The organism is Pseudactinotalea sp. Z1732, from assembly GCF_049724975.1.
In the GTDB taxonomy this organism is placed as follows: Bacteria; Actinomycetota; Actinomycetes; order Actinomycetales; family Beutenbergiaceae; genus CALKWS01.
In genome coordinates this window covers 112427-169282 of sequence record NZ_JBMPQC010000006.1, presented here as the reverse complement: position 1 = coordinate 169282, position 56856 = coordinate 112427, and the positions used below count along the sequence as shown (strand labels likewise).

Annotated in this window: 54 protein-coding genes (2 of these 54 only partly in view); 40 read left to right on the top strand and 14 right to left on the bottom strand. The window is 70.3% G+C overall.

Going from position 1 to position 56856, the window contains the following annotated elements:
* From ACPL7H_RS12795 to ACPL7H_RS12770, 6 genes are all read left to right on the top strand, one after another.
* Window positions 1-706 carry the end of a YifB family Mg chelatase-like AAA ATPase gene (locus tag ACPL7H_RS12795; RefSeq protein ID WP_424797271.1) on the top strand. It extends 908 nt beyond the left edge of the window, so only the last 706 of its 1614 coding nucleotides appear in the window; its start codon lies off the left edge, out of view; it ends in the stop codon at window positions 704-706.
* Entirely contained in the window at window positions 699-1850 is a 1152-nt protein-coding gene (gene dprA / locus ACPL7H_RS12790) for a DNA-processing protein DprA (RefSeq protein WP_424797270.1), read from the top strand. The genes ACPL7H_RS12795 and dprA overlap by 8 nt, the downstream gene beginning before the upstream one ends.
* A gap of 204 nt (window positions 1851-2054) precedes the next feature.
* On the top strand, window positions 2055-2462 hold the full coding sequence (locus ACPL7H_RS12785; protein WP_424788387.1) for a hypothetical protein: 408 nt from the start codon (window positions 2055-2057) through the stop codon (window positions 2460-2462).
* 63 nt (window positions 2463-2525) lie between these two features.
* Window positions 2526-3197, top strand: a complete 672-nt coding sequence (locus ACPL7H_RS12780) for a signal peptidase I (RefSeq protein WP_424788386.1) — start codon at window positions 2526-2528, stop codon at window positions 3195-3197.
* A gap of 38 nt (window positions 3198-3235) precedes the next feature.
* A complete protein-coding gene (locus tag ACPL7H_RS12775; RefSeq protein WP_424797269.1) occupies window positions 3236-4786 on the top strand; it encodes a hypothetical protein in 1551 nt (516 codons plus the stop codon).
* Between the two features lies 1 nt (window position 4787).
* Window positions 4788-5714: a response regulator transcription factor gene (locus ACPL7H_RS12770; protein WP_424797268.1), complete on the top strand. Its 927-nt coding sequence runs from the start codon at window positions 4788-4790 to the stop codon at window positions 5712-5714.
* On the opposite strand, the gene ACPL7H_RS12765 is transcribed toward ACPL7H_RS12770, so the two are convergent.
* A complete protein-coding gene (locus ACPL7H_RS12765) occupies window positions 5693-6889 on the bottom strand; it encodes a diguanylate cyclase domain-containing protein (protein ID WP_424797267.1) in 1197 nt (398 codons plus the stop codon). The two genes, ACPL7H_RS12770 and ACPL7H_RS12765, sit on opposite strands and share 22 nt — an antisense overlap.
* Complete coding sequence (locus tag ACPL7H_RS12760; protein ID WP_424797266.1) at window positions 6889-8583, bottom strand: sensor histidine kinase; 1695 nt, start codon at window positions 8581-8583, stop codon at window positions 6889-6891. The genes ACPL7H_RS12765 and ACPL7H_RS12760 overlap by 1 nt, the downstream gene beginning before the upstream one ends.
* Before the next feature lie 90 nt (window positions 8584-8673).
* Here ACPL7H_RS12760 and ACPL7H_RS12755 point away from each other — a divergent pair, with 90 nt between their 5' ends.
* The gene (locus tag ACPL7H_RS12755; protein WP_424797265.1) at window positions 8674-9621 is read left to right on the top strand and encodes a tyrosine recombinase XerC; all 948 of its coding nucleotides are present in this window, start codon (window positions 8674-8676) and stop codon (window positions 9619-9621) included.
* 3 nt (window positions 9622-9624) lie between these two features.
* On the opposite strand, the gene ACPL7H_RS12750 is transcribed toward ACPL7H_RS12755, so the two are convergent.
* Window positions 9625-10224: a M23 family metallopeptidase gene (locus ACPL7H_RS12750; protein ID WP_424797264.1), complete on the bottom strand. Its 600-nt coding sequence runs from the start codon at window positions 10222-10224 to the stop codon at window positions 9625-9627.
* Between the two features lie 446 nt (window positions 10225-10670).
* On the opposite strand from ACPL7H_RS12750, the gene rpsB reads away from it, so the two are divergent.
* The 12 genes from rpsB (at window position 10671) to ACPL7H_RS12690 (ending at window position 22072) form a co-directional block, all read left to right on the top strand.
* The gene (gene rpsB / locus ACPL7H_RS12745; RefSeq protein WP_424797263.1) at window positions 10671-11702 is read left to right on the top strand and encodes a 30S ribosomal protein S2; all 1032 of its coding nucleotides are present in this window, start codon (window positions 10671-10673) and stop codon (window positions 11700-11702) included.
* A 34-nt stretch (window positions 11703-11736) separates the two neighbouring features.
* The gene (gene tsf / locus ACPL7H_RS12740) at window positions 11737-12576 is read left to right on the top strand and encodes a translation elongation factor Ts (protein WP_424797262.1); all 840 of its coding nucleotides are present in this window, start codon (window positions 11737-11739) and stop codon (window positions 12574-12576) included.
* A 140-nt stretch (window positions 12577-12716) separates the two neighbouring features.
* Window positions 12717-13442 carry a UMP kinase gene (gene pyrH / locus ACPL7H_RS12735; RefSeq protein WP_424788377.1) on the top strand — a complete coding sequence of 242 codons (726 nt, stop codon included), beginning with the start codon at window positions 12717-12719 and terminating at the stop codon, window positions 13440-13442.
* A gap of 34 nt (window positions 13443-13476) precedes the next feature.
* On the top strand, window positions 13477-14034 hold the full coding sequence (gene frr / locus ACPL7H_RS12730; RefSeq protein WP_424797261.1) for a ribosome recycling factor: 558 nt from the start codon (window positions 13477-13479) through the stop codon (window positions 14032-14034).
* A gap of 10 nt (window positions 14035-14044) precedes the next feature.
* Window positions 14045-15148 carry a phosphatidate cytidylyltransferase gene (locus ACPL7H_RS12725; protein ID WP_424797260.1) on the top strand — a complete coding sequence of 368 codons (1104 nt, stop codon included), beginning with the start codon at window positions 14045-14047 and terminating at the stop codon, window positions 15146-15148.
* Between the two features lie 134 nt (window positions 15149-15282).
* Window positions 15283-15828: a DivIVA domain-containing protein gene (locus ACPL7H_RS12720; protein WP_424788374.1), complete on the top strand. Its 546-nt coding sequence runs from the start codon at window positions 15283-15285 to the stop codon at window positions 15826-15828.
* A complete protein-coding gene (gene dxr, locus ACPL7H_RS12715; protein ID WP_424797259.1) occupies window positions 15825-16997 on the top strand; it encodes a 1-deoxy-D-xylulose-5-phosphate reductoisomerase in 1173 nt (390 codons plus the stop codon). The genes ACPL7H_RS12720 and dxr overlap by 4 nt, the downstream gene beginning before the upstream one ends.
* Window positions 16998-17015: 18 nt before the next feature.
* Complete coding sequence (locus ACPL7H_RS12710; RefSeq protein ID WP_424797258.1) at window positions 17016-17819, top strand: SDR family oxidoreductase; 804 nt, start codon at window positions 17016-17018, stop codon at window positions 17817-17819.
* Window positions 17820-18187: 368 nt separating this feature from the next.
* Complete coding sequence (locus tag ACPL7H_RS12705) at window positions 18188-18574, top strand: hypothetical protein (protein WP_424797257.1); 387 nt, start codon at window positions 18188-18190, stop codon at window positions 18572-18574.
* Between the two features lie 66 nt (window positions 18575-18640).
* The gene (locus ACPL7H_RS12700; RefSeq protein ID WP_424797256.1) at window positions 18641-19966 is read left to right on the top strand and encodes a M50 family metallopeptidase; all 1326 of its coding nucleotides are present in this window, start codon (window positions 18641-18643) and stop codon (window positions 19964-19966) included.
* A gap of 28 nt (window positions 19967-19994) precedes the next feature.
* Window positions 19995-21158: a flavodoxin-dependent (E)-4-hydroxy-3-methylbut-2-enyl-diphosphate synthase gene (gene ispG, locus ACPL7H_RS12695; RefSeq protein ID WP_424797255.1), complete on the top strand. Its 1164-nt coding sequence runs from the start codon at window positions 19995-19997 to the stop codon at window positions 21156-21158.
* A gap of 5 nt (window positions 21159-21163) precedes the next feature.
* The gene (locus tag ACPL7H_RS12690) at window positions 21164-22072 is read left to right on the top strand and encodes a GNAT family N-acetyltransferase (RefSeq protein ID WP_424797254.1); all 909 of its coding nucleotides are present in this window, start codon (window positions 21164-21166) and stop codon (window positions 22070-22072) included.
* A 29-nt stretch (window positions 22073-22101) separates the two neighbouring features.
* Here ACPL7H_RS12690 and ACPL7H_RS12685 read toward each other — a convergent pair whose 3' ends face one another.
* On the bottom strand, window positions 22102-22971 hold the full coding sequence (locus tag ACPL7H_RS12685; RefSeq protein WP_424797253.1) for a DNA-formamidopyrimidine glycosylase family protein: 870 nt from the start codon (window positions 22969-22971) through the stop codon (window positions 22102-22104).
* A 105-nt stretch (window positions 22972-23076) separates the two neighbouring features.
* Here ACPL7H_RS12685 and ACPL7H_RS12680 point away from each other — a divergent pair, with 105 nt between their 5' ends.
* Window positions 23077-24885: a proline--tRNA ligase gene (locus tag ACPL7H_RS12680; protein ID WP_424797252.1), complete on the top strand. Its 1809-nt coding sequence runs from the start codon at window positions 23077-23079 to the stop codon at window positions 24883-24885.
* 19 nt (window positions 24886-24904) lie between these two features.
* Here ACPL7H_RS12680 and ACPL7H_RS12675 read toward each other — a convergent pair whose 3' ends face one another.
* Window positions 24905-25876, bottom strand: coding sequence for a hypothetical protein (locus ACPL7H_RS12675; RefSeq protein WP_424797251.1), 972 nt, complete (start codon window positions 25874-25876; stop codon window positions 24905-24907).
* 78 nt (window positions 25877-25954) lie between these two features.
* Here ACPL7H_RS12675 and rimP point away from each other — a divergent pair, with 78 nt between their 5' ends.
* The 13 genes from rimP to dapB all read left to right on the top strand — a co-directional run bounded on the left by rimP (window position 25955) and on the right by dapB (window position 39440).
* Window positions 25955-26455: a ribosome maturation factor RimP gene (gene rimP / locus ACPL7H_RS12670; protein WP_424797250.1), complete on the top strand. Its 501-nt coding sequence runs from the start codon at window positions 25955-25957 to the stop codon at window positions 26453-26455.
* 43 nt (window positions 26456-26498) lie between these two features.
* On the top strand, window positions 26499-27545 hold the full coding sequence (nusA, locus tag ACPL7H_RS12665) for a transcription termination factor NusA (RefSeq protein WP_424797249.1): 1047 nt from the start codon (window positions 26499-26501) through the stop codon (window positions 27543-27545).
* Between the two features lie 38 nt (window positions 27546-27583).
* On the top strand, window positions 27584-27889 hold the full coding sequence (locus ACPL7H_RS12660) for a YlxR family protein (protein ID WP_424788020.1): 306 nt from the start codon (window positions 27584-27586) through the stop codon (window positions 27887-27889).
* Between the two features lie 57 nt (window positions 27890-27946).
* A complete protein-coding gene (gene infB, locus ACPL7H_RS12655) occupies window positions 27947-30706 on the top strand; it encodes a translation initiation factor IF-2 (RefSeq protein ID WP_424797248.1) in 2760 nt (919 codons plus the stop codon).
* An 83-nt stretch (window positions 30707-30789) separates the two neighbouring features.
* Entirely contained in the window at window positions 30790-31269 is a 480-nt protein-coding gene (gene rbfA / locus ACPL7H_RS12650; RefSeq protein WP_424797247.1) for a 30S ribosome-binding factor RbfA, read from the top strand.
* Window positions 31269-32192: a tRNA pseudouridine(55) synthase TruB gene (gene truB, locus ACPL7H_RS12645; RefSeq protein WP_424797246.1), complete on the top strand. Its 924-nt coding sequence runs from the start codon at window positions 31269-31271 to the stop codon at window positions 32190-32192. Before rbfA ends, truB begins: the two co-directional genes overlap by 1 nt.
* Before the next feature lie 11 nt (window positions 32193-32203).
* Window positions 32204-32704, top strand: coding sequence for a SixA phosphatase family protein (locus tag ACPL7H_RS12640; RefSeq protein WP_424797245.1), 501 nt, complete (start codon window positions 32204-32206; stop codon window positions 32702-32704).
* A gap of 148 nt (window positions 32705-32852) precedes the next feature.
* A complete protein-coding gene (locus tag ACPL7H_RS12635) occupies window positions 32853-33848 on the top strand; it encodes a bifunctional riboflavin kinase/FAD synthetase (RefSeq protein ID WP_424797244.1) in 996 nt (331 codons plus the stop codon).
* Window positions 33849-34011: 163 nt separating this feature from the next.
* Window positions 34012-34281: a 30S ribosomal protein S15 gene (gene rpsO, locus ACPL7H_RS12630; RefSeq protein ID WP_424797243.1), complete on the top strand. Its 270-nt coding sequence runs from the start codon at window positions 34012-34014 to the stop codon at window positions 34279-34281.
* Window positions 34282-34478: 197 nt separating this feature from the next.
* Window positions 34479-36716 carry a polyribonucleotide nucleotidyltransferase gene (locus tag ACPL7H_RS12625; protein ID WP_424797242.1) on the top strand — a complete coding sequence of 746 codons (2238 nt, stop codon included), beginning with the start codon at window positions 34479-34481 and terminating at the stop codon, window positions 36714-36716.
* 7 nt (window positions 36717-36723) lie between these two features.
* Window positions 36724-38100, top strand: coding sequence for a M16 family metallopeptidase (locus tag ACPL7H_RS12620; protein ID WP_424797241.1), 1377 nt, complete (start codon window positions 36724-36726; stop codon window positions 38098-38100).
* Window positions 38097-38624: a GNAT family N-acetyltransferase gene (locus ACPL7H_RS12615; RefSeq protein ID WP_424797240.1), complete on the top strand. Its 528-nt coding sequence runs from the start codon at window positions 38097-38099 to the stop codon at window positions 38622-38624. The genes ACPL7H_RS12620 and ACPL7H_RS12615 overlap by 4 nt, the downstream gene beginning before the upstream one ends.
* Before the next feature lie 63 nt (window positions 38625-38687).
* Window positions 38688-39440, top strand: a complete 753-nt coding sequence (gene dapB, locus ACPL7H_RS12610) for a 4-hydroxy-tetrahydrodipicolinate reductase (protein WP_424797239.1) — start codon at window positions 38688-38690, stop codon at window positions 39438-39440.
* A gap of 24 nt (window positions 39441-39464) precedes the next feature.
* On the opposite strand, the gene ACPL7H_RS12605 is transcribed toward dapB, so the two are convergent.
* Genes ACPL7H_RS12605 through ACPL7H_RS12575 form a run of 7 tightly spaced genes read right to left on the bottom strand, consistent with a single transcriptional unit; the run spans window position 39465 to window position 47899 of the window.
* A complete protein-coding gene (locus tag ACPL7H_RS12605; protein WP_424797238.1) occupies window positions 39465-40316 on the bottom strand; it encodes an HpcH/HpaI aldolase/citrate lyase family protein in 852 nt (283 codons plus the stop codon).
* Entirely contained in the window at window positions 40313-40828 is a 516-nt protein-coding gene (locus ACPL7H_RS12600) for a MaoC family dehydratase (RefSeq protein WP_424797237.1), read from the bottom strand. The genes ACPL7H_RS12605 and ACPL7H_RS12600 overlap by 4 nt, the downstream gene beginning before the upstream one ends.
* Entirely contained in the window at window positions 40821-42800 is a 1980-nt protein-coding gene (locus ACPL7H_RS12595; RefSeq protein WP_424797236.1) for an acetyl/propionyl/methylcrotonyl-CoA carboxylase subunit alpha, read from the bottom strand. Before ACPL7H_RS12595 ends, ACPL7H_RS12600 begins: the two co-directional genes overlap by 8 nt.
* Before the next feature lie 8 nt (window positions 42801-42808).
* Window positions 42809-44407, bottom strand: coding sequence for a carboxyl transferase domain-containing protein (locus tag ACPL7H_RS12590; protein WP_424797342.1), 1599 nt, complete (start codon window positions 44405-44407; stop codon window positions 42809-42811).
* Between the two features lie 2 nt (window positions 44408-44409).
* The gene (locus ACPL7H_RS12585; RefSeq protein ID WP_424797235.1) at window positions 44410-45780 is read right to left on the bottom strand and encodes a dihydrolipoamide acetyltransferase family protein; all 1371 of its coding nucleotides are present in this window, start codon (window positions 45778-45780) and stop codon (window positions 44410-44412) included.
* Window positions 45777-46781, bottom strand: coding sequence for an alpha-ketoacid dehydrogenase subunit beta (locus ACPL7H_RS12580; protein WP_424787988.1), 1005 nt, complete (start codon window positions 46779-46781; stop codon window positions 45777-45779). The genes ACPL7H_RS12585 and ACPL7H_RS12580 overlap by 4 nt, the downstream gene beginning before the upstream one ends.
* A complete protein-coding gene (locus tag ACPL7H_RS12575) occupies window positions 46778-47899 on the bottom strand; it encodes a thiamine pyrophosphate-dependent dehydrogenase E1 component subunit alpha (protein WP_424797234.1) in 1122 nt (373 codons plus the stop codon). The genes ACPL7H_RS12580 and ACPL7H_RS12575 overlap by 4 nt, the downstream gene beginning before the upstream one ends.
* A gap of 163 nt (window positions 47900-48062) precedes the next feature.
* Here ACPL7H_RS12575 and ACPL7H_RS12570 point away from each other — a divergent pair, with 163 nt between their 5' ends.
* Window positions 48063-48533, top strand: coding sequence for an Lrp/AsnC family transcriptional regulator (locus ACPL7H_RS12570; RefSeq protein WP_424797233.1), 471 nt, complete (start codon window positions 48063-48065; stop codon window positions 48531-48533).
* 33 nt (window positions 48534-48566) lie between these two features.
* On the opposite strand, the gene ACPL7H_RS12565 is transcribed toward ACPL7H_RS12570, so the two are convergent.
* Window positions 48567-49109, bottom strand: coding sequence for an N-acetyltransferase family protein (locus tag ACPL7H_RS12565; protein ID WP_424797232.1), 543 nt, complete (start codon window positions 49107-49109; stop codon window positions 48567-48569).
* A 97-nt stretch (window positions 49110-49206) separates the two neighbouring features.
* Here ACPL7H_RS12565 and dapA point away from each other — a divergent pair, with 97 nt between their 5' ends.
* Window positions 49207-50130, top strand: coding sequence for a 4-hydroxy-tetrahydrodipicolinate synthase (gene dapA / locus ACPL7H_RS12560; RefSeq protein WP_424797231.1), 924 nt, complete (start codon window positions 49207-49209; stop codon window positions 50128-50130).
* Window positions 50127-51812 carry a ribonuclease J gene (locus ACPL7H_RS12555; RefSeq protein WP_424787982.1) on the top strand — a complete coding sequence of 562 codons (1686 nt, stop codon included), beginning with the start codon at window positions 50127-50129 and terminating at the stop codon, window positions 51810-51812. The genes dapA and ACPL7H_RS12555 overlap by 4 nt, the downstream gene beginning before the upstream one ends.
* Before the next feature lie 10 nt (window positions 51813-51822).
* Here the strand turns inward: ACPL7H_RS12555 and ACPL7H_RS12550 are convergent, their stop codons facing one another.
* Window positions 51823-52398, bottom strand: a complete 576-nt coding sequence (locus tag ACPL7H_RS12550; RefSeq protein ID WP_424797230.1) for a TetR-like C-terminal domain-containing protein — start codon at window positions 52396-52398, stop codon at window positions 51823-51825.
* Between the two features lie 90 nt (window positions 52399-52488).
* Between ACPL7H_RS12550 and ACPL7H_RS12545 the strand changes: the two genes are divergently transcribed.
* The 4 genes from ACPL7H_RS12545 to ACPL7H_RS12530 all read left to right on the top strand — a co-directional run.
* A complete protein-coding gene (locus ACPL7H_RS12545) occupies window positions 52489-52899 on the top strand; it encodes a hypothetical protein (RefSeq protein ID WP_424797229.1) in 411 nt (136 codons plus the stop codon).
* A 284-nt stretch (window positions 52900-53183) separates the two neighbouring features.
* Window positions 53184-55745, top strand: coding sequence for a DNA translocase FtsK 4TM domain-containing protein (locus ACPL7H_RS12540; protein WP_424797228.1), 2562 nt, complete (start codon window positions 53184-53186; stop codon window positions 55743-55745).
* 28 nt (window positions 55746-55773) lie between these two features.
* A complete protein-coding gene (pgsA, locus tag ACPL7H_RS12535) occupies window positions 55774-56376 on the top strand; it encodes a CDP-diacylglycerol--glycerol-3-phosphate 3-phosphatidyltransferase (protein WP_424791337.1) in 603 nt (200 codons plus the stop codon).
* Between the two features lie 7 nt (window positions 56377-56383).
* Window positions 56384-56856, top strand: the 5' portion of a protein-coding gene (locus ACPL7H_RS12530; protein WP_424797227.1) for a CinA family protein. Its footprint extends 43 nt past the window's final position; only the first 473 of its 516 coding nucleotides appear in the window; its start codon is at window positions 56384-56386; the stop codon falls past the right edge of the window.

Sequence of the window (56856 nt, the reverse complement as noted above, 5' to 3'; positions counted from 1 at the left end):
CACCGCCAGCGCGCCGGCGATCGTCGGCGGGGGCAGCGGGACACCCCGGCCGGGGTCGATCTCCCGAGCCCACTGCGGCGTGCTGTTCCTGGATGAGGCCCCGGAGTTTCCTACGCGGGTGCTGGAGACGCTGCGCCAACCCCTGGAGGCCGGTTACGTGAGCCTGGACCGTTCCGGCGCACACACCTCCTACCCGGCCCGGTTCCAACTGGTCCTGGCGGCCAACCCGTGCCCGTGCGGGCATGCGGGCAGCCCGCACAGCAGGTGCACCTGCACCCCGCAGATGCTGCGCCGCTACCGGTCCAGGCTCTCCGGTCCGGTGCTGGACCGGGTCGACATCCAGATCGGGGTGGAACCGCTGTCCCAGGCCGAACTCGCCACCGCCGCCGCCGGGGAGAACACCGAGACGGTCCGTGCGCGGGTACTCCGGGCTCGTGAGCGCACCAGGTCCCGGCTGGAAGGAACCGGCTGGACCACCTACCGGCAGGCCCCGGGCCGGTGGGTTCGTGAGCGCACCGCCGCAGCCGGGCGCCGGTTGACCCGGGATCTGGACCGCGCCCGGGACCGCCGCCAGATCACCATGCGCGGCTATGACCGGGTGCTGCGCCTGGCCTGGACGCTGGCCGACCTGGCCGGGCGGGACCAGGTGTGTACCGAGGACATCGCCACCGCCTTCACCCTGCGGACCCGGGAGCGTCATGGCTGAACAGCGCCCACCCTTCGACATCACCGACGAGCGACTGGCGCTGGCCGCCTGGAGCCGCATCGCCGAGTCCGACGACGCCGCAGCCCGCCCGCTGCTGGCCGGCGCCGGCGCCGGAGCGGCACTGGACTGGCTCTACCGCGGGGCCCGGGGCGCTCCGCCCGGCTTGCGGCCCTCACGGGTCTGGGTCACCGCCGCACAGCGGTGGTCGCCCCGGTTGCACAACCTCGATCCGCGCCGGGAGTTGGAGGTGATCGCCCGCCGGGGCGGACGGCTGCTGGTGCCGGGTGAGGAGTCCTGGCCCGTAGCCGTCGATGACCTGCCCGACCCGCCGTGGTGCCTGTGGATGGTCGGCAGTGCTTGTCCGGCCCGGCTGGCCCGGAGTTCGGTGGCGATCGTGGGTGCGCGGGCGTGCACCGACTACGGGCAGCGAGTCGCCCAGGACCTGGCCTACGAGGTGGGCGGGCACGGCGTGACGATCACCTCCGGGGGAGCCTTCGGCATCGACGCCGCGGCCCACCAGGCGGCACTGGCCGCCGATGCGCCCGTACTGGCAGTGATGGCGGGCGGACTCGACAGGTTCTACCCGAGCGCGAACACCGATCTGTTGCGCCGGGTGGCCGCTTCGGGGGTCGTCCTCGCCGAGGTTCCACCGGGCACCGCCCCGATGCGCTCACGGTTCCTGCGGCGGAACCGACTGATCGCCGCCCTGGGGAAGGGCACCGTGGTGGTGGAGGCGGGGTGGCGCTCGGGTGCGCTGAGCACCGCGCGGGCCGCCAATGACCTGATGCGGCCGGTGGGCGCGGTCCCGGGCCCGGTGACCTCAGCCACCTCGGCCGGCTGCCACCGGTTGATCCGCGAGGCCGAGGCGGTGCTGATCACCGGGGCGCAGGAGGTGCTGGAACTGATCAGACCGGTGGGCACCGTGGACGAGCACGAGCCGGCGGTGCAGCCGGGCCTCCTTGATGATCTGAGCCCGGACCAGGCCAAGGTGCTCGATGCACTCCCGGCTCGAGCCGGCGCCGGATTCGATCCTCTGGTGCGTGCCAGCGGGCTCGCCCCGGCCCAGGTCAGTGCCGCGCTGGGGATGCTCGAACTGGGCGGACGGGTCCACCGGTCCGGGGCGACCTGGAGGCGTAACCGCTGAGCACCTGTTCCCGCTGCTGCAGCCGTGAGTGTGGCCGGTCTCACCGCACCTGAGGAGAACCTGAGGTGTCCTTGAGCCCGGACTGGGGGCGTGCTGAGGGGCCGCTCGTAGTGTCAGGGATGTCGCCACCGGAAGCCTCATCGGCCCGGTGGTGACACCCAGACATCAGTCGGCCGTTACGGCCCGCACACCGAAGGAACTGTCGTGAACAAGCCCCGCAAGAAGAATGCACTCGCCCTGCTCGCCGGTGTTGCCGTGGCTGCGGCCGTGGCCGCCTCCGCTGCCACCTTGGGAGGTGTGAACGCCCAGGAACTGGGTGCCGATTCCAGCGAAGTGGTCGCTCCGATCACCGAGGGCGTCAGTGTCACCTGGGAGACCTCATACGACGCCGGCCAGGGCCACTACGTCGTCGACGGTTTCACGCTGACCCCGACCGGTGCCGAGACCATCCCCGCTGACGCCGAGGTGCAGGTCACGGTGTCCGGCGCCAACGGCGAGGAGTTGGCCGAGTACACCGGCACCGGCGGTGGCTACATGGAGGTGGACGACAGCGACACCATCGTGGCCGCCCACGACGTGTACGGCGCTGCCGTGGTCATCACCAACAACTAGTAGCCCCTGCTACGACCGGATCTCCGGTCCGCCCGCCCAGCACCAGCACATCCAGGAGCACCCATGACGACGAGTCCCCGCCTCGAGCCGGACACCGCCGTCATGGGTGCTCTGCACGTGGCGGACCAGGCGGCAACGCTCGCGGCTCGGCAGCCTGCGCTCGCCGCCGTGGGGCCCGGGCCCGGAGGGACAGAGGAGCCACCAACTCGCGATCCCCGCTCGCGAGCACGCCACCGCGCCTCGGGGGCGGCCCGCCTGCGCACGGTTGTGAGCTGGGTGCTGTTGGCCCTGGCGGTCGTGGCCCTGTGGCCCGCCCAGTTCGGCGGCCTCACCGGGCTGACGATCGTGCACGGCGCGTCGATGGAGCCCACCTACGCCACCGGAGACGTCGTGGTGACCCTTCGGACCGGTTCCTACCAGGTGGGTGATGTCATCTCCTACACCGTGCCCGCCGGGCAGGCCGGTGCCGGTGGCCACGTGATCCACCGCGTCGGCTCGGTCGAGCCGGACGGCACCTACACCACGATCGGTGACAACAGCGAGAACCCGGACGAGTGGGTGATCGCCGACGCGGACGTGCGCGGCAAGGCTGTTGCGGTGCTGCCCCGGGCCGGGATCGTGTTCAGCCCCCAGGTGCTGCCGTACGTGGTCGCCCTTGCCGTGGGTGGGATCGTCACCCTGTTGCTGTGGCGCACTGACGACGACGAGACGGACTCCGGCGGTGAGTCCCCATGACGCCGGCCAGGGTCCCTCGGACTCCGGCCAGGCGGCGAGTGGCGGGATTGCTGGCGTTGCTGGCGGTGTTGATCCTCAGTGGCAGCGTGATCGGCTCGGCGGCGGGCCTTGGTGGAGCCCACCCCCAGCAGATGGGGGCCGGCGCCGTGCAGACCAGGGAACTGGCCGGGCTGGAGATCCAGTACGCCCCGCACTGGGGCGAGGGCGACTGGCGCCTCGGTCCGGTCACCCTCACCGGGGGAGCGGACCGGGGCTTTCCCGCCGGCGACGAGATCAGCATGAGCGTGCACGCCCCGGGGCGTACCTGTGAGGCCAGCACGGTGACCGAGGGCGCGGTGCAGTCGGTGACGCTGACCGAGGACATGAGCGCTCCCGGCTGCGCCATCACCCGGATGGCGCCTCGCGACGTGACCACCGTGGCGATCTCAGTGACCGGAACCGACGGCATCACCCGGACCAGCACCATCGGGAACCTGAGCGGGTCCCTTGCTGCCTTCTCCGGTGCTCTGCTGGACACCGGGCGGGTCATGCACGGCCGGGCCGACACCGAGATCGTCGGTCAGCAGAACCAGATCACCCAGGTCCACCTGAGGCTACCCGGAACCCCGGTGAGCGAGGTCGCCGGCGCATCGATCGCCGTCGTCCTGCCCGGCACCGGGCAGACCCGCGGCACCGTGTCCACTGCCGCCGATGCCCCCGTGCGCGTGCAGAGCGACCCCGGCGGGGGCTCGCTCATCACCCTCGTCACCGACCAGGCCTGGGCCATCGAGGGGGAGGTGGAGGTGCAAGCGCTGCTCGCCACCACCCAGCACCTCAGCGGACCGGACGCTCCTGGTGCGCTCAGCACCACCTCATGGACGGTCACGGCCGAACCGGTGGCGCCGCCGCCGGCGAAGGTGGACCACGCCCTCGAACCGGTCAGCCTGACCCCGGGGCTCGAGTACCACCACACCTGGACCGGTGGCTACAGCAATGTGCTGAACTACTGCCACGACTTCACCGTGACGAACGTCTCCGAGGTCACGGTGCCCGATTGGACCGTGCAGTTCGACTCCTCCCTGGCGCCGCTGTGGGGTGCGAACCCCCAGGTACCGGGAACCATCACCTACAACAACATCGAAACCCGGGCCTACGACGAGCACACCGGCCTGTGGACCCTCGGAGCGATCCATGACTGGCACCGGGTCCTGCAACCCGGGGCTACGCAGCGCTTCGGTTACTGTGCGGAGCGGGTCCCGACCCCGGAGCCGGACCCCTCGCTGTTCGAGGTCTCCCCGGTCCGCGTGGGCGGTGGTGACTGGCACGTCACGTTCACCATCGAGGTCACCTCGACCAGTGAGTTCTATGTGCCCTGGAGCGTGGAGGTCGACTTCGCCGATCTCGTCTGCCCCGCCAGCCTGGCGGACAAACCGTTGACTCTCTACGAGAACGTATCGGCCACCCCGGTGGAGGGCAGCACCACCCGGTATCTCATCGAGGGCGTCCCGGGGGATACCCAACTGGTCTCTCGATATGCGTCCCGGGTGTTCACCTTCGCCCACTACGGCCCGGCCCCCGGCTGGCAACTTCCCTGCCCGGAAGGTGAATGACGTGTCTTCTCCGCCACCCCGCCACGGCCCCGGGGAAGCGTTCAGCCGGAACTTCTGCGATATCGTCACAGGAGTCATCGACTGCCCGCCACGTCAGGGCAGTCAGGTTCCGGGGAGCGATGTGGTGCAGGACAGGCGTATTGCCGTCGTCATCGAAGACGATGCCGATATCCGTGAACTGGTGGCGACCGTGCTGGAGCAGGCCGGCTTCGATACCTACTCGGCCGGCACCGGCACCGAGGGTGTGGACCTGGTGCGCCGTCACGAGCCGTTGGTGACCACCCTGGACGTGAGCATGCCCGGGATCGACGGGTTCGAGGCCGCCAAGCGGATCCGCGCGGTGAGTGACACCTACATCGTGATGCTCACCGCCCGCACCGAGGAGATCGACACCGTAGCCGGCCTGCAGTCCGGGGCCGACGACTACCTCACCAAGCCGTTCCGCCCGCGGGAACTACGCGCCCGGATCGAGGCGATGTTGCGCCGGCCCCGCGAGATCCACTCGGGCGCAGCACCTACCGGGACCACCCCGGAACACTCCGGTGGCCTCGGAGCCAGTCCGCCGACGCCTGCCGTGGGGGGCGGGGCGAACGCCGGATCGGCGTGGCTGGACCACCACGGCCTGGCACTGCATCCGCAGATGCGCCTCGTGAACCTGCACGGGGCGGAACTGGACCTGACCCGGAGCGAGTTCGACATCCTGCACGCCCTGCTGGAGGGGGGCCGGCGGGTGATCAGCAAGGCGGATCTGGCGCTGATGCTGCGGGGTGAGACCTACCTGGGCAGCACCGCCTACATCACCGAGCAGGATGAGCGCGCCATCGAGGTGCACGTGGCCAACCTGCGCCGCAAACTTGGGGAGCGACCGGCCCAGCCCCGATGGATCGAAACCGTGCGCGGGGTCGGTTACCGGCTCACCGCTGCCTGAGCATCGACCTCATCCGCCCCGACCAGGACGATAGCGGTCTCGGCGCCTGCTGCGGAGCGGACCGCGCCGGTCTGGGCCCGGTCCAGGAGGTCCCGGGCGCTCAGGCCCGGGACGCTGACGCACACCCCCACCCCGACGATGACGGTCGCAGCCGTCGCAGCAGCATTGAACTCATCGAGCACCCGCTGGGAGATCTGCCCCGCGAGGCGCTTGGCCTGGTTTGCGCCCAGCACCGGGGCGCTGATCACCACGGTGGCCGGGTCGACTTGACCGAGCAGGGCAGACAACGGCACTGCGGTCTGGATGCCCTCACGCCAGCGCGTGGCGACCTCCTCGACGGCGCGGTTGCCGAACGCGGAACGAATCTGCTCCAGACCACTGGTCTGGAGGACGATCACGGCGAGCCGCTCCCGGCGCTGCTCGGCCCGGTGCAACTGACCCTGCAGCACACCTTCGAAGGAGCCCGGGCCCAGGAACCCGTCCCGCACCTGGGTCAGGGTGATGTCGGCACCTCGTGCGGGTCGGGCTCGATCCTGGGCGCGTAGCACCGAGAGAGAGACCACCACCGAGATGGTCAGCGCGATCGTGATCACGGAGGTCGGGGCGGTATCGAACCATTGCAGGAAGAGTTCCGACTCCGGCCCACGGGTGAGGAAGACCCAGGTGCGGGCGATGTAGTACAGACACTGAACGCCCAGCGCGGCGGTGATGCCCCAGGCTGTGGCCGTGGTGCCGAGCGCGCCCCGGCGGGCCTCGATCGACCCCAGTCCGGAGAGCACGAGCAGTGTCAGGAACATCACCTCGGCGCCCGCCCAGGAGCCTCCGGCGGGGCCCTGGACCAGCGTGCTGAGCAGCGTCGTCACCGCGAGTAGCCCCACCAGGGCGACGCCCGGGGCCATTGGGCGGCCGTTGTAGACCCGACCGCCCACCCACATGCACCCGGTGGTGACGACGAAGGCGGCGTTACCCACCGCGGCGGCCACCCACGCGCCGGCGAGGAACTCCCAGGCGAAGTAGGTCATCACGGCCAGGATCCCCGCCATGAACGACAGCGCCCACACTCGTGCCGCCCGGTTCCTGGCGTGCAACGCCGTGTCGGTCAGGAACGCGATGCCGGAGACCACCACCACCAAGGCCGTCACCAGGCTCATCGTGGCTGGATCCAACCAACTCATCATCGCTCCTCGTGCGTTGGGCTCGGGTGTGCGGAGCCGGTCGCCGCCGCAGATGGTGCTCCGGTAGCCGGCCCTGGTACTGCGGCGGGGAGCCGCACAACGAACGTGGCGCCCTCGTCGGGGGTGCTCTGCACGGTGATGTCGCCGCCATGGGCACGCGCGATATCCCTGCTGATCGGCAACCCCAGACCGCTACCGTGGGTGGAGGTGTTGCGCACCCGGTCGGAGCGGAAGAACCGGTCGAACAGCAGCGGGAGTTCCTGTTCGGAGACTCCGGGACCGTCATCGCGCACCACGATCCACGCATGCGTACCATCGCTGGTGACACCCACGGCGATCCGGCCACCGTCGCGGCCGTACTTGATGGCGTTGGAGATCAGGTTGTCCGCGACCTGCCGGATCCGGCCGACGTCGATGCGCGCCCAGGTCGGTTCCACCCCGGTGGCATCGATCCGCATCTGTCGGCTCCGGGCTTGGTCCGAAGCCGCTTCGATGGCGGCGCCGACCACCTCGGACAGGCTCTCCGGGACCGGGTTCACCGTCAACGCGATGCCTTCCCGGGAGTGGGCGGAGGTGGTGAGGATGTCGCCGATCAGGGTGAGCAGCCGTCCAGCATTGCGTTCGGCGATCTGCAGGCCACGGCGGGTGCCGGCCGGCAGGCCGTCCGTCTCGGCCGCCAGTTCCAGGAACCCCAGGATGGAAGTCAGCGGGGTGCGCAACTCGTGGGAGACCGAGGCCACGAGGTCGGCACGGGCGCGCACCGCCAATTCCTCAGCGGTGGCGTCACGGCTGACCATCACGATGCCCACGTCCTGTCCCCGCCAGTCCTGCAGTCGGCGCGTGGTCGTCTCCAGTGCTCGGCGGTCCCGGCCCGGCGCTCCGTACCAGTGCAGTTCCCGCTCCACCGTTTCCCCGCGACCGGCTCGCGCGCTCGGCTGGTCGTGCGGATCCATGGGTGTGTACCCGTCAGCCCGGTAGAGCTTCTCCCCAGCGTGCTCGCGCAGTGCCTGCAGCCCGTGATGGGCTTCGTTGGCGACCACCACCCTGCCGTCGGCACCGTAGACGACCACCTCGAAGTCCACCGCATCCAAGACGTCGGTCACCAGGTCTTCCTGTCGTCGCGCACGTTCCACCGCGTGTTGCAGTGACTGTGCCTGGCCCTGGAGCAGATCTTGCTGTGCGCGAACCCGTCGGCTCACCAACTGGGTGATGACGGCCAGCGTCGCGATGACCACCGGTCCCAGCGCAGCCGAGGTGGGCGTCGCACCGGTGTCCCGGAGGGCCACCAGGCCCCAGTAGGCCACGGCGATCGACACGAGCATTCCGAGGGTGGCCGCCAGTCCGAAGGACCACGCGGTCCAGATCGCCGGGAAGATCCACAGCAAGCCCAGGTCCGCCGCCGGGCTCGATTCGCGCAGCATCCCGATCGCGGCCGCGTTGAGAACCGGTAGCAGTATCCGCAACAACTTCGGGTACCGCGGCCAGTTGACCAGCAGCGCAGCCGCGCAGGTAACGAAGGTCACCGCCAGGGAGATCACCAACAACGTGGGGTAGCGCACCATCCCCGAGAGCACCACCAAGGTGGCGGCCAGGAGCATCAGCGCCGCCAGCAGCATCTGCACCAGGATGAGCGTGCGGGTCGACTCACGCGGACCACCTGGGGCGCGCTGACCCCCGTTGCTCCCGGTTCTCATCCCCCGACGTTAGCGTGGATCGGCTCGCGTCCTTTGCGGCTGGCGGTGTCGGGTGCACGGTGGTGCCCGGGCCCGTGGCACAGTGTGTGGATGGGCACCCAGGAGCGGACGAGGGAGGCAGAACGGCCCGGGGATGTACCGATGCTGTCGGCGTTCGCCGCCCACCTGCGGGCTCAGCGTGGGCTGTCGGAGCACACCGTGCGGGGCTACCGCGGGGACGTCGTCTCACTGCTGGCCACACTGGCCCCGACCGGTTCCGACCCCGAGGCGACCGACCTGGCCGGTCTGGACCTGCTCGCGCTGCGCAGTTGGCTGGCTGCGCTGTCGGCGCGCGGTCACGCCCGGGCCAGCATCGCCAGGCGGGCGGCGGCATCGCGCACCTTCACCGCCTGGGCCGTGCGTAACGGCTGGCTCGCCGTCGACCCCGGGCCGCGGTTGCTGGCACCCCGGGCCGATCAGGTGGTCCCGCACATCCTCACCGAGGAGGAGGCCGTCACCCTCCTGCGCACCGCCGGGGAACTGGCACAGGACGGTGAGCCGGTGGCGGTGCGCGACTGGGCGGCGCTGGAATTGCTGTACGCCTCCGGTCTACGGATCAGCGAGCTGGTGGGTCTGGACATCACGCACGTGGACTTCGGTGACCGCCTGGTGCGGGTGCTGGGCAAGGGCGCCAAGGAACGCATGGTGCCCTTCGGGGTGCCGGCATCGCGGGCGCTGACCCGATGGCTGCACGTGCGCGCAGAACTGGCGACGTCGGTGGCGGGTGACGCGCTGTTCGTGGGTGTGCGTGGCGGACGGGTCGATGCGCGACAGATCCGTACCGTGGTGCACCGGCTCACCGCGCTGGCCGGGGTGCGTGACCTGGCCCCGCACGGGTTGCGCCACTCGGCGGCGACCCATCTGCTCGACCACGGATCGGATCTGCGCTCGGTCCAGGAGGTGCTGGGGCACTCCTCGTTGCAGACCACCCAGCGCTACACCCATATCTCGGCCGAGAGATTGCGTAGCGCGTTCCATCAGGCCCACCCGCGGGCCTGAGGGTCACCCCGGCAGCGGGTACAGCCTGATGGTGACCGGTGCGGAGCCCACCAGGAGAAGCGGATCCAGGTAGGTGTCCGGGCCCGTGCGTGCGCCCCAGTGCAGGCAGGACTCAACGCAATGCGCTCCGGCCTCGCCCACTCCCACATGACCGATCACCTGCCCGGCGTGCACCTGCTGGCCGGCTCGCACCAGTGGATCCAGCGGCTCATAGGTGGTGCGGATGCCGTCTGGGTGGTCGATGGAGACCACGGTGCGGTCCGCCACCGGCCCGGCGAAAGCCACCACTCCGGCTGCGGCGGCGTGCACCGGTGCGCCGACCCCGGCACTCAGGTCCAGTCCGCGATGCCCCGGCGACCACACCTGAGCGGGTGGCTCGAAGTGGCGCAGGACCCGTGGTGGTGGCGGTACCGGCCAGCGGTACTCCAGCACTGGGTGCGCCTCGGAGGCCGGGCCGGCCCGCGTCGTCTGCGATTCGCCGCCGGCGGCCGGCCCGGGGACTGCTTCCGGTGCTGCCGGGGTGAGGCCGGACCAGGGCGTGGTGAGCGCCAGTGCCACCAGGGCCACGGCCCCGGCGCCCGCGGCGATCGTACGTACACCCATCCGGACCTCCTACCGCACCCAGCATCGCCGCAGGCCCTGCCACCCACCCCCGACCCCGCTTCGACTGTGGAGCACCGGTCCGCGGCGGCCGGCCTGTGGATGATGCTTGGCGCAGCGTGAGCAGCGTGAGCAGAGTGAGCAGCGTCTCAGTGCCCGCTGTCTCCGGGCGGGCCCCTGGGCCTGGTGTGGTGGCGCCGATCGGGTAACATGGGCCCCGCAGTCGGTGGGTCTGCAGGCTTGTCCTGCGACGAACCGGCTGACATCGCGCGCTCACGCTCCCGCTGTGCGGGGGTCTCGTGGCGAGGTCCGGGACGAAGGTCGCGGTGCCGCGAGGCCGTGAGCACCAGGAGTAGCCACCAGTACCGGTGGCCACGAACAACCGAACTGTGCGTCCTCGCGGCGCACCCGATCCGCGGCCTGTGCGCCGCGGGAGGAGGAACACAGCCATGGCTGTTGTCACCATGCGCCAGCTCCTTGAGAGCGGCGTCCACTTCGGGCACCAGACCCGCCGGTGGAACCCGAAGATGAAGCGTTTCATCTTCACCGAACGCAACGGGATCTACATCATCGACCTGCAGAAGTCCCTGCAGGACATCGACCGCGCCTACTCCTTCGTCAAGGAGACCGTGGCCCACGGTGGCACGATCCTGTTCGTCGGCACCAAGAAGCAGGCCCAGGAAGCGGTCGAGGAGCAGGCCACCCGGGTTGGCATGCCCTACGTGAACCAGCGTTGGCTGGGCGGCATGCTGACCAACTTCGGCACCGTCTCCAAGCGCCTGCAGCGGCTGAAGGAGTTGGAGGAGGTCGACTTCGACGACGTCGCCTCCTCGGCCTACACCAAGAAGGAACTGCTGATGCAGCGCCGGGAGAAGGACAAGCTCACCCGGACCCTGGGCGGCATCCGCGAGATGGCCAAGGTTCCCTCGGCGGTGTGGGTGGTGGACACCAAGAAGGAGCACCTGGCCGTCGCCGAGGCCCGCAAGCTCAACATCCCCGTGGTGGCCATCCTGGACACCAACTGCGACCCGGACGAGGTCGACTACCCGATCCCGGGCAACGACGACGCGATCCGCGCCGTCTCCCTGCTGACCCGGGTGGTGGCCGACGCCGTCGCGGAGGGCCTGATCGCCCGGCACGGTGGTGACAAGGCCGAGGGTGCCGCAGCCGAGGCCGAGCCGCTGGCGGAGTGGGAACGCGAGTTGCTCGCCACCCACGAGGCCGAGCAGTCCGGAGCCACCTCGGTGGCCGGCGCCGAGCAGCCCGACCCCGAGGTCGAGGCCGCCCAGCAGGTTGCCGGTGCCACCAACGAGGCCGAGGATGTGGCCGCCGTGGCCGAAGAGGCCGGGGTCACCCCGGCCCCGGCCCCGGAGCCCGCGCAGGCCGAGACCGCCGAGGCCCCCGCGGCCGGAGCGACCGAGACCGGCCCCGCCCAGGAGCAGGCGTCCACCGAGGACGCCACCCCTGCGGACGAGGCCTGAGACTCCACTACCACCGATCTGGGAAGGATCACAGATGGCGAATTACACCGCCGCTGACATCAAGGCGCTGCGTGAGCGCACCGGCGCCGGCATGCTCGACGTCAAGAAGGCCCTGGACGAGGCCGGGGGTGACAGCGACAAGGCGCTGGAACTCATCCGTATCAAGGGTCTGAAGGGCGTCAGCAAGCGCGAGGACCGGGCCGCATCGGACGGCCTGGTGGCCAGTTCCATCGTTGCGGGGGAGGGCGGCCAGCGCGGCGTGCTGGTCGAGGTCAACTCCGAGACCGACTTCGTGGCCAAGAACGACACCTTCGCCGAACTGGCCGACAAGGTTGTCACCGCAGCCGCGGGCTCCGAGGTCACCGACGCCGAGGCACTGCTGGCCGAGGACGTCGAGGGACGCACCCTTCGCGAACTGGTCGATGAGACCGCCGCGACGCTGGGGGAGAAACTGGTCGTGCGCCGGCTCGCCCGGGTGGACGGCGAGGTGGTCACCGAGTACCTGCACCGCACCTCCAAGGACCTGCCCCCGCAGGTGGGCGTGCTGGTGGCCTCCGACGGCGCCGGTGGCGCCGTGGCCCGGGACGTGGCGATGCACATCGCCGCCTACTCCCCGACCTACCTCTCCCGGGATGACGTACCGGCGGACCTCGTTTCCGACGAGCGCCGGATCGCCGAGGAGACCGCGGTCGCCGAGGGCAAGCCGGAGCGAGCGCTGCCCAAGATCATCGAGGGCCGCCTGAACGGCTTCTTCAAGGAGAACGTGCTGCTGGACCAGCCGTTCGCCAAGGACCCCAAGCAGACCGTGGGTCAGATCGTGGCCGACGCCGGTGGCACCATCACCGGCTACGCGCGGTTCCGCGTCGGGGCCTGAGCGGTTCCACGCACCCCGACGCCGGCCCCGGCCCTACGCAGGGTCGGGGCCGGCGTCGTCCGGGGCGCGAGCCGGACCGGTCGCCCGTCTCGGGCATCATGGAACCAGTCCCACCGGATCACCAGCACAGGGAGTAGCCGATGAGCACCAGCGAACCCACCCACCGCCGAGTCCTGCTGAAACTGTCCGGGGAGGTGTTCGGAGGTGGCAGCGTCGGCCTGGACCCGGACGTCGTCGCCGGGGTGGCACAGCAGGTGGCCGTCGCGGCGAACGACGGCGTGCAGGTGGCCATCGTGGTGGGTGGTGGCAACTTCTTCCGCGGCGCGGAACTGTCCCAGCGCGGTCTGGACCGAGCCCGTGCGGACTACATGGGCATGCTCGGTACCGTGATGAACTGTCTGGCGCTGCAGGACTTCCTGGAGAAGGCCGGGGTCAGCACCCGGGTGCAGACGGCGATCACGATGGGTCAGGTGGCCGAGCCCTACATTCCGCTCCGGGCGATCCGCCACCTGGAGAAGGGCCGTGTGGTGATCTTCGGAGCCGGCGCCGGGATGCCCTACTTCTCCACCGACACCGTCGCGATCCAGCGCGCCCTGGAGACCCACTGCGTGGAGGTGCTGGTCGGCAAGAACGGCGTGGACGGGGTCTACTCCGCCGACCCACGCACCGACCCCAGCGCCGAGAAGATCCAGCGACTGACCTTCGACGAGGCGATCCAGCGGGACCTGCGCGTCGTCGACTCCACCGCGCTGGCACTGTGCCGGGACAACGATCTACCGATGCACGTTTTCGGGATGGAGGAGCCCGGCAACGTCACGCGGGCCCTGCGTGGTGAGATGATCGGGACGCTGGTCACCTCACGGTGATCACGGGTCCGCAGCGACGAACAAGGAGACACCGATGATCGACGACATCCTCCTCGAGGCCGAGGAGAAGATGACCAAAGCAGTGGAGGTCGCCCGGGAAGACCTGGGCGGTATCCGCACCGGGCGGGCCAACGTCGGGATGTTCAACAAACTCGAGGTGGATTACTACGGTGCCCCCACCCCGCTGCAGCAACTGGCGTCGATGACCATTCCGGAAGCGCGCACCGTGCTGATCTCGCCCTACGACAAGTCCTCGATGCAGGCGATCGAGAAGACCCTGCGCGAATCCGACCTGGGCGTCAACCCCTCCAACGACGGTGTGATGATCCGGGTGGTGCTGCCGACACTGACCGAGGAACGGCGGCGCGACTACGTCAAACTGGCCAAGTCCAAGGGTGAGGACGCGCGTGTTTCGGTGCGCAGCATCCGTCGCCGGGCCCGTGAGGACCTGGAGAAGCTCTCCAAGGACGGCGACGTCGGTGAGGACGAGGTGAATCGGGCACAGACCGAACTGGAATCCCTGACCCGCCGACACACCGACGAAGTGGACGCACTGTTGGCGGGTAAGGAGAAGGAACTGCTCGAGGTGTGATCTCCCGCCCATGAATGAGCAGGATCCAGACCCTGGCGGGGTGCCGCTGACCCGCCGGCAGCTGCGGGCCGCCGAGCGCGCTCGCGCGCAGGAGCAGGCGCGTGCCGAGGAGCAGGCCCGGCTCGAAGCGGCCCCCACAACGCGGGTCGCGGAGGATGAGCCGCCCGAGGAGAACCCGCCAGGGACGACGACCTCACCCGCCGACCCGACGCCGGCGTCGGCGGAATCGCCGGCTGCGCCGGCACCCGCTGCTGCACTGCCGGCCCTCGACCCGCAACAGGCGCTGCGGGCGGCCGAGCCGCCCGCTTCGCGCGCCGGCCGGGACCTGCGCTGGGCAATCGGTGTGGGTCTGGTGCTGGGCGCGGTGCTGGTGGCGTCGCTGTTCATCCGCACCGAGGGATTCGTGGTGCTGGTGGCCCTCGCCTGTGGGGTAGCCCTGTGGGAACTGGCCCGCGCGGTGCGAACCCGGGACATCAGGATCCCGCTGCTTCCGCTGCTGGTGGGGGCCGCCGGGATCCTCATCTCCGCCTACACCTCGGGGATCGAGGCGATGTGGGTGGCATTCATTCTCACCGCAGGGGGAACGTTCGTCTGGCGGGTGCTCGATGGCAGCGGGCCGCCCGCGCTACGAGATGCCACCGCAGCGATCTTCGCCGCCGCCTACATCCCGTTCCTGGCCGGGTTCGTGATCCTGATGCTCACCGGGTCCGGACCGATCCTGGTGCTGACCTTCATCGCCTTGGTCGTGGCCAATGACGTCGGTGGGTACGCCGCAGGGGCCCTTTACGGCAAACATCCGATGGCCCCCACGGTGAGCCCGAAGAAGTCCTGGGAGGGCTTCGGCGGGTCGATCCTGCTGACCGTGATCACCGGCGTCGCCCTGACCGTGCTGGCTCTGGGCGGGGCCTGGTGGGTCGGTGTGGTCTTCGGGCTGCTCACGGTGGTGGCAGCCACGGTGGGGGACCTGTCCGAATCACTGCTCAAGCGTGATCTGGGGGTCAAGGACATGGGCACGGTGCTGCCCGGGCACGGCGGAGTGCTCGATCGGGTGGACTCGATCCTGGTGGCCGCGCCTGTGGTGTACGTCGCCCAGTTCCTGCTCCTGGGCACGTGATCTCGGCCGGTCGGGCGAGTGCGCGCCCCGCCGACGCCCGGGTTGTGGCACGGTACTGGCAGTAATCGCACATCGGTGCCGGTACGTAATACTTCTCGGCAGAACCGGATTCGCAGGACAGGAAGGAGCGCGGCATGGAGGACCTGTTCCCCACGGTCGGTCGCTGGGCCAGTGGCTACGACCGGGAGGAGGTCGAAGAGTTCTTCGAGCGCGCCAAGTCGGCCTACGAGAGCGGTGACACCGGGATGAGTAGCGCCGATGTGCGTTCGGCCGCCTTCGACCTGGTCCGGCACGGCTACGACCCGGCAGCGGTCGACGCCGCCCTGGACCGACTCGAGGCCGCATTCATCCAACGTGACCGCAGCGAGTTCGTCACCAGTGCCAGCCAGGACGCCTGGATGGAGCAGGTGGCCGAGCGCGCCACCTCCCTGTATCCGCGCCTGGTACGTCCGCCCGGGGAGCGGTTCGCCCCACCCGAGCGCGGCCGCGGATACGACAGCGAGGCCGTCGACGCCGCCCTGGACCGGTTGGTGGCCTACTTCGATGAAGGTGCCCACCTGAGCGCCTCCGAGCTGCGGTCGGTCACCTTTCCCTCCGCCCCGCGGTCGCGCGCCTACGCCGAGGGTCCCGTCGATGCCTACCTGGATCGAGCGATCGACATCCTCCTGGCGGTGGAGTGACCCGCACGCTGACCATCCTGGGCAGCACCGGTTCGATCGGCACCCAGGCCCTGGAGGTCGTCGCCGCGCACCCGGATTCCTTCGCTGTCGTGGCGCTGGCAGCCGGCGGGTCGGACCCGGACCTGCTGGCCGAACAGGTTCTGCAGCACGCCCCCGCCCAGGTCGCCCTGGCCACCGGCAGCGCCGCGGACTTCGCGACCGCGCTGGCCGCCCGGGCCAGCAGTCTGGGCCGGTCCGTGCCCGATGTGGACGTGCGGACCGGAGCGGAGGCGGCCGCGGAGGTGGCCGGCAACGGTGCCGACGTCGTGCTCAACGGCATCACCGGTTCGGTGGGCCTGGGCCCCACCCTGGCGGCACTCGCCGCCGGTTCCACCCTGGCGCTGGCGAACAAGGAGTCCCTGATCGCCGGTGGGGCACTGGTGCGCGCCGCCCAGCAGCGCCCGGATCAGATCGTGCCGGTGGACTCCGAGCACTCGGCCATCGCTCAGGCCCTGCGTGGTGGCCGGCGCGAGGAGGTCCGACGTCTGGTGCTCACCGCATCCGGCGGCCCGTTCCGTGGGCGCACCCGGGCGGAGCTGGCGGATGTCACCCCCGCCCAGGCGCTGGCCCATCCCAACTTCGATATGGGCCTGGTGGTCACCACCAACTCGGCCACGATGGTGAACAAGGGCCTGGAGGTGATCGAGGCGCACCTGCTCTTCGATGTGCCCCTGGCCGCCATCGAGGTCGTCGTGCACCCACAGCAGCAGATCCACTCCATGGTGGAGTTCCGGGACGGCTCCACCATCGCCCAGATCGGCCCGCCCCGGATGCTCGTTCCCATCGCCCTGGGCCTGTCCTGGCCGGACCGGCTGGACGGCGTCGATGTACCCACCGACTGGTCCATCACCCAGTCCTGGCAGTTCCACCCGCTGGACGATGAAGCCTTTCCCGCGGTGGCACTGGCCCGCTCGGCCGCCGAGGCCGGGGGCACCCATCCGGCGGTCTACAACGCCGCGAACGAGGAGTGCGTGGCAGCGTTCCACTCCGGCAGGATCGGCTTCCCGGCCATCGTCGATACGGTAGCCAGAGTGGTCGCCGAACACCTCGGACCGGCACAGTTGGACCTGACCGCGGTAACCCGGGCCGAGTCATGGGCCCGTGGCCGCGTCCACGAACTGATCCACTGAACCCCCAGGAGCCCCCTCATGCCCGTCGCCATCGTCACCGGAGCCTCCCGCGGTATCGGCGCCCATCTGGTTCGAGCGCTGGTGAGCGCAAACTGGCAGGTAGTAGCCCTGGCCCGGGACACCGGCCGGCTGCAGGACCTGGCTGCCGACGTCGGTGCCGCCACCGGCGCGCCGACCCCGGCGGTGCTGCCGATCGGGTGCGACGTGACCGACGCCGACCAGGTGAGCGCCGCCGTCGGGCAGGCTCTGCAGACCTTCGGGCAGGTGGACCTGTTGGTCAACAACGCGGGGTTGAACCACCGGGAAGCCCCGCTCTGGGAGGTCGATGCCCAGGAGTGGTGGCAGGTGCTGACCACCAACGTCAAGGGCCCCTACCTGCTCACCCGCGAGGTGGTACCGCACATGATCGCCTCCGGCGGAGGCCGGATCGTCAACATCAACTCCGGTTCCGGGGTGCGCGACAATGCTGAGTCCAGCGGCTACAACGCCTCCAAGAGCGCGCTGTTCCGGATCACCGGGGCCACCGCCCTGGCCGGCACGGAGCACGGCATCTTCGCCTTCGACCTGGCCCCCGGCGTGGTGCGCACCGACATGACCGCCGTGATGGCCGCTCACGCCGACCGCACCGAGTGGACCAGCCCGGAGGAGGTGGCCCGGCTCTGCCTGGCCCTGGCCGGTGGGGAGTTGGACGCCTACTCGGGCCGGATGGTGCGCGCCGGTGCCGACACCGTGGCCGAACTGCGGGCCCGGGCCGGGCACCTGCCCACCGAGGCGCGCCGGTTGCGGCTGGTCCCGTGGGGTGAGGACGATCCCCTCGCCTGAGCCGGCACCCCGGACCGCCCCCGTCCAGCCGTACGGGCCCAGGCTGGCCTGGACCGACCTGCCACGCCCGGTGCAACGCCTCGTTGAGGCTGCGCTGGGGCCCCGGTGCAGCGCGCGCATACCCAGCGCGGCGGATTCTCACCCGGCGTGGCGGCCAGAGTGGTCACCTCCGCCGGTAGACGTGCCTTCGTCAAGGCCTGCGGTGCCGACACGAACACGCACTCGGTGGACCTGGTGGCCCAGGAGGCGGACGTACTGGCGGTGCTTCCGGCCGCGGCCGGGGCACCGACCCTGCTCGGCCATCACCGCGAACCGATCGAGGGAGTGGACTGGGCGCTGCTGATCACCGAGGACATCGACGGACCGAGTTGTCCGAGGGGGTGGGCCCGGCGCTGGCCGGGGACTCGATCGTGCACCTGGACGCCCGGTCGGACAACCTGCTGGTGACCCCGGAGGGGGTACGAAACGTGGACTGGCCCTGGGCCTGCCGCGGGGCGCCCTGGTTCGACGCCCTGGGCCTGGCCCTGAACGCGCGACTCCATGACCCCGTGGCCGACCTCACCGCCCATCTGCGCGCGGTGGCCGACCTGGGCGGTACGCCGGAGCAGGTGGATGCGGTGCTGGCCGTGCTGCTGGGCCTGTTCCTGCACGGGTCCGCTCAGCCCCCGCCACCCGGTCTGCCGACGCTGCGAGCCTTCCAGCACGCACAAGGGGCGGTGCTCACCGCATGGCTGCGCACCCGCTTGGCGGGCTGAGGGCGCCGGTAGCCGGCGCCGGAGGACGTACGCTAAGCCTGGTGCACGAAGGGGAAGAAGGAGCCCATGGAGTTCTGGTTCGGCGTCGGGGTGATCGTGGTGGGCATCATCGTGTCCATCGCCCTGCACGAGATCGGGCACCTGGTCCCGGCCAAACTGTTCGGCGTCCGGGTGACCGACTACTTCGTCGGGTTCGGCAAGACGCTGTGGTCCACCAAGCGCGGCGAGACCGAGTACGGCGTCAAGATGCTACCCCTGGGCGGTTTCGTGCGGATGGTGGGGATGTTCCCGCCGGCGCGGGCCGAGAGTACCCACGCGACCGACCGCACCGGCGTGCGTGGCTGGATGGACCGGGCCGCCCAGGACGCCCGCACCTTCTCCGCCCAGGAGGTGGTCCCCGGCCAGGAGCATCGCTCGTTCTACGCCCTGACCGTGCCGCGCAAACTCGGCGTGATGTTCGGCGGCCCGGTGATGAACCTGATCATCGCCACCGTGCTGTTCGCGATCATCCTGACCACCATCGGCCAACTCATGCCCACCAACCGGCTGGGCTCGGTCTCGGAGTGTGTGCTCCCGGCCGGAGAGAGCAGGGAGTGCACGGACACCGACCGGGCGGCCCCGGCACGCCAGGGCGGACTGGAGCCCGACGACGTGATCGTGTCCTGGGGCGGCACCGCGGTGAGCGGCTGGGAGGACGTCTCCGAGGCGATCGTCCAGGGCGGCACCGGTCCCGCCGAGGTGGTCGTGGAACGCGCGGGTGAGGACGTGACCTTCACCGTCACCCCGGCGCTGGCGGAGCGTCCGATGGTCGACGACGACGGCCGGCCCGTGCTGGGCCCGGACGGGCAGGTCCGCACCACCCAGGTGCCGTTCGTGGGGATCAGCCCGGCCGGAGAACTGGTGCGCCAGCCGATCACGGCGGTCCCGGAGGTGGTCTGGAACGTTTTCAGCGGCACCGTGCGGGTGGTGGTGACCCTGCCCCAACGGCTGGTCGGCATTACGCAATCACTGCTGGGCAACGCCGAACGTGACCCCGGTGTGATGGGCCTGATCGGCGTGGGCCGCTTCGCCGGGGAGATCACCTCGGTGGAGTTGAGTGACTACGGTCCGGCCGAGCGCACCGCGGACATGCTCTCCCTGATTGCCTCGCTGAACATGGCGCTGTTCGTGTTCAACATGATCCCGCTGCTACCCCTGGACGGCGGACACATCGCCGGGGCGTTGTTCGAGGGGGCCAGGCGCCGTGTGTCGGGCCTCTTCGGGCGGGCCGACCCGGGGCCGGTGGACACCGCCCGGCTGATGCCACTGACCTACGTGGTGGTGATCGTGATGATCGGGATGAGTCTGCTGCTGGCCGTGGCCGACATCATCGACCCGATCACACTGACCTGACCGGGTACCGACCACTTACACTGAGGGCGTGAGCGTACCTGTCGATCTCGGGATCCCCACCGTCAAAGCGGCGCCTCCGGTGCTGCGGCCCCGGCGCAAGACCCGCATGATCAATGTCGGTCCGCTGAAGGTGGGTTCGGAGGCGCCGATCACGGTGCAGTCGATGACGACCACCGCCACCACCGACATCAACGCCACCTTGCAGCAGATCGCCGAACTGACTGCCGCCGGATGCGACATCGTGCGGGTGGCGGTGCCCACCACCGAGGACGCTGCCGCGCTACCGATCATCGCCAAGAAGTCCCAGATCCCCGTGATCGCCGATATCCACTTCCAGCCCAAGTACGTCTACGCCGCGATCGACGCCGGTTGCGCAGCCGTACGGGTCAACCCCGGCAATATCCGAAAGTTCGATGATCAGGTCAAGGAGATCGCCCGGGCCGCCTCCGAGGCCGGAGTCTCCATCCGGATCGGGGTGAACGCCGGTTCCCTGGACAAACGCCTGCTCGCCAAGTACGGAAAGCCCACCCCGGAGGCACTGGTGGAGTCGGCGGTGTGGGAGGCCTCCCTGTTCGAGGAGCACGGCTTCACCGACTTCAAGATCTCGGTGAAGCACCACGACCCGGTAGTGATGGTGCGCGCCTACGAACTGCTCGCCGAGGCGGGCGACTGGCCGCTGCACCTGGGGGTCACCGAGGCCGGTCCGGCCTTCCAGGGCACGATCAAGTCCGCCACCGCGTTCGGGGCGCTGTTGTCCCAGGGCATCGGGGACACCATCCGGGTGTCGCTGTCCGCCCCGCCGGTGGAGGAGGTCAAGGTGGGCTTGCAGATCCTGCAGTCCCTGAACCTGGCCGAGCGCAAACTGGAGATCGTCTCCTGCCCCTCCTGCGGCCGGGCACAGGTGGACGTGTACACCCTGGCCGATCAGGTCACCGCGGGCCTGGAACACCTGACCGTGCCGCTGCGGGTCGCGGTGATGGGCTGCGTCGTCAACGGTCCCGGTGAGGCTCGCGAGGCCGACCTGGGCGTGGCCTCCGGCAACGGCAAGGGCCAGATTTTCGTCAAGGGAGAGGTCATCAAGACCGTGCCGGAGGAGTTGATCGTCGAGACGCTCCTGGCCGAGGCCAACCGGATCGCCGCCGAGATGGAGGTCGACGACGATGCCGGGGCCCCGCAGGTCAGCGTCTCCTGAGCGACATGCGTGAGTGGCCGCGGCGACGGTCCCGCCCCCGACGGGAACGGTCGGGCCATCTGCAACTGGCGGGCGAGCCGGTATCCATCGTCGAGGCCGGCGTGGTCGGCGTGGAGCGGGTGCGGGCCCGGGCGGCGGTCGACCCGGTGGCCGCGGCGTTGCTGGCCGAGTACGTGGAGGCGTTGTCGCACAACGTCTACAGCCGTGCCCAGGTACTGTGCGCGATGCGCTCGGAGGAGTTGCTCGGATTGTGCCTGGCCGCGGGCAACCTGGTGCCGCTCGACCTGCCACCGGAGGGATTGGAGGCGCTGGCCGAGCATGTGCGCCGGCGTGGCCAGCGATTCTCCTCCCTGGTGGGCCCGGCAGAACAGGTGCTGGCCCTGTGGCCGCTGCTGCGCCGTCACCTCGGCCCGCCCAGGGAGGTGCGCTCGGACCAGCCGTCGTTGATGATCGACCACGATCCCGCGATCGGGGCCGACCCGCGTGTGCGGCAGTCCACCCCGGAGGACCTGGACATCCTCATCCCGGCGTGCGTCGCGATGTTCACCGAGGAGGTCGGATACTCACCGCTGACCGCCGGTGGCGGCTATGAGCGCCGGATCAAGGCGCTGGTGAATCAGGGCCGATCCCTGGTGCGCATCGATGAGGGACCGAGGGGGCGCGAGGTGGTGTTCAAGGCGGAGCTCGGCACCGTCGGCCTGGGTGTGGCCCAGGTCCAGGGCGTCTGGGTGCACCCCCGCCATCGCGGCCGGGGGCTGGCTGCACCCGGGATGGCCGCGGTCATCCACCATGCCCGGGCCCACTTCGCCCCGATCGTGTCGCTCTATGTGAACTCCTACAACACCTCCGCCCTGGCCACCTACCACCGTGCGGGCTTTCGCCAGGTCGGCACCTTCGCCACCATCCTCCTCTAGTCCCTGGCAGCACCCCTGGGCCGGGACGGTCAGCGCAGGAGTCTGGACATGCGGCGGTCGGCCAGGAGCTTACCGCCGGTCTGGCATGTGGGGCAGTACTGCAGGGAGGAGTCGGCGAAGGAGACCTGGGCGATGACGTCGCCGCACACTGCGCACGCCTGACCGGTGCGTCCGTGCACCGCCATCCCCGAGCGCTTCACATCCTTCAGGTCGGCCGGCCCCTTACCCGATGCTGCCTCGATCGCACGTGTCAGTACGCTCTCGATCGCGGCGAACAGCCGCTCCCGGGCGCCGGAGTCCAGGGACCGGGTCAGCGCGAACGGGCTGAGCCGGGCGGCGTGCAGAATCTCATCGGAGTAGGCATTGCCGATCCCGGCGATCAGGCTCTGGTCCCGCAGCACGCCCTTGACCTGGGCGTTCCGGACATCGAGCAACTCCTCGAAGCGGGCCCGGGTGAACTCCGCCGAGAGCGGGTCCACCCCCAGCGTGGCGATCCGCTCCACGTCGACGGCCCTGCGCACCACGTGCACGGCGAGCTTCTTCGTGGTGCCGGCTTCGGTCAGGTCGAAAGCCCCCCGGTCGAGCAGCACCCGCACCGCCAGGCCGGACTTGCCCGGTCGAGGCGAGCGGGTCGGTGCCTCCTCGTGCCAGCGCACCCATCCACCGCGGGCGAGGTGGAAGACCAGGTGCACCTCGTCCTCGCCGGTGCGGGCAGCGATGTCGATCCATTTCCCATGCCGTTGCACGCCGGCGACGTGCGCTCCGTGCAGGGCGGTGACCGGTGGGTCGTAGGTCTTCAGCGCGGGGAAGGAGACCACGTGCACCGCGCGCATCTCCCGGCCGGTCAACTGCGCGTGCAGCGCCTGGACCAGCCCCTGGACCTCGGGCATCTCTGGCACCTGCTCATTCTGGCAGAGCCGCTCGGGCGATGCCTCACGCGCCGGCGCCCGATGTGCACGCGGACCGGGACGGGCCGCAGCGCGGTGGTGGATAGACTCGGCCGCGTGATACTGCGAATGTCGACGCTGTTCGTCCGAACCCTGCGTGAGGACCCGGTGGACGCCGAGGTCGCCAGCCACAAACTGCTCGTGCGGGCCGGCTACATCCGCCGCGCCGCGCCGGGGATCTACTCCTGGCTGCCGCTGGGACTGCGGGTGCTGGGCAAGATCGAGGCGATCGTGCGTGCGGAGATGAATGCCTCCGGCGCCCAGGAGGTGCACTTCCCCGCGCTGCTGCCCAAGGAGCCCTACGAGGCCTCCAACCGGTGGGAGGAGTACGGTCCGAACATCTTCCGGCTCCAGGACCGCAAGGAGGCCGACTACCTGCTGGCCCCCACGCACGAGGAGATGTTCACCCTGCTGGTCAAGGATCTGTACTCCTCGTACAAGGACCTGCCCCTGATGCTGTACCAGATCCAGACCAAGTACCGCGACGAGGCCCGTCCCCGCGCCGGGCTGTTGCGCGGGCGCGAGTTCATCATGAAGGACGCCTACTCCTTCGACATCGACGAGGAGGCTCTGAGAGTCTCCTACGCCTCCCAGCGCGATGCCTACGAGCGTATCTTCGACCGACTGGGGCTGGACTATGTGATCGTCTCGGCGATGAGTGGGGCGATGGGCGGATCCTTCTCCGAGGAGTTCCTGCACCCCTCCGATGTGGGGGAGGACACGTATGTGCGCTCCCCGGGCGGGTACGCGGCCAACATCGAGGCCGTCACCACGCCCGTGCCGCCGGACGCCGACGCCACGGGCGTGCGCGCCGCGCACGTGGAGGACACCCCGGACACTCCCACCATCGAGACCCTGGTGGACTTCGCCAATGACCACTTCCCCCGCAGCGATCGCCCCTGGCAGGCAGCGGACACGCTGAAGAACGTGGCCATCACCGCCACCCACCCCGACGGGCGCCGGGAGGTGCTCGTAGTCGGTGTTCCCGGAGACCGGCAGGTGGATATGGATCGCCTGCAGGCCGCGATGGAGCCGGCGCTTGTGGAGGCCGCCACCGACGAGGACCTGGCCAACCGGCCCGAACTCGTGCCCGGGTACATGGGGCCCGCGGTCCTGGGTCCCAATGGGGCTCCGCGCGACCAGGACGACTCCGACGGTTCGGCCGGTACCGGAGCGGCGCGCTACCTGCTCGACCCACGTATCGTGCCGGGCACGGTGTGGATGACCGGCGCCAACGAGCCCGGCAAGCACGTCTTCGACCTGGTCGCCGGGCGGGACTTCACCGCTGACGGCACCATCGAGGCCGCCGAGGTGCGCGCCGGCGACCCGGCTCCGGACGGGTCCGGACCGCTGGAGCTGGCCCGCGGCATCGAGGTCGGACACGTCTTCGCGCTGGGCACCACCTACGCTGCGGCCCTGGGCCTGAACGTGCTCGACGAGAACGGCAAGACCCGGGTGGTCACCATGGGCTCCTACGGCCTGGGCGTCACCCGGGTGTTGGCCGCGATCGCCGAAGCCACCCACGACGAGAACGGGCTGTGCTGGCCGGTGCAGGTCGCCCCGGCACATCTGCACATCGTCGCAACGGGTAAGGATCCACACGTGCTGACCACCGCGGAGCAGATCGCCGCCGACCTGGATGCCGAGGGCGTGGAGGTGCTGCTCGATGACCGCCCGAAGGTCTCCGCCGGGGTGAAGTTCGCCGACGCCGAACTGCTCGGGGTGCCGTACACGCTGGTGGTCGGACGCGGGCTGGCCGATGGCGTGGTGGAGTTTCGCGAACGGGCCAGCGGCGCCCGGCACGACATCCAGGCGGGCGTGGCGGCCACCGAGGTACGGCACCGGCTGGCCGAAGCCGGCCTCTAGCGACCTCGGGGCACCGGGTTCAGCCGGCCCGCCCCGGGAACGTCGGCACCGGCTCGCCCCGGCCGTGCACCGCCAGCGCAGCCGTGATGACCTGAATGGCGATCAACTCCCGGTCAGCGCCCTCCTCGGCCGACTCGAGCAGGTTCAGCCACGCCGGCACGCGGGTCAGGGCGAGGGCCTGGGCCTGGGCGGGCAGGTCCTCGAACGCCAGGGCGTAGGCGATCTCCCGTGGGTCCTCCTCGGTACCGGAGAACCCGCCACGGGTGGCGACCAGTTCGGCCTGGGCCCGCAGTTCCTGGGCCCGCTCGGCCAACCGGGCCGCCTCCTCCCCACTGGCCCGGCCGGCCCGCACCTCCGCCAGGTACCCGGCGGCATCCAGCGCCCGGCACAGCGGCGCGGCCTCGGGGCCGAAGGCGGCTGGATAGGCATCGGCCGGGTCGGCCGGTTCAGCCGGGGGCGGCGCCGGGTCCGCGCCGAGCGCGCCGGCCAGGTCCCGGGCGTGCACGTGCTGGTTGGCCGATACCGAGACCAGCAGTACGGCCAGGTCGGGCTCGACGCTCGCGGCGCCGCCACGCAGTTGCGGTGCCGCTGCCTCCAGTGCCGCCAGCACATCCGATGCACCGGCGGCGGTGATGGGCTCGGGCTGGGCCGGCGGGGCGTCCTCCGGGTCCTCCGGTTCGGGCCGGGGCGGTGGTTCCCACACTCCGCCGAGCGCCTCCAGATGAGCCTGCGCGTCAGCAGCCACCGCCTGAAGGACCCCGCCCACCTGCTCCGGTGCGTCCGGGATCGCCAGTTCGGCGCTCTGCAGGATCACCGAAACAGCCTGAGCAGCCTCCTGGCGGACCTCGTCCTGGCCCTCGGGAACGGGCGTGGGCGCCGGCGGCACATCCAGGCGTACCCCGCACCCGGTGAGGATCAGGAGAACGGCCAGGACCACGCTCAGCCGGTACCATCGGGTTCGCCCCCGGGGGGCGGACGTGGAAATCTGCACGCGTTGATCGTGCCACGTTCGGGCCTTAGGCTGTGGCATCAGCACCGCCCGCCGACAACTTCACACGAGGTGAGAACCATGAGCCCGTCAGACGTCTCTGCCGTACTGCTCCAGGCACTCTCGCCCGTGGTGTCCGAGCAGGGCCTGTACCTGGAGGAGGTCGCCGTCGGCGGCTCCGGCCGCAACCGGACCCTCACCGTGGTGATCGACCTGCCGGAAGGCCCCGGGGGTGTCTCCTCGGACCAGCTGGCCGAGGTCTCCCGGGCGGTCTCCAACCGCCTGGACGACGTCGACCACGTGCTCCGCGGCCCCTACCATCTCGAGGTGACCACCCCCGGCATCTCGCGCCCACTGACGCAGCCGCGCCACTTCGGGCGCGCCGTGGGCCGGCTGGCCACGGTGACGACGACCGAAGGCATCGTGCGGGGGCGTATCGTGGCCGCCGACGACGACGGTCTGCAGGTGCAGCAGCCTCCGAACCGGCGCGGCGCACCGGCACCGGAGCCGCTGGTCCTGACCTGGGACGAGGTCCGCCAGGGCACGATCGAGGTGGAGTTCGGCTCCCCGGCCGACGCCTGAAGGTCCCCCTGTCTGTTCGAGGTTTTCTGGAAGGAGTGTCGGCATGGACGTGGACATGAGTGTCCTGCGGATGATCGAGCGGGAGCGTGAGATCAGCCTGGACGTACTGGTGGGGGCGATCGAGCAGGCACTGGAGTCCGCCTACCACCGCACCCCGGGGGCCCTGGCGGACGCCCGCGTGGAGCTGGACCGCAGCAGCGGCCACGTGACCGTCTATGCCCGGGAGCGGATCGAGCGCGAGGTCCCGGCGGATTCCGCGGAGCAGAACCAGGAGGACGGCGCGCCCGCCGAGGCCTACCCGTCCGGCCCCGGGTACGACCTGGGCCCGGAGTTCGACCACACCCCGGACAACTTCGGCCGAATCGCCACCGCCACCGCCCGCCAGGTGATCATGCAGCGCCTGCGGGACGCTGAGGACGACCAGGTGCTCGGGGTATTCCGCGGCAAGGAGGACGAGGTGATCGCCGGCATCATCCAGCAGGGTCGGGACCCGCGGATGGTGTTCATCGACGTCGGCGGGGTTGAGGCGGTACTGCCCCCGCACGAGCAGGTGCCAGGAGAGGACTACACCCACGGCACCCGGATCCGGGCCTATGTGCTCGATGTCACTCGCGGGCCGAAGGGGCCTTCGATCACGGTCTCGCGCACCCACCCGAACCTGGTGCGGCGACTGTTCGCCCTGGAGGTCCCGGAGATCACCGACGGATCGGTGGAGATCTCCGCCCTGGCCCGGGAAGCGGGGCACCGTACCAAGATGGCGGTGCGCTCCACCGTGCCCGGCCTGGGCGCCAAGGGAGCCTGCATAGGGCCCATGGGACAACGTGTCCGGGCGGTGATGGCGGAGTTGCAGGGCGAGAAGATCGACATCGTCGACTACTCCGAGGACCCGGCCGAGTTCGTGGCCAGTGCGTTGTCACCGGCGCGGGTCTCCAGTGTGGAGATCGTCGATGAGCAGGCCCGTTCCGCCCGCGTGGTGGTGCCCGATTACCAGCTCTCGCTGGCGATCGGCAAGGAGGGGCAGAACGCCCGCCTGGCGGCCCGGCTGACCGGCTGGAAGATCGACATTCGACCGGACGAGCCGGGGGAGTAGTACACTTGTCGACGGGCTTGGGACCGGTTCGCACGTGTGTGGGGTGCCGGGAACGGGCCCCGCGGTCCGACTTGGTGCGCTTGGTGCGGGATCGATCGATAGCGGCACAGGCCGTGATCGTGGATCCGGCGGCACGCGCGCCGGGCCGAGGTTGCTGGGTGCATCCGCATTCTGGTTGCCTGGACCGTGCCGTGCGAAAGCGAGCGATCTCCCGGGCCCTGCGTCTGAGTGAACCAGTAGTTATGGACGCTGTTCTGGAGTGGTTCGCCGCACATGAACCGTTGATCAGTCGAACAGAGAGCGGGTCGACACACTATGGGAACCCGATGAGTCCCCAGCGATGAGTACGAACCACTAACAGCGGTCCACCCTGTCCTGGGCGGGCCGAGGACAGGAGAGATGTGGCCAAGGTCCGCGTCCACGAGCTCGCTAAGGAGCTCGGCGTCGACAGTAAGTCCGTCATGGCGAAGTTGAGTGAACTCGGCGAATTCGTCAAGTCGGCATCGTCCACGATCGAACCGCCCGTGCAGCGCAGGCTGCGCGAGGCGTTCCCCCCGCCGCCCGAGGGGGAGAAGGCGGAGCCCAAGCCCGCCAAGACCAAGGCGGCACCCAAGGCTGCGCCGAAGCCGGCGCCCAAGCCCAAGCCGGCACCCGAGCCCGAGCCTGAGCCCGAGCCTGAGCCCGAGCGGCAGCCCGAGCCGGAGCAGGCCGAGCCCGCCCAGCCGGAAGCGACCGAGCCGGAGGAGAGCCCGCAGGCACCGGCGGCCAGTAAGCCCGCGCCGCCTCGACCCACCCCCGGCCCCAAGCCCGGGGCCCGTCCGGGTAACAACCCGTTCGCGCCCTCCCAGGGCATGCCCCGTCCCGGTGGCAGGGGTGATGCGCGCCCCGGTGGTCCGCGCGGTGGTGGCCAGCGGCCCGGGGGCGGCGCACCGCGTCCGGGTAACAACCCGTTCGCGCCCTCCCAGGGCATGCCCCGTCCCGGTGGCAGGGGTGACGGGCGCCCCGGTGGTCCGCGCAGTGGCGCCGGTGCGGGTTCCGACACCCGCGGCCCGCGCCCCTCGCCCCAGATGATGCCCGGCAAGAGCGCCGTCGGACGCCCGGGTGCACCCGCCCGTGGCGGTGGCGGTCGTGGCCGTGGTGGCGGTCCCGGCGGTGGCCCTGGTGGTCCCGGCGGTGGTCCGCGTAGTGGTTTCGGTGGCCGTCCCGGTGGCCGCGGTGGCCGTGGTGGCACTCAGGGCGCGTTCGGTCGTGCCGGTGGCCGTCCGGCTCGGAGCCGGAAGTCCAAGCGCGCCAAGCGCCAGGAGTTCGAGCAGCAGTCCGCTCCGTCGCCGGGCGGCGTCCAGGTACCCCGTGGTGACGGCAGCACCGTCATCCGGATCCGTGCGGGTGCCTCGCTGAGCGACTTCGCCGACCGGATCGACGCCAACCCGGCGTCCCTGGTCACGGTGCTGTTCCACCTTGGTGAAATGGCCACGGCCACGCAGTCCCTGGATGAGGACACCTTCGCCACCCTGGGCGCCGAACTCGGCTACGTCATCGAGATCGTCTCCCCGGAGGAGGAGGACCGTGAGCTGCTCGGTTCCTTCGACATCGACCTGCAGGCCGAGGAGGAGGGCGAGAGCGAGGAGGACCTGGAGCCCCGCTCGCCGGTGGTGACCGTGATGGGTCACGTCGACCACGGTAAGACCCGGTTGCTGGACGCGATCCGGCAGATCGAGGTCAGCGCCACCGAGGCCGGTGGCATCACCCAGCACATCGGTGCCTACCAGGTGCACACCGAGCACGAGGGTGAGAACCGTGGCCTGACCTTCATCGACACCCCTGGTCACGAGGCGTTCACCGCCATGCGTGCCCGTGGTGCCAAGGTCACCGATATCGCGATCCTGGTGGTCGCGGCGGACGATGGCGTGATGCCCCAGACGGTTGAGGCGATCAACCACGCCCAGTCCGCAAACGTGCCGATCGTGGTCGCGGTGAACAAGGTGGACCTGCCCGACGCGAACCCGGACAAGGTCCGCTCCCAGCTCACCGAGTACAACCTGGTGGCCGAGGAATACGGCGGCGACACCATGTTCGTGGAGGTCTCGGCACGTGAGGCCACCGGTATCGATGACCTGCTCGAGGCGGTCCTGCTGACTGCCGATGCGGCGCTGGAACTGACGGCTAATCCGGACAAGGACGCCCGCGGAGTGGCGATCGAGGCCAAACTGGACCGCGGTCGCGGTGCGGTGGCCACGGTCCTGGTCCAGTCGGGAACCCTTGCCGTGGGCGATGCGATCGTGGCGGGCACCTCCTACGGGAGGGTGCGTGCCATGTTCGACGACCACGGGGAGAACCTGGACGTGGCGCTGCCCTCGATGCCGGTCCAGGTACTGGGGCTGACCTCGGTGCCCAGCGCGGGAGACACCTTCCTGGTGGCCCCCGATGACCGGACCGCCCGGCAGATCGCCGACAAGCGCGAGGCCGCCGAGCGGGCCGCTACCCTGGCCAAGCGTCGCAAGCGGATCTCCCTGGAGGAGTTCACCCAGGCTCTGGAGCAGGGCAAGGTGGAGACCCTCAACCTGGTCATCAAGGGCGACGTCTCCGGTGCCGTGGAGGCGTTGGAGGACGCCTTGCTCAAGATCGACGTGGGCGACGAGGTCGCACTGCGGATCATCCACCGCGGTGTGGGTGCGATCACCCAGAACGACGTGAACCTGGCTACCGTGGACAACGCGGTGATCCTGGGCTTCAACGTGCGTCCGGACGACCGGGTCAACACCCTGGCCGACCGGGAGGGCGTGGAGATCAAGTACTACTCGGTCATCTACTCCGCCATCGAGGACATCGAGGCGGCCCTGAAGGGCATGCTCAAGCCCGAGTACGTGGAGGTCCAGCTCGGCAGCGCCGAGGTGCGGGAGATCTTCCGCTCCTCCCGGGCCGGCAACATCGCCGGGTCGATCGTGCGCTCGGGAATCATCCGGCGCAACGCCAACGCGCGGCTGCTGCGCGATGGGGTGGTCGTCTCCGACAACCTCACCATCAACTCCTTGCGCCGGGAGAAGGATGACGTCACCGAGGTCCGCGAGGGCTTCGAGTGCGGTATCGGACTGGGCGCCAAGGACATCCAGATCGGTGATGTGATCGAGACGTTCGAGACGCAGGAGAAGCCCCGCGCCTGAGGTACCACACCATGGGCCGGGCGGCACCGGAATCGGTCGCCGTCCGGCCCGTGCCCGCAGGACGACCGTAGTGAAGGAGTTCCATGAGCGACAACGCCCGCGCCCGTAAGGTCGCTGATCGGATCCACGAGGTGGTCGCCACCCTGCTGGACACCCGGATCAAGGATCCGCGCCTGGGCTTCGTCACCGTGACCGACGTGCGTGTGACCGGTGACCTGCAGCAGGCGACCGTGTTCTACACGGTGCTGGGCGAGGATGCCGACCGGGAGGCCAGTGCCGCCGCACTGGCCTCGGCGCGCGGGCTGATCCGCTCGGAGGTGGGTCGCCAACTCGGCATCCGACTCACCCCCAGCATCGAGTTCGTCCCCGACGCACTGCCGGAGACCGCCGCGCACCTGGAGCAGGCCCTGCGCGAAGCCGCAGCCAAGGACGCCGAGCTGGCGCGTCGTCGGGAGGGCGCCACCTTCGCCGGCGAGGCCGACCCCTACCGGGCCCCGGCCGACCAGGTCGAGCAGGCCGAACGGCAGAGCGTGCCGACCGCGGATGAGCCCACGCAGGACTGATGGTGGACGACGGGCTGGTCCTGATCGACAAACCTCCCGGGTGGACCAGCCATGATGTGGTGGCGCGGGTGCGCCGCCTGGCCGGCACCCGCAAGGTCGGCCACGCGGGCACCCTGGACCCGATGGCCACCGGCCTGCTGGTGCTCGGCATCAACCGGGCCACCCGGTTGCTGACCTACCTGGTGGGTGCGGACAAGGAGTACACCGCCACCATCAGGCTCGGTCAGGACACCAGCACCGACGACGCCGAAGGGGAGATCACCGCCGGTGCCGGCCGCTCCGACGGCACCGCGAAGGCCCTCCCCGCGGCGATGGCAGCATTGACCGGCGCGATCGAGCAGGTGCCCAGCAGCGTCTCGGCGATCAAGGTCGACGGGAAGCGTTCCTACGCCCGCGTCCGTGCGGGAGAGCAGGTGGTGCTCGAGTCGCGCCCGGTGCACATCGCGGTCTTCGAACAGACCGGTCCGGCGACACCTGACCGGGCGCAGGACGGCACCGCCGTGCTCGACGTGCCGGTGCGGGTGGTGTGCTCCTCGGGCACCTACATCCGGGCCCTGGCCCGGGATCTGGGCGCGGCCCTGGATACCGGGGGGCACCTGGTCGCGTTGCGGCGCACCAGGGTGGGTGGCTTCAGCCTCGCCCAAGCCCAGGAACTGCCGAGCCCGGACGACGAGGGCGGGCACCACCTACAGGTGCAGGACCTGACCGCGGCGTGCTCCGCCGTCTTCGATGTGCTGGTGCTGCCGGAGCCGGAGGCCCGGGCGCTTCGCTACGGGCAGGCGATCGACCGACCCACTCCGGGAGCCCCGGAGGTCGCACAGGCACTCCCGCTCGCGGCGATGCACCCGGACGGGCACGTGGTGGCTCTCGTGCAGCCGCACGGTGAGCGCCTGAAGCCGGTGCTGGTCCTGGACCCCGCCTGAAGGAGGCCCTCATGCACACACTGGTGTTGATCCGGCACGCCAAGTCCGACTGGTCGGTGCCGGTCAGCGACGTACAGCGACCGCTGACGGCGCGTGGGCGTCGCCAGGCGCCGGCCGTGGGCCGGTGGCTGTGTCAGCACGAGGTGCGGCTGGATCTGGCGGTCGTTTCCCCGGCCACCCGGGCCAGCCACACGTGGGACCTGATCGACACCGCGATCGCCGAGGCCGGCGGGCCCGGCGCGGGGGAGGTGGTCTATGACGAGGATGCCTACACGTTCTCACCCCGCGCCCTGGCAGGGGTGATCGCAGGCCTTCCGGAGTCGGCGCGGACCGTTGCACTGGTGGGTCACAATCCCGCGCTGGAGGACCTCGTGGGTGAGTTCAGCGGCGACCGGATGCGCGTGCCGACGGCCTCGCTGGCAGTGCTGTCACTGCCGCGTTGGGACTCCTCCTCCGGCCGGCTCCTCGCCGCGGGCCGCCCGGCCGACGGGCCGCTGCCCTTGCCCCGGTAGGCCACGGTCAGGGCTCACCCGCCCGGGCGGGCCACCGGATCCGGAGTGAGGAGAAGCACGACGACGCCCCTGGAGTTCCCGCGCGGGCGGAAGTGATGGCAGGCTAGCCTCGCACCGGTCCGGCAGTGGGCCGCAGAAGGGAGCCAGGGTGCAGCGTTGGGACGGGATCGAGGCGATACCGGCGGGCCTGGATGCCAGTGTGGTGACGATCGGCAACTTCGACGGCGTCCACCGCGGGCACGGGGCCGTGCTGGAGGCGGCGGTCAACGTTGCCCGGGAGGCCGGGGCGATGGCGGTCGCGCTGACCTTCCATCCACACCCCGCCCAGGTGCACCGTCCCGAAGCGGCACCGGAACTGCTCACCGGACTGTCCGACAAGCTCGACCTGCTCGCCGAACACGGCCTGGATGCCACGTTGGTGATCGACTACACCCTGGACTTCGCCGCCCAGGACGCCTCGACGTTCGTCCAGCGCTACCTGGTGGACGCACTCAAGGCCAGGGCCGTGGTCGTCGGCGCTGATGTGCGCTTCGGGCGCGGCAACTCCGGGGACCGCACCACGATGACCGGATTGGGTCACCGGCACGGGTTCGACGTGCACGTGGTCCATGACGTCGCCGACCCGGGGGAGCGGCGCTGGTCCTCCACCTGGGTGCGCGAGTTGCTCGCGGCCGGCAACGTCGAGGCCGCCACTGAGGTGCTGGGCCGGCCGCACCGGATGCGCGGGGTGGTGGTGCGCGGTCATGCACGCGGGCGCGACCTCGGCTTCCCCACCGCCAACCTGGACGCCGACGCCAGCGGAGCGGTACCCGCCGACGGGGTATATGCGGGTTGGCTGCTCCGTCGTCCCGGGACCGAGACCGGCGAACGGATGCCGGCAGCGATCTCGGTGGGGACCAATCCCACGTTCGACGGCCTGGTGCGTCAGGTCGAGGCCCATGTCCTGGGCCGCTGGGACCTGGAACTGTACGGCGAGGAAGTGGTGGTGGAGTTCAGCCACCTGCTGCGTCCCACGGTGCGGTTCGAGGGGATCGACGCCCTGGTACGCCAGATGCAGCAGGATGTGCGCGATGCCGCCGAGCGGCTGGACGTGCCCGAACCGGACTACCCCACCCCGGAGCAGGTGCGGACCTGGACATCCTGAGCCACCCGTGGTGTGGATCACCATGATCCGGCGGCGCCACCTCGGTCACCACCGGCGGTGGGTGCTAGGCTGAGCGTTGCCGTCAGATCGGCCGCGGTTGTCCCATGCCCGGGTGAACCTGCCCCGGAGCTCCGCGCAACAACCCTGACAGAAGGAGATCCCTGTGGCCCTCGAGCCGGAAGTGAAGAAGCAAATCATTGCCGACTACGCCACGCACGAAGGCGACACCGGATCCCCGGAGGTCCAGGTCGCCCTGCTCAGCAAGCGTATCTCGGACCTGACCGAGCACTCCAAGGAGCACAAGCACGACCACCACTCCCGTCGTGGTCTGCTGCTGCTGGTCGGTCAGCGCCGCCGGCTCCTGGGCTACCTGCGCGAGAACGACATCGAGCGTTATCGCGCCCTGATCGAGCGGCTCGGTCTGCGTCGATAGCAACACCGCCGGTCCGGACCACACCAGGTCCGGACCGGTTGCCGTGTCACGGGCGCCGTAGAGGCGCAACAACTCAATACATCAGTCAAACCCCACCGGGCCCCAGATGGTCCTCGGTAGTGGCCTCCGGAGCGGCGCTCCGTGGGCCTCGATCGATGGCCGCCGGGAGCCCGGCGAACACCGAAGGAGGGCACCCCATGGAGGGACCCGAAATCCAATTCGAGCAAGCCGTCATCGATAACGGCTCGTTCGGCACCCGCACCATCCGGTTCGAGACCGGACGTCTGGCCAAGCAGGCCGGTGGCGCCATCACCGCCTACCTGGATGAGGACACCATGGTGCTGTCCACCACCACGGCCGGGCGCCACCCCAAGGACCACTTCGACTTCTTCCCCCTGACGGTGGACGTCGAGGAGCGCCAGTACGCCGCCGGGAAGATCCCCGGTTCTTTCTTCCGCCGGGAGGGCCGCCCCTCCACCGAGGCGATTCTTGCCTGCCGACTGATCGACCGGCCGCTGCGCCCGCTGTTCGTCAAGGGCCTGCGCAACGAGGTCCAGGTGGTCGAGACGGTCCTGGCCATCCACCCCGACGACACCTACGACGTGCTGGCGATCAACGCCGCCTCGCTGTCCACCCAGATCTCCGGTCTGCCGTTCTCCGGTCCGGTCGGCGCCGTGCGGATCGCGCTGATCGACGGTCAGTGGGTGGCCTTCCCGCGCTACTCCGAACTGGAGCGCGCGGTGTTCTCCATGGTTGTGGCCGGGCGGATCGTCACCGGAGCCGATGGCAACACGGACGTGGCCATCGCCATGATCGAGGCCGAGGCCACCGACAACGCCTGGACCCTGATCTCCGAGTCCGGTGCCACCGCTCCGACCGAGCAGGTCGTGACCGAGGGGCTGGAGGCGGCCAAGCCGTTCATCCGCCGGCTCGCCCAGGCCCAGCTCGACCTGGCCGGCCGGACGGCGAAGGAGACCCAGGAGTACCCGCTCTTCCCCGACTACGCCGACGACGCGTTCCAGGCCGTGCAGGCCCGGGCCGCCGGCCAGCTCGAGGAGGCACTGTCCATCGCGGGCAAGGCCGAGCGTGAGGACCGCATGGATGCCGTGCGGGATGAGACCGCGGCGGCCCTGCAGGGTGACTTCGAGGGCCGCGAGAAGGAACTGTCCGCGGCCTTCCGGGAGTTGACCAAACTGACGATCCGCCGCCGGATCCTGACCGACTCCTTCCGTATCGACGGACGTGGGCTGCAGGACATCCGCACCCTGTCCGCCGAGGTCGAGGTCCTGCCCCGGGTGCACGGCTCGGCGCTGTTCGAGCGCGGCGAGACCCAGATCCTGGGCGTGACCACGTTGAACATGCTCAAGATGGAGCAGCAACTGGACACCCTGTCTCCGCAGACCCGCAAGCGGTACATGCACAACTACAACTTCCCGCCCTACTCCACCGGTGAGACCGGCCGGGTGGGCAGCCCCAAGCGCCGGGAGGTCGGCCACGGTGCGCTCGCCGAGCGGGCCATCCTGCCGGTGCTGCCGGCACGGGAGGAGTTCCCCTACGCCATCCGGCAGGTCTCGGAGGCGCTGAGCTCCAACGGGTCGACCTCGATGGGGTCGGTGTGCGCCTCCACGCTGTCGCTGCTGAACGCCGGCGTGCCGCTGCGCGCCCCGGTGGCCGGTATCGCCATGGGGCTCGTCTCCGACACCGTGGACGGTGAGACCAAGTACGCCGCGCTGACCGACATCCTCGGCGCCGAGGACGCCTTCGGCGACATGGACTTCAAGGTCGCCGGCACCAAGGAGTTCATCACCGCCATCCAGATGGACACCAAGCTCGACGGCATTCCCGCCTCGGTGCTCTCCGGCGCCCTGAGCCAGGCCCGTGAGGCCCGGTTGCACATCCTGGACGTCATGGCCGAGGCCATCGACACACCGGACGAGATGGCAGCGACCGCTCCGCGGATCATCACCGTGACCGTGCCGGTGGACAAGATCGGTGAGGTCATCGGCCCCAAGGGCAAGATGATCAACCAGATCCAGGACGACACCGGCGCCGACATCTCCATCGAGGACGACGGCACCGTGTTCATCGGTGCGGTGGACGGCCCCTCCGCCGAAGCCGCACGGCAGGCGATCAACGCCATCGCGAACCCGCAGATGCCCGAGGTGGGCGAGCGGTTCATCGGCACGGTCGTCAAGATCACGTCCTTCGGTGCGTTCGTGTCCCTGACCCCCGGCAAGGACGGACTGCTGCACATCTCCCAGGTGCGACGCCTGGTGGGTGGCAAGCGGATCGACTCCGTGGAGGACGTCCTCGGCGTGGGCCAGAAGATCCAGGTCGAACTGGCCGAGATCGACCCGCGCGGGAAGCTCTCCCTGCACGCGGTGGTCGAGGACGAGGATGGCCAGGCCGACGAGGCGACGTCGGAGCAGGACTGAACCGAGCGTGGCTGATCTGGTCCTCGGCCCGGGCGGAACGCCCGGGACCGAGATCTCCCTGCAGGCCGAGTCCGGCGCCCTGGTGCGCCGCTCGGTCCTGCCGGGCGGAATCCGGGTCCTGACCGAGGCGGTCCCGGGGCAGCGTTCGGCGGCCCTGGGCGCCTGGGTCGCGGTGGGGTCGCGGGATGAGGAGACCGGACACCACGGGTCCACCCACTTCCTCGAGCACCTGTTGTTCAAGGGCACCCCGCGGCGCAGTGCGCTGGACATCGCGGCCGCCTTCGATGCCGTGGGCGGGGAGGCCAATGCCGCCACCGGCAAGGAGCACACCTGCTACTTCGCCCGGGTGCTGGATGCGGATCTGCCGATGGCCACCGACGTCATCCTGGACATGGTCACCTGCGCCGGGTTGTCGGAGACCGAGTTCGAGAACGAGCGGGGTGTGATCCTCGAAGAACTGGCGATGAACGAGGACGACCCACTCGATGTGGCGCACGAGACGTTCGCCGCCGCCGTCTTCGGTGCCCATCCGCTGGGACGGCCGATCGGGGGCACCCCGGAGACGATCCGGCAGCTCCCGCACCAGGCGGTGCTGGACCACTACGAGCGCACCTACATCCCGTCCGAACTGGTGATCACCGCGGCAGGTTCGGTGGATCACGAGCAGATCTGCGCCCAGGTGCTGAGTGCGGTGCAGGCCGGCGGCTGGCCCATCGACGCCGGGGCGGCACCGGCATCGCGCCGTTTCGCCGGGCAGACCGGTGAGGTCCCCACCGCCGGAACGGCCACCACGGTGCGGCGCAGCACCGAGCAGGCCAACGTCATCCTGGGCGGGGTGGGATTGCGAGCCGGTGATAACCGCCGGTTCACGCTCTCGGTGCTGAACGCGGTGCTGGGTGGCTCGATGAGTTCGCGGCTGTTCCAGGAGATCCGGGAGAAGCGCGGCTTGGCCTACTCCACGTACTCCTTCGCCACCGGTTACACCGAGACCGGTGCGTTCGGCCTGTACGCCGGATGCACCCCGGCCAAGGTCGCCGAGGTCAGCGCGCTGCTCGAGTCGGAGTGGGCCGTGCTCGCCACCGACGGAATCTCCCAGGAGGAACTGGACCGTGGGATCGGGCAGATCTGCGGTTCGATGGTGCTCGGCCTGGAGGACTCCGGGTCCCGGATGGCCCGCCTGGGCCGGGCGGAGATCAGCCTGGGGGAGTTGCACCTGATCGAGGACACCCTGGCGAAGGTCCGCGCGGTCACCGCAGAGCAGGTGCGCGAGCTGGCCACCGAGTTGTACGCACGACCGCGCCACCTGGTGGTCGTGGGTCCCTTCGCCGAGGACGTCGCCGGCCCCGCACTGGCCCGGGCCGCCGCCTCCCGACCGGCACGATGACCGGGGTCGCTCCCGAGGAGTTGGTCCTGCGACCTCCCGGGCCCCGGGACGAGGCGCAGGTGCGCCGCGCCGCGAGCGAGGTGGACTCCGAGCGCTTCACGTTCCTCTCCGGGGCGGACCGCCCGTGGGATGAGATCCTGCGAGCCCTCGACTCCGAGCGCAGGGGCGTGAACCTGGCACCGGGACGGGTGCGGGCGGACTATCTGCTCGCCGTCGTCGGCCCCGACGTCGTCGGGCGCACCTCGATCCGGTACGAACTGAACGACTTCCTGCTGCAGGTCGGCGGCCACGTCGGCTACGCCGTGCGCCCGGCGTTTCGCCGCCGCGGCTACGCCACCAGGATCCTGGAACTGTCCCTGGCGGAGCTGCGACGGGCGGGCGTGCAGCGGGCACTGGTCACCTGTGACGACGACAACGCGGCATCGGCCGCGATCATCACCCGGCGCGGGGGCGTCCTGGAGGACATGCGCCGGGAGAGCCCCGGCGTGGTGCCGAAGCGGCGGTACTGGATCGACCTGGGCTGAGTGTCGATCCCACGACCTGGCACGGCGGACGACGGCGGTGCGCGCCGCACTACGATGGTCACCATGGGCGAGGCAATCAGGGTGGCAGTGATCGGCGCGGCCGGGCGGATGGGCGCGACCGTGTGCGAGGCGGTCGAGGGCGCCGAGGGGTTGGACCTGGTACACCGCCTGGACGCCGGCGATGATCTCGGCCAGGTGGCACCGGAGTCCACCGATGTGGCCGTGGACTTCACCGTCCCGGACGTCACCGAGCAGAACGTGCACACCCTGATCGATCAGGGCGTGCACGTGGTGGTGGGCACCACCGGCTGGACCGAGGAGTCACTGGGCCGGGTGCGCGAGCACCTCAGTGAGCGACCTGGAGCCGGGGTGCTGATCGCCCCGAACTTCGCACTGTCAGCGGTCCTGGCGATGCGCTTCGCCGCCCGGGCCGCCCGGTACTTCGAATCGGCCGAGGTGATCGAGCTGCACCACCCCGACAAGGCTGATGCCCCCTCCGGCACCGCGGTGCATACCGCACGTGGCATCGCTGCTGCCCGCGCCGAGGCCGGCCGGGACCGGGCACCCGATGCCACCAGCTCAAGCCTGGACGGCGCACGTGGCGCCGTCGTGGACGGCGTGCACGTGCACGCCGTCCGGTTGCGGGGACTGGTGGCCCACGAGGAGATCCTGTTCGGCAATCCCGGCGAGCAGTTGAGCATCCGGACCGATTCTTATCACCGGTCCTCCTTCATGCCCGGGGTGCTGCTGGCGGTGCGCCAGGTGGCCGACCATCCGGGCCTGACCGTGGGACTGGACGCCTACCTCGACCTTTAGGGCAGGTAGCCCGCCGCCGGGGACTCACGAACGCTCACCCCGCGAGGCGAGCAGCCGGGCATGGCGCAGGATGGGTTCGTCGACCATGGCGCCCTCGAACCGGAAGACGCCGGTGCCGGCTTCCTCGGCGGCGGTCAGGAGGCGGTGCGCCCAGTCGAGTTCCTCGGCGGTGGGGGCGTAGGCAGAGCGGATGGCGCCCACCTGATCCGGGTGGATGCAGGCGGTGGCCGTGAAGCCGCTGGCAGCGGCATCGAGAGCGTCGGCGTACTGCGCGTCAGCATCGGCAATGTCGGTGTGAATCGCGTCGATCGCGCCGCGTCCGTGCGCCCGGGCCGCCAACAGCACGGTGGACCGGGCGTGCCGGGCCACGTCCCGGTAAGTGCCGGCCCGATGGCGTGAGGAGGTCCCACCGAGGGAGGCGATGAGGTCCTCCGCACCCCACATCAGCGCCACCACGCCGGTCTGAGCGGCCAGTTCCGGCGCCGCCAGGACCCCGCGGGCGGTCTCGCACAGGGCCACCACCGAGACAGCCGGAAGCGCAGCGACCACGGCCGCGACGTCGTCGGGGCTCTCGGCCTTGGGCAGCATCACGTAGCGCACCTCGGTCCCGGCCAGGGCACCCACGTCCGCCGCGAAGTCCTCGGTGCCGCAGGCGTTGATGCGCACCACGGTTCGCCTGACGTCGAAGTCGGCGGCCGCGACGGCGGCACGGGCCGCCGGTTTGGCCTCGGGGGCCACCGCGTCCTCCAGGTCGAGGATCACCGCATCGGCCCGCTGCGCGGCCTTGGCGAAGCGCTCGGGGCGGTCGCCGGGGCAGAACAGCAGGGCCGGTCCCAGCGCGAAGGGCTCGACGGCGCCGGGTGCCGCGGTGCTCACGGCTCCTCCTGGTACATCAACGCGTTGCGCACCGCCCGGGCCACGACATCGCCGTGTTGGTTGCGCCCGGTGTGGATGAAGGTCACGATCGCCTGACCCGGGCGGGATCTCGAGGCTCGGATCGCGCTCACCTCGGTCTCCGAGTACAGGGTGTCGCCGTGGAACAACGGGTGCGGGAAGGTCACCTCGGTGAAGCCGAGGTTGGCCACCAAGGTGCCCTGGGTGAGGTGGGAGACCGAGGCGCCGACGATCGTGGCCAGGGTGAACATCGAGTTCATCAGCCGCTGGCCGAATTCGGTACCCTCGCTGAATGCGGCGTCCAGGTGCAACGCCTGGGGGTTCATCGTCATCGTGGAGAACAACGTGTTGTCCGCCTCGGTCACGGTCCGCCCCGGGCGATGGGCGTAGACCGCCCCGATCTGCATCTCATCGGCGTACAAGCCGCGCTGGACGAACCGCCGTCCGCCCTGATCGTTCGAGCCGTCGCCCTCGGGCGGGTCGCCGTCAGTCATCGTCGCCTTCTTCCTGCGCCTGAACCTGTGCCAGTTGCTGCCCGCGGGTCACCGTCTGCCCGCGTCGCACATGAAGGTGCACCACGCCGTCCGTGGGGGCCCGCAGCACGTGCTCCATCTTCATCGCTTCCACCGCCAGCACCGGGGTACCGGCCTGCACCGGCGCGCCGTCCTGCACCAGGACCGCCACCACGGTGCCGGGCATCGGGGACTCCAGCGTGGGTACCGCCTCGGTGCTCCCGCTGCGGCGGGTGGGGGTGTGCATCTCGAACGCGCGGTCCCCGCCCGGTGTACTGATCCACACCACCCGGTCCCGGACGTGCCAGAGCAGCGGCCGCTGCCGGCCGTCCACCCGCACGGCTGCCTCGCGCAGACCGAGATCGAGTTCCGCCCCGTTCACCCGGGCGCGCGCATCGCGGGGCGTTCCGGTCAGGGCAACCCGCACGGGCTCGCTGGTGGAACCCGCAGAGGCGGCGAAGCGCACCACGAACGGCGCCTGCCCACCCAGTCGCCACCCCGACGGTGTGTGCCACAGATCCGGCTCACCCCGGGCGGTCGCTTCCTGGTGCAGGTGCTGCCACCGCACCAGCGCCGCCACCGCGTAATCGCTCGGGGTCGCCTCGGTCCGAGTGAGGTCGCCCAGGTGCCGTTCGATGAGCCCGGTGTCCATGTCACCGGCCACCACGTCCTCGTGCTCCAGCAGCGACCGCAGGAACGCGGTGTTGGTGACCACCCCGAGCACATGGGTGGCGCTGAGCGCCCGATCCAGGCGGGCCAGTGCATCCGGCCGGCTCGGGCCATGGGCGATCACCTTGGCCAGCATCGGGTCGTAGTCGCTGCCCACGTGCATACCGGCGGTCAGGGCGTGGTCCACCCGCACCCCGTTGCCCCGGGGCAGGGAAACCTGCAGTACGTGCCCCCCGGTCGGTAGGAACCCGGAGTCGGGATCCTCGGCGTAGATGCGGGCCTCGATGGCGTGCCCGTGGAGCACCAGGTCCTCCTGGGTGATGCCCACCGGCGCCCCGGCGGCGATGCGCACCTGTTCGGCGACCAGGTCGATTCCGGTGATGGCCTCGGTCACCGGGTGCTCCACCTGCAGCCGGGTGTTCATCTCCATGAAGAACGCCTCGTCGGGATCGGCCCCGGACACGATGAACTCCACCGTACCGGCGCCGACGTAGTCCACCGCGCGTGCGGTCTCGATCGCGGCCTGCCCCAGGTGCTCGCGCTGCGCCGGGGTGAGCAGCGGACTGGGCGCCTCCTCGACCACCTTCTGGTGGCGCCGCTGCAGCGAGCACTCCCGTTCACCCAGGTGCACCACGTTCCCGTGGGCATCGGCGAGCACCTGCACCTCGATGTGGCGCGGGGTGGTGATGAACCGTTCCAGGAACAGGGAGTCGTCACCGAAGGCCCCACCGGCCTCCCGGCGGGCGGTGGCCAGTGCGCCCGGGAGGTCCGCAGGATCGTCCACCCGGTGCATGCCCTTGCCGCCACCACCGGCAGCCGGCTTGATCAGCAGCGGGAACCCCACCTGCTGGGCGCCGGCGACCAGTGCCGCATCATCCAGGCCCGGCTCGGCCAGACCCGGCACGGTGGCCACCCCGCGGGCCGCCACGGCGGCGCGGGCGGCGATCTTGTTGCCCATCGTCTCGATCGCCGCCGCACCCGGCCCGATGAACACCAGCCCGGCCCGGGCGCAGGCGCGGGCGAAGCCGGCGTTCTCGGCCAGGAACCCGTACCCGGGGTGTATCGCCTGCGCACCGGCCCCACTGGCGGCCGCAACGAGCGCATCGGCGTCGAGGTAACTGGGCACCGGCACCGCCCGGGTGGCCGCCCGCACGTGCGGGGCGTCGTCGTCGGCCTCGGTGTAGACCGCCACCGACGTGATTCCCGTCTGGGTGAGGGTGCGCATGATCCGTACCGCGATCTCGCCGCGGTTGGCCACCAGCACCGCATCGAACAGCCTTGTCATCGTCCCGGTCACATCCGGAAGATGCCGAACCGGGGCGGCGGCAGCGGAGTCCGGCTGATCACGTCCAGGGCCAGGCCCAGCACGGTGCGGGTCTGGTCCGGTTCGATCACCCCGTCGTCCCAGAGTCGGGCGGTGGCGTAGTACGGATTGCCCTGCGCCTCGTACTGCTGCGTGATCGGAGCGGTGAACCGGGACTCCTCCGCAGCACTCCAGGTGCCGCCCGCACCCTCGATCTGGTCGCGTTTGACCGTGGCCAGGACCGCTGCGGCCTGCGCCCCGCCCATCACCGAGACGCGGGCGTTCGGCCACAACCAGAGGAACCGCGGATCATAGGCCCGCCCGCACATCGAGTACGTCCCGGCCCCGAACGATCCGCCGATCACCACGGTCAACTTCGGCACCCTCGTCGTGGCGACCGCGGTGACCATCTTGGCCCCGTCCTTGGCGATCCCGCCGCGTTCATACTCCGCGCCCACCATGAACCCGGCGATGTTCTGCAGGAACAGCAGCGGCATGCCGCGCTGGTCGCACAACTGGATGAAGTGGGCACCTTTGAGAGCGGACTCGCTGAACAGGATGCCGTTGTTGGCCACGATGCCCACCTGGTGGCCGTGGATCCGGGCGAACCCGGTCACCAACGTCGCGCCGTAGGTGGGCTTGAACTCGGCGAACGCACTGCCGTCCACCAGCCGGGCGATCACCTCGCGCACGTCATAGGCAGTGGTCAGGTCCGTCGGCACCACCGAACTGACCGAATCGGCCGGCACCACCGGATCCCGCACCGGTTCGACCGGCCGGACGGCCTCGGCAACCGGGAGCGTGGCCACGATGTCACGGACGATGTCCAGGGCGTGCTCGTCGTCGTCGGCCAGGTGGTCGGCCACCCCGGAGACCGAGGTGTGCATCTGCCCGCCGCCGAGCTCCTCGGCGCTGACCTCCTCCCCGGTGGCGGCCTTCACCAGCGGCGGACCCCCGAGGAAGATGGTGCCCTGCTCGCGGACGATCACGGTCTGGTCGCTCATCGCGGGCACGTAGGCCCCGCCGGCGGTGGAGGAGCCCAGCACCGCCGAGATCTGGGCGATCCCGGCCGCGCTCATCCGCGCCTGGTTGTAGAAGATGCGCCCGAAGTGCTCACGGTCGGGGAAGACCTCGTCCTGCATCGGCAGGAAGGCACCACCGGAGTCCACCAGGTACACGCACGGCAACTGGTTCTGCTCCGCGACGGCCTGGGCCCGCAGGTGCTTCTTGACCGTCATCGGGAAGTACGTGCCGCCCTTGACGGTGGCGTCGTTGGCCACGATCATCACGTGCCGCCCGGCCACCACGGCGATCCCGGTGACGATCCCGGCCGCCGGAGCCTCGTCGTCGTACATCCCGTGCGCGGCCAGCGGACTCAGTTCCAGGAACGGGGTGCCGGGATCGATGAGGTGGTCGATCCGCTCCCTCGGGAGCAGTTTCCCCCGATCGACGTGCCGTTGCCGGGCGCGCTCCGACCCACCCATAGCGGTGCGGGCGGTCACCTCGCGCAATTCGGTGACCAGTTGCTCCATCGCCCGCGCCCGGTCCGCGGCGACCTCGGGCGCCACCGCCGTGCTCAGTACCTCCACGCTCACCCCATCAGTGCGATCGCCGGATCCGACAATACCGCCGTGATGTCGGACAGGAAGGCCGAAGCCTCCGCGCCGTCGAGCACGCGGTGGTCGAAGGATACGGTGATCGTGACCACCTGGCGCAGTGCCACCTGTCCCTGGTGCTCCCAAGGGCGGGTGCGGATCGCGCCGACCGCCACGATCGCACTCTCCCCGGGGTTGAGGATCGGTACCCCGGAGTCGACGTCGAACACGCCCACATTGGTCACGGTCAGGGTCGAGGACGTGAGTTCGGCCAGCTCGGCCGACCCATCCCGCGCCCGGCTCGCCTGGGTGGCGATCTGCTCGGTCAGGGCCCGGGCGTCCAGGTCCTGGGCACCCTCCACGCCGGTCACCACCAGACCGCGGTCCGTGGACACCGCGATCCCGAGGTTGACGTGGCCGAACACCTCGATCCGGCCCGCGTCGGCATCGAAGTGGGAGTTCGCACTCGGTGTGGCGCGCACCGCCCGCAGGACCGCCCGGCACACCAGGGACAGGAACGACGGCGCCCGCTCGCCCCGGGCCTGTTCGCGCACCCGGCGGAGCAGGTCCAGGGTGGCGGTGACGTCGATCGTGGACTGCACGCTGGCGTGCGGTGCGGTGAAGGCCGAGTCCGTCATCGCCTGCGCGGTGTGCTTGCGCAGCCCGCTGACCGGGATGAACGTGGAGCCGGATGTCGCCGGGCCGGTGGGGGCGTCAGCCCGCCCGCCCGGTTCCGGGCCCTGGCCGGCGGCGCGCTGCACATCGGCGCGCAGCACGAGCCCGTCGGGTCCGGACCCGGTGACGGCGCGCAGGTCCACCCCGAGCCGGCGGGCCAGGGCGCGGACCGGGGGCATCGCCGGCGGGGTCGGCCCGGCCGGCTCCTCGCCGTCGTCGTCTCCGCCCCGGTACGGCGTGGTCTCGAACGTGCGACGGCGGCGCGTCGGGCGCGCATCACCGGCCACCTTGGGCCCGTACCCCACCAGGACCGACTGGCGCTCGATTGCGGGAGTCTGCTCAGCCGGCCCGCTGTCCGCCGCCCCGGCCGGTACTGCCCCGGCATCTTCTGCGTCGGCCTCGCCGTCCTCGGCCACCGGCGCGTCCGCGCCCGGGGGTGCCTCGTCGTCGGCACCGTTCACGTCGAACTCGACCAGCGGGGCCCCCACCGCCACGGTCTGCCCCGGTTCGGCGTGCAGGGTGGCGATCCGGCCGGCATAAGGGCTCGGTAACTCCACCACCGCCTTGGCGGTCTCCACCTCGGCGAGGATCTGGTTCAGTTCCACCTCGTCACCCTCGGCGACCAGCCAGGTGACGATCTCGGACTCGGTCAGACCTTCGCCCAGATCGGGCAGCCGGAAGGTGGACCTCATGCCGGCACCTCCTGACCGCTGCGGGAGTGTCTGCGCCCGAGGGTGCGGTCCACCGCGTCCAGGATGCGGTCGATCCCGGGCAGGAAGACCTCCTCCAGGGCCGCCGGCGGATACGGGGTGTCGTACCCGGTGACCCGCTCGGGGCGCGCCTCCAGGTGCTCGAAGCAGTCCTCCACGGCACAGGTGATCACCTCCGAGGCGACCGAGAAACTGCCCGCGGCCTCATGGGCCACCACCAGGCGGCCGGTGCGCCGCACGCTCGCCGCCACCGTGGTGCGGTCGATCGGGGAGATGGCGCGCAGGTCGATCACCTCCAGGCTGATGCCCTCGTCGCTCGCGGCGATCGCGGCGTCCAGGGCGGTGGCCACCATCGGACCGTAGGCCACCACGGTGGCGTCCCGCCCGGGCAGCACCACCTGGGCGGTCTCCAGGTCCGCCTCGGCTCCGGGGTCCACCTCCGCCTTGGTCCAGTACCGGGCCTTGGGCTCGAGGAACAGCACCGGATCGTCCGAGGCTATTGCCGCACGCAGGGTCTGGTAGGCCTCCTGCGGGCTGGCGGCGGTCACCACGCGCAGGCCCGCCGTATGCGCGAAGTAGGCCTCGGGGGACTCGGAGTGATGTTCCACGGCGCCGATGCCGCCGCCGTAGGGGATCCTGATCGTCAGGGGCATCCGGACCGTGCCGCGGGTGCGGTAGTGCAACTTGGCCACCTGCGCCACGATCTGGTCGAAGGCGGGGTAGACGAACCCGTCGAACTGGATCTCACACACCGGCCGCAGCCCTGCGTAGGCCATCCCCACCGCGGTCCCGATGATGCCGGACTCGGCCAGCGGGGAGTCGATCACCCGTTGCCGGCCGAAGTCGCGCTGCAGGCCGTCGGTTACCCGGAACACCCCGCCGAGGGCGCCGATGTCCTCACCGATCAGCACCACCGAGTCATCGGCCTCGAGCCGCTCACGCAGGGCCGCGTTCAGGGCGCCCGCCATCGTCATCGTGGTCATGAGCCCTCCGGTGCCAGCGAGGCCTCGAGGAGTTCGGCCTCGCGGCGCTGGCGGCGCAACGGGGCGTGCTCGCTGGCATAGACCTGCTCGAACAGGGTGTGCGCGGGCGGCGGGGTCATCGTGGTGATGGCCGCGCGCAGATCCTTGGCCACCGCGTCGGAGCGGATCCGGGCTTCGGCGCGGATGGACTCGATCGGGGCGCCGGTGCCCTCCAGGTGCGACTCCAGCCGGGCGATCGGGCAGCGCGCGGCCCAGTGCTCCAACTCCGCCTTGTCGCGGTAGCGGGTCGGGTCGTCGCTGGTGGTGTGCGGGCCCATCCGGTAGGTGACCGCCTCGATGAAGGTGGGACCGCCCCCGCTGCGGGCCCGGTCGGCGGCGATCCGGGTTGCGGCCCGCACCGCCAGCACGTCGTTGCCGTCCACCCGCAAGGAGGGGATGCCGAACCCGGTGGGCCGCAGAGCCAGAGGAACCCGGCTCTGCACCGCGACCGGCTCGGAGATGGCGTACTGGTTGTTCTGGCAGAAGAACACCACGGGGGCGTTGAACGCCGAGGCGAAGACCAGACCCTCGTTCAGGTCTCCCTGACTGGTGGCGCCGTCACCGAAGCAGGCGATGGCGATCTCGCTGCCGCCGGCGCCGGTGATCGCCATCGCGTATCCGGCGGCGTGCAGGGCCTGGGCGCCGATGATGATCTGCGGGGTGGTCATGTGGCGTTGCTGGGGGTCCCACCCGGAGAAGGTGGTGCCGCGCCAGACGCTGAGCATCTCCGCCGGCTCCACGCCGCGGCACCAGGCCAGCGCCTGCTCGCGGTAGGAGGAGAAGATGAAGTCGTCGTCGTTGATGGCCCGGGCCAGCCCGATCTGGGCGCCCTCCTGGCCCAGCAGCGGGGGCCACAGACCCAGTTCACCCTGACGCTGCAGCGCCACCGCCTCGGTGTCGATCCGGCGCACGATGGACATGTCGATGAACAGGTCGGTCAGGACCGTCTCATCGATATCGCCCAGGTGGGGGTCGAGCAGTTCATTCGCCGTGCGGGTGCCATCGGGTGCGAGCACCTGCAACGGTTCCTTCAAACCCTCCACGAGGGAGGAATCCGGTGGAGACATCGTTGTCGACATGGTGAGAACCTCCATGATCCCGGGCGCCTTGTGGGCACCCCAATGCGGCCAGGTCCAGCCTTGGTTCGACGGTACTCCTGCAGGGCAATAGGTGCAATCTGTAGCGGATCAATTGAGCATAATGTTAAATATGTAGCGCAGCCACGCGCTATGATTGGTCATTATGATCAGTGTTGATGACACCGACCGACGGATCCTGCTCGCGATGACCGCCAACCCCCGCGCCACCATCGTGGCGATCGCGGCGGAACTGGGCCTGAGCCGCAACACCGTGCAGGCGCGGGTGCAGGCCCTGGAGGCCAGCGCCGCGCTGCAGGGCTTCGACCGCCGGCTGCACGCGGCGTCCCTGGGTTATCCGCTCACGGTGTTCATGGCCACCGAAGTGGATCAGCCCCGGCTGGAGTACGTGGTGGAGCAGTTGCGAGATATTCCGGAGGTGGTCCAGGCGCACGGCCTGTCCGGGCGGGGAGACATCCTGGTGCGGTGCGTGTGCACCGACGCCGAGGACCTGTACCGGGTGAACAAACTGGTGCTGGCCTGCGACGGGGTGATCCGCACCGAGACGTGGCTGGCGATGGGTGAGTTGATCCCGTTCCGGCTCGCCCCCGTGCTGGAGCGCGACCTGCAGGACTGAGTGCGGGCAGGCGGCCCGTGTGCCCCGGTGGTCTCAGCCGTGCAGGTCGGCCGCCCAGGCATGCTCGCTCACCTGAGCCTGGCCCACCTGCAGCACCCGGCGCACCCCGATGGGGCCGAAGCCGGCGTCGGTGAGGAACGCCTCACGCACCTCATCGCCCTCGACCAGCCAGATCCGGGTCTTGGCGGCGCCGGTGCCCTTGAGGACGTCGGTGCAGGCCGCCAGCAGGCGGGAGCCGTGCCCCTGCCGCAGGTGATCGGTGTCCACGGCCAGTTCCACCACCTCACCGGTCGGGTCGCCGTCGATCCCTGGGGCCAGGGCCGCGAACCCCACCACGAGCGGTCCGGCGGTGGCCGTCAGCACCCGGTGCTTGGGCGAGGGCGGGTCGGTGATGGCGCTGCGCCATGCGGCGGCGAAGTCGGTGGCATCGAGCCCGGCCAGGACCTGTTCGGACAGATGGTCACGGTGCCGGGCCCGCCAGGAGTCGAGTTGGATGCGGCCGAGATGGTCGGCGTCCTCGGCGATTGCCGGCCGTACCGAGACGTCGGCGGTCGGACCGTGGGAGTGGGCAGTCATCACCGGACAGGCTACCTCCTCGCCGACCGGCTCAGTGGGTACGCGCCAACGCCGGTCAATTCACCTGAGCGCGACCCCGGCGCGGTACCGTCTAGGCATGGCTGAGAACATCCGCAGGGTGCCACCGCGCACGTTCGGTTCGGTGTCGGTGGCGATGGTCACCCCGATGCATCCCGATGGCAGCATCGACGTGCCGAGCGCCCGCGTCCTGGCGCGCCATCTGGTGACCTCCGGGTGCGACGCCCTGGTGGTCAACGGCACCACCGGAGAGTCGCCCACCACCCACCAGCCGGAGAAGGATGACCTGGTGGCCGCCGTCGTCGACGAGGTCGGGTCGGAGGTCATGGTCATCGCCGGCGCCGGATCCAACGACACCGCGCACGCCACCCGGATCGCCAAGGCGGCAGAGCGCAACGGCGCCCACGGCCTGCTGGTGGTCTCGCCCTACTACAACCGCCCCTCCCAGGAGGGTGTCTACCGGCACATCTGCACGATCGTGGACTCGGTCAACCTGCCCGCGATGCTGTACGACATCCCCGGCCGCACCGGAGTGGCGATCGGGGACGAGATCCTGGACCGGTTCGCCGAGCACCCCCGCATCCGCGCCGTGAAGGACGCCACCGGTGATGTCCCGGCGGGCTTCGACCGGATGCGCCGCACCGGTTTAGAGTACTACTCCGGCGACGACGCGCTGAACCTGGCCTGGCTGACCCATGGGGCCTCCGGCGTGGTCTCGGTGGTCGGTCACGTCGTCGCCGGTCAGTACGCCCGGATGGTGAAAGCGATCGACGACGGTGACCTGTTCACCGCCCGGGACCTCTCGGCGGACCTGGCCCCGGTGTGTGATGCGATCATGGGCACCGGGCAGGGCGCGGTGATGTCCAAGGCCGCACTGTACCTGCAGGGGCGCCTACCCAGCCTCGCGGTGCGCTCGCCCCTGGTCGCCGCCAACGAGGCAGAACTTGCTGATCTACGTACCGCCCTGCGCCTGCACGGGCTGGAAGAAGAGGACCGCTCATGAGTCATCCCCATCCCGATCTGGACCTGCCCGGGCCGCTGCCGAAGGGGGGCCTGCGGATCGTTCCGCTCGGCGGGCTGGGCGAGGTCGGCCGGAACATGGCAGTGCTGGAGTACGACGGCCGGCTGCTGATCATCGACTGCGGTGTGCTCTTCCCCGAGGACCACCAGCCCGGGGTGGACCTGATCCTGCCCGACTTCGACTACATCGCCGATCGGCTGGATGATGTCGAGGCGATCGTACTGACGCACGGCCACGAGGATCACATCGGGGCGGTGCCCTACTTGTTGCGGATGCGTCAGGACATCCCGCTGGTCGGGTCGAAACTGACGTTGGCGTTCCTGGAGGCCAAACTCACCGAGCACCGGATCAAGCCGGTCACCCGTGAAGTCGCCGAGGACCAGCACTTCCAGGCCGGAGTGTTCGACTGTGAGTTCGTCGCGGTGAACCACTCGATCCCCGACGCCCTGGCCGTAGCCGTGCACACCCCGGCCGGCACCGTCCTGCACACCGGTGACTTCAAGATGGACCAGTTGCCGCTGGACGGCCGCATCACCGACCTGCGTGCCTTCGCCCGGCTGGGGGAGCGGGGCGTGGACCTGTTCATGACCGACTCCACCAACGCCGAGGTGCCCGGGTTCACCGTCTCCGAGCGGGAGATCGGCCCGGTGCTCGACGGCGTCTTCGCGACCGCGGAGGGCCGGCTGGTGGTGGCGTCCTTCGCCTCGCACGTGCACCGCGTGCAGCAGGTGCTCGACGCCGCCCACGCCCACGGCCGCAGGGTCGCCCTGGTGGGCCGGTCGATGGTGCGGAACATGAAGATCGCTGAGAACCTGGGCTACCTCGAGGTACCATCCGGGGTGCTCATCGATCAGAAGAAGGTCGATAGCCTGCCCGATGACCAGGTGGTGCTGATGAGCACCGGCTCGCAGGGGGAGCCGATGGCGGTGCTGTCCCGGATCGCCAACCAGGACCACCGCGTCTCGGTGGGCCCGGGGGACACCGTGGTGCTGGCCTCCTCGATGATCCCGGGCAACGAGACCGCGGTGTTCCGGGTGATCAACGGCCTGATCCGGCTCGGCGCGAAGGTGGTGCACCAGGCCAATGCCCGGGTGCACGTCTCCGGTCACGCCTCGGCCGGGGAGTTGCTGTACTGCTACAACATCGTCCGGCCCAAGAACGTGATGCCGGTGCACGGCGAGATCCGCCACCTGGTGGCCAACGGGGCGCTCGCGGTGGCCACCGGGGTGGACCCCCAGCGGGTGGTCCTGGCCGAGGACGGGGTGGTGGTGGACCTGGTCGACGGCAAGGCCAGCATCGCCGGGGCGGTGCCGTGCGGGTACGTCTACGTGGACGGCTCCTCGGTGGGAGAGATCACCGACGCCGAGCTCAAGGACCGGCGCATCCTCGCCGAGGAGGGGTTCATCAGCATCTTCGCCGCGATCGACTCCTCCACCGGCAAGGTGGTGGCCGGGCCGCACCTGCAGGCCCGCGGCCTCGCCGAAGGGGATGAGCGGCTATCGGAGATCGTCCCGGAGATCACCGACGCCCTCACCGAGGCCGCTGCCAGCGGCAAGGTGGACACCCATCAACTCCAGCAGATCATCCGGCGGGTGGTGGGCCGGTGGGCCTCGCGCCGGTTGCGCCGTCGTCCGATGCTGATCCCGGTGGTCGTGGAAGCCTGATCGTGCCGCACTACCCGCGCAGCAGCGCCGGACCCACGGCGCGCAGGGTGGCGATGTAGCGGTCGGCCCGCTGCGCCGTCGTGCCCGGGAGCAGGCCGCCCAGTTCCAGGTCCACCAGGCCGTGCACGACCGACCACAACCGGTAGGTGTGCTCGGTGACGTCGGGCTCCGGACCGCCGACGAGCCGGCGGACCGCCTGACGCAGGGCATCGAAGGTGGCGTGCTCCTCGGGCTCGCTGGGCTTGGCCGTGCTCGTCGATCCGAACAGCACCCGGTAGAAGTGCGGGTCGTCCAGGGCGCTGTCGCGGTAGGCCACGCCGAGGGCGAGCAGGTCCGCACCTGGATCATGGGTGCGTTCCACCGCATCCAGGTGCGCGGCGAACCGGGCCAGTCCCTCGGCCGTGACCGCCTCGATGAGGTGATCGCGGCTACCGAACAACGCGTACACCGCCGCGGTGGTGGTCCCGGCCCCGGCGGCGACGGCGCGCAGGCTCAGCCCCTGGGTACCGCGATGGCTGATCGCTTCGGAACTGACGTCGAGGAGCCGACGGCGAAGGTCGTCGTCGTAACGGCGCGGGCGGGGCATGAGGGGAGTCTAAAGAGCTTGACGACCAGTTCCTAACAGCGTTAGATAACAGTGTTAGAGAATGGATGTCCAGCCCCTGAGAGGTGCCCCATGCTCGAATTGACCGAAGCCGCCACCCGCACCGCCGGGATCGCGGTGCTGGCGGCCACCACCGTCACCACCGGCGGCTACCTCCTGCTGCGCATCAATGCCGGCAAGGCCCCGGTCACCGACTTCCAGCGCCGGTCCTTCCGGGCCGGGCACGGCCACGCCGGGGTCTTCATCACCCTGGGACTGGTGTGCCTGGTTCTCACCGATGCCTCCGGCCTGAGCGGGGGCTGGGCCTGGCTGGCCCGTGCCGGGGTGCTGGTCGCGGCGATCCTGATGCCGGCGGGCTTCTTCTTCTCCGCGATGGGTCCGGACCGGCGCACGCCGAACCGGTGGAGTGTGCTGATCTACGCCGGTGCCTCCTTCCTGATCGCGGGTCTGCTGACGCTCGGCGTCGGTCTGATCGCCGTCTGAGCGCCGTCCCGCCGCGCCGGTCCCGGGGGATGGGCCCCTGGAGTGCGTGTCACACCGCAGGATTCTGCCGTTCCTCTGGTTCAGTGGACAGCGACGGGCGCGTATAAGCGATGCCCGAGGGCAGGAGGACAGCAGGCACCATGGCGACCCGGACGACTTCCCCCGGACGGTCAGCCCCACCAGGACGTAGGAAGAAGACAGCGACGGCCTCGCGTACCACCGCGACGAGGGACACCGCGTCCAAGGGTGAGGGTTCGGAACCCACGCGTTCCCTGCCGGTGCGGATGCTGCGTGGGATCTGGATGGGCACCGCCCACGTCGTCGGCGGTGCCGCCCGCTCGATCGGATCCAGCGCCAAGGGGCTGGATCCGGCTCATCGGCGTGACGGCCTGGCGTTCCTGCTGCTGGGCCTGGCGGTCATCATCGCGGTGCGGGTGTGGTTCGGCCTCTCCGGCGCGGCCGGGGACGTCATCCACGCCGCGGTCGCCGGCTCGGTGGGGGTGCTGGCCGCCGTCATCCCGCTGATCCTGCTGTTCATGGCGGTCCGGCTGATGCGCCATCCCGAACGCGGGGAGGTGAACGGCCGGATCACCGTGGGCCTGGGTGCCCTGACCATGGCGGTCAGCGGTCTGATCCACGTGGCGCGCGGACTACCGAGCCCCCCGGATTGGCCACAGATGTTCAGCGCCGGCGGACTGCTCGGCTACGTGGCGGCCTACCCGCTGTCGCTCGCCCTGAGCACCTACGTGAGCATTCCGCTGCTGGTACTGCTGGCGGTCTTCGGCCTGCTCGTGGTGACCGCCACCCCGGTGGCGGCCGTTCCGCGCCGGTTCGTGCAAGCCTGGCAGTGGCTCACCGGTGCGGATGTCACCGAGGATGAGGGCTCCCCGCACGGCGCGGACGGCGCCGGACCGGATGCACCCGCAGGCGGCGCCGACCGCCGTCGTGGCCGCAGGAAGGGCGGTGGATCGGCGCCCGACCCCGGCGCCTTCGCGGGCGATGAGGCATTCAGCCATCCCCATGACACCGATGAGGCCCGTGCTGGTGCCGCGTCCGTCTCCGGGGCCGGTGCTCCGGCCGGGAAGAAGAAGCCGGCCAAGGCCGCCGCGGCGAAGACGACCGCGTCGGCGGCCACCGAGGCCGGGGGCACCGAGGTCATCGAACCGCCTCCCACCCGGCCGCTACCACCGCGCGCTGAGCAGTTGATGCTCACGCCGGACCTGACCTACACCCTGCCCACCGACGACATGCTCGCCCGGGGCGCCCCGCACAAGACCCGCTCGGAGGCCAACGACCGGGTGGTGCAGGCGTTGACCGCGGTGCTCACCGACTTCGACGTGGACGCCGAGGTCACCGGGTTCACCCGCGGGCCCACGGTGACCCGGTACGAGGTGGAGCTGGGTTCGGGTGTGAAGGTGGAACGCGTCACCGCGCTGAGCAAGAACATCGCCTACGCGGTGGCCAGCGCCGATGTGCGCATCCTGTCCCCGATCCCGGGCAAGAAGGCCATCGGGATCGAGATCCCGAACACCGACCGCGAGACGGTCTCCCTCGGGGACGTGCTGCGCTCCGGACCGGCCCGCCGCAACGAGCACCCGATGGTGATGGGGGTGGGCAAGGACGTCGAGGGCGGCTACGTGGTGGCCAACCTGGCCAAGATGCCGCACATCCTGGTCGCCGGTGCCACCGGTGCGGGTAAGTCCTCCTTCGTGAACTCGATGATCACCTCGATCCTGATGCGCGCCACGCCCGAGGAGGTGCGCATGGTGCTGGTGGACCCCAAGCGGGTGGAGTTGACCATCTACGAGGGCATCCCGCACCTGATCACCCCGATCATCACCAACCCGAAGAAGGCTGCCGAGGCGCTGGACTGGGTGGTGCGGGAGATGGACACCCGCTACGACGACCTGGCCACCTTCGGCTACAAGCACATCGATGACTTCAACGCCGGAGTGCGCTCGGGCAAGGTCACCCCCCTGCCGGGCAGTGAGCGAAAACTCGCCCCGTACCCGTATCTGCTGGTGATCGTCGATGAGTTGGCCGACCTGATGATGGTGGCCCCGCGCGATGTTGAGGCCTCCATCCAGCGCATCACCCAACTGGCCCGGGCAGCCGGGATCCACCTGGTGCTGGCCACCCAGCGACCCAGTGTCGATGTGGTCACCGGACTCATCAAGGCCAACGTGCCCTCCCGGCTGGCGTTCGCCACCTCCTCGGTGACCGACTCCCGGGTGGTGCTGGACCAGCCTGGCGCGGAGAAACTGATCGGCCAGGGTGACGCCCTGTTCCTGCCGATGGGCGCTTCCAAGCCGATGCGGGTGCAGGGGGCCTGGGTCAGTGAGTCCGAGGTCCACGGCGTGGTCGATCACGTCAAGGGCCAGCTCAAGCCGACCTACCGCGAGGACGTGACGGTCGCGGCGGCCAAGAAGCAGATCGATGAGGACATCGGCGATGATCTCGACCTGCTGCTGCAGGCCGCCGAACTGGTGGTCTCCACCCAGTTCGGCTCCACCTCGATGCTGCAGCGCAAGCTCCGGGTGGGCTTCGCCAAGGCCGGCCGGTTGATGGACCTGTTGGAGTCCCGCGAGATCGTGGGGCCGTCGGAGGGTTCCAAGGCACGCGATGTGCTCGTGGATCCCGATGACCTGCCCTCCACCCTGGCGATGCTGCGCGGAGACGGGCCCGGCCCCGGGTCCGACGGTGATGTCCCATTCGACGCCGAGCCGCACCAGACGTCCCATGAGGACACGGGCGTGCCGGCCGCAGAGTACGCGCAGACCACCGACTACGACGACGAGGCCTCCGACGCCGACTCCACCGATGCCTGGGAACTCACCGGCCGCTGAGCCTGTGAATCTCCCTTACCCTGGGCGGGTGACGAGTGAACCGGTCAATCCTCATGCCGGCCAGGTCTGGAACCTGCCGAACATGCTCACGATGCTCCGCATCGTCATGGTCCCCTTCTTCATGGTGCTGCTGTGGCAGGACACCACCTGGTCGCGGGTCGGTGCGCTGGCGGTGTTCCTGCTCGCCGCGCTGACGGACAAGCTGGACGGCTCGATCGCGCGGGCGCGCAACTTGGTGACCAACTTCGGGAAGATCGCCGACCCGTTCGCGGACAAGATGCTCGTCGGTGGTGCGATCATCATGCTCTCGATGCTCGGTGACCTGCCCTGGTGGGCCACGATCACGATCATCGTCCGGGAGGCAGCGATCACCATCCTGCGATTCATCATGGTGCGCCGGTGGGTGATGGCAGCCTCCAAGGGCGGCAAGCTCAAGACGGTCATGCAGGTGATCTTCATCGCCCTGATGATCCTGCCCGCGGTCGGCCTCCTCGGCGCCACCCTCGGCGGTTGGATCGAGACCGCTGCGTTCGTCGTGATGCTGGCCGCGGTGCTGGTGACCGTGGTCACCGGGCTGGACTACGTCATCCGAGCCATCAAGGTGGCCCGGAGCGGTGCCACCGCGCAGTAGCGGGCCCATGACCGGTCTGACGGCGGAGAACCCGGCCGCGACGCTCCTGGCTCGGCTGGGCGCGGCCTGTTGGAGCCTGGGCGCGGCTGAGTCCCTCACCGGTGGGCTGCTCGCCGACCGGATCGTGCAGGTTCCGGGCGCCTCGGCGACTTTCCGGGGTTCGGTTGTCAGTTACGCCACCGACGTCAAGCGGGATCTGCTCGGGGTGGACGCTGGTCTGCTCGCGGCGCACGGACCGGTGCATCCGCTGGTGGCCGCGCAGATGGCTGCCGGGGCAGCGCAACTGCTTGGCACCGACCTCACCCTGGCTACCACCGGCGTGGCCGGCCCGGCCGGTCAGGACGGGCAGGGAGTCGGCACGATCTATCTGGCCTGTGCTCATCCGGGTGGCGTCTGGGTACGGCACTACCGACTCGCCGGGGGGCGGGAGCAGTTGCGCGCGTCCTCGGTGGACCTGGCGCTGGCGCTCGGCGCGGCGGC

Bases quoted from the DNA above. Each gene is read 5' to 3' on its own strand.
- ACPL7H_RS12555 (WP_424787982.1), top strand. From the start codon at position 50,127: ATGAGTCATCCCCATCCCGATCTGGACCTGCCCGGGCCGCTGCCGAAG.
- ACPL7H_RS12550 (WP_424797230.1), bottom strand. From the start codon at position 52,398: ATGCCCCGCCCGCGCCGTTACGACGACGACCTTCGCCGTCGGCTCCTC.
- ACPL7H_RS12580 (WP_424787988.1), bottom strand. From the start codon at position 46,781: ATGACCACGATGACGATGGCGGGCGCCCTGAACGCGGCCCTGCGTGAG.
- ACPL7H_RS12575 (WP_424797234.1), bottom strand. From the start codon at position 47,899: ATGTCGACAACGATGTCTCCACCGGATTCCTCCCTCGTGGAGGGTTTG.
- ACPL7H_RS12750 (WP_424797264.1), bottom strand. From the start codon at position 10,224: ATGGGTGTACGTACGATCGCCGCGGGCGCCGGGGCCGTGGCCCTGGTG.
- pyrH (WP_424788377.1), top strand. From the start codon at position 12,717: ATGAGCACCAGCGAACCCACCCACCGCCGAGTCCTGCTGAAACTGTCC.
- ACPL7H_RS12600 (WP_424797237.1), bottom strand. From the start codon at position 40,828: ATGACTGACGGCGACCCGCCCGAGGGCGACGGCTCGAACGATCAGGGC.
- rbfA (WP_424797247.1), top strand. From the start codon at position 30,790: ATGAGCGACAACGCCCGCGCCCGTAAGGTCGCTGATCGGATCCACGAG.
- ACPL7H_RS12625 (WP_424797242.1), top strand. From the start codon at position 34,479: ATGGAGGGACCCGAAATCCAATTCGAGCAAGCCGTCATCGATAACGGC.
- dapB (WP_424797239.1), top strand. From the start codon at position 38,688: ATGGGCGAGGCAATCAGGGTGGCAGTGATCGGCGCGGCCGGGCGGATG.
- ACPL7H_RS12765 (WP_424797267.1), bottom strand. From the start codon at position 6,889: ATGAGTTGGTTGGATCCAGCCACGATGAGCCTGGTGACGGCCTTGGTG.
- rimP (WP_424797250.1), top strand. From the start codon at position 25,955: ATGAGCCCGTCAGACGTCTCTGCCGTACTGCTCCAGGCACTCTCGCCC.
- frr (WP_424797261.1), top strand. From the start codon at position 13,477: ATGATCGACGACATCCTCCTCGAGGCCGAGGAGAAGATGACCAAAGCA.
- ACPL7H_RS12720 (WP_424788374.1), top strand. From the start codon at position 15,283: ATGGAGGACCTGTTCCCCACGGTCGGTCGCTGGGCCAGTGGCTACGAC.
- truB (WP_424797246.1), top strand. From the start codon at position 31,269: ATGGTGGACGACGGGCTGGTCCTGATCGACAAACCTCCCGGGTGGACC.
- ACPL7H_RS12690 (WP_424797254.1), top strand. From the start codon at position 21,164: ATGCGTGAGTGGCCGCGGCGACGGTCCCGCCCCCGACGGGAACGGTCG.
- ACPL7H_RS12755 (WP_424797265.1), top strand. From the start codon at position 8,674: ATGGGCACCCAGGAGCGGACGAGGGAGGCAGAACGGCCCGGGGATGTA.
- ACPL7H_RS12545 (WP_424797229.1), top strand. From the start codon at position 52,489: ATGCTCGAATTGACCGAAGCCGCCACCCGCACCGCCGGGATCGCGGTG.
- ACPL7H_RS12540 (WP_424797228.1), top strand. From the start codon at position 53,184: ATGCTGCGTGGGATCTGGATGGGCACCGCCCACGTCGTCGGCGGTGCC.
- tsf (WP_424797262.1), top strand. From the start codon at position 11,737: ATGGCGAATTACACCGCCGCTGACATCAAGGCGCTGCGTGAGCGCACC.
- ACPL7H_RS12640 (WP_424797245.1), top strand. From the start codon at position 32,204: ATGCACACACTGGTGTTGATCCGGCACGCCAAGTCCGACTGGTCGGTG.
- nusA (WP_424797249.1), top strand. From the start codon at position 26,499: ATGGACGTGGACATGAGTGTCCTGCGGATGATCGAGCGGGAGCGTGAG.
- ACPL7H_RS12710 (WP_424797258.1), top strand. From the start codon at position 17,016: ATGCCCGTCGCCATCGTCACCGGAGCCTCCCGCGGTATCGGCGCCCAT.
- dapA (WP_424797231.1), top strand. From the start codon at position 49,207: ATGGCTGAGAACATCCGCAGGGTGCCACCGCGCACGTTCGGTTCGGTG.
- ACPL7H_RS12595 (WP_424797236.1), bottom strand. From the start codon at position 42,800: ATGACAAGGCTGTTCGATGCGGTGCTGGTGGCCAACCGCGGCGAGATC.
- ACPL7H_RS12565 (WP_424797232.1), bottom strand. From the start codon at position 49,109: ATGACTGCCCACTCCCACGGTCCGACCGCCGACGTCTCGGTACGGCCG.
- dprA (WP_424797270.1), top strand. From the start codon at position 699: ATGGCTGAACAGCGCCCACCCTTCGACATCACCGACGAGCGACTGGCG.
- rpsB (WP_424797263.1), top strand. From the start codon at position 10,671: ATGGCTGTTGTCACCATGCGCCAGCTCCTTGAGAGCGGCGTCCACTTC.
- ACPL7H_RS12615 (WP_424797240.1), top strand. From the start codon at position 38,097: ATGACCGGGGTCGCTCCCGAGGAGTTGGTCCTGCGACCTCCCGGGCCC.
- ACPL7H_RS12780 (WP_424788386.1), top strand. From the start codon at position 2,526: ATGACGACGAGTCCCCGCCTCGAGCCGGACACCGCCGTCATGGGTGCT.
- ACPL7H_RS12585 (WP_424797235.1), bottom strand. From the start codon at position 45,780: ATGAGGTCCACCTTCCGGCTGCCCGATCTGGGCGAAGGTCTGACCGAG.
- ACPL7H_RS12760 (WP_424797266.1), bottom strand. From the start codon at position 8,583: ATGAGAACCGGGAGCAACGGGGGTCAGCGCGCCCCAGGTGGTCCGCGT.
- ACPL7H_RS12725 (WP_424797260.1), top strand. From the start codon at position 14,045: ATGAATGAGCAGGATCCAGACCCTGGCGGGGTGCCGCTGACCCGCCGG.
- ACPL7H_RS12700 (WP_424797256.1), top strand. From the start codon at position 18,641: ATGGAGTTCTGGTTCGGCGTCGGGGTGATCGTGGTGGGCATCATCGTG.
- ACPL7H_RS12570 (WP_424797233.1), top strand. From the start codon at position 48,063: ATGATCAGTGTTGATGACACCGACCGACGGATCCTGCTCGCGATGACC.